At 63.6% G+C, this 55,703-nt stretch carries 55 protein-coding genes and 1 tRNA gene (1 of these 56 running past the window's edge); 35 read left to right on the top strand and 21 right to left on the bottom strand.

Features of this window, described 5'->3' with window-relative positions; translation table 11 throughout:
• The 6 genes from pheS to ISP15_RS09035 form a co-directional block, all read left to right on the top strand.
• Positions 1-917 carry the 3' portion of a phenylalanine--tRNA ligase subunit alpha gene (gene pheS, locus ISP15_RS09060; protein WP_404546941.1) on the top strand. Its footprint begins 79 nt before the window's first position, so the window shows 917 of its 996 coding nt (coding positions 80-996); its start codon lies off the left edge, out of view; it ends in the stop codon at positions 915-917.
• A gap of 128 nt (positions 918-1,045) precedes the next feature.
• The gene (gene pheT / locus ISP15_RS09055; RefSeq protein WP_404546940.1) at positions 1,046-3,424 is read left to right on the top strand and encodes a phenylalanine--tRNA ligase subunit beta; all 2,379 of its coding nucleotides are present in this window, start codon (positions 1,046-1,048) and stop codon (positions 3,422-3,424) included.
• Position 3,425: 1 nt separating this feature from the next.
• Positions 3,426-3,728, top strand: a complete 303-nt coding sequence (gene ihfA / locus ISP15_RS09050) for an integration host factor subunit alpha (RefSeq protein ID WP_115477488.1) — start codon at positions 3,426-3,428, stop codon at positions 3,726-3,728.
• A complete protein-coding gene (locus ISP15_RS09045; RefSeq protein WP_281852334.1) occupies positions 3,709-4,065 on the top strand; it encodes a MerR family transcriptional regulator in 357 nt (118 codons plus the stop codon). Before ihfA ends, ISP15_RS09045 begins: the two co-directional genes overlap by 20 nt.
• A gap of 56 nt (positions 4,066-4,121) precedes the next feature.
• Positions 4,122-4,198, top strand: a tRNA-Pro gene (locus ISP15_RS09040).
• Between the two features lie 133 nt (positions 4,199-4,331).
• A complete protein-coding gene (locus tag ISP15_RS09035) occupies positions 4,332-5,060 on the top strand; it encodes a hypothetical protein (protein ID WP_404546939.1) in 729 nt (242 codons plus the stop codon).
• A gap of 189 nt (positions 5,061-5,249) precedes the next feature.
• Here ISP15_RS09035 and ISP15_RS09030 read toward each other — a convergent pair whose 3' ends face one another.
• A complete protein-coding gene (locus ISP15_RS09030) occupies positions 5,250-6,884 on the bottom strand; it encodes a methyl-accepting chemotaxis protein (RefSeq protein WP_404546938.1) in 1,635 nt (544 codons plus the stop codon).
• A 120-nt stretch (positions 6,885-7,004) separates the two neighbouring features.
• Positions 7,005-8,237 carry a phosphoglycerate dehydrogenase gene (serA, locus tag ISP15_RS09025; RefSeq protein ID WP_404546937.1) on the bottom strand — a complete coding sequence of 411 codons (1,233 nt, stop codon included), beginning with the start codon at positions 8,235-8,237 and terminating at the stop codon, positions 7,005-7,007.
• Between the two features lie 108 nt (positions 8,238-8,345).
• Here serA and ISP15_RS09020 point away from each other — a divergent pair, with 108 nt between their 5' ends.
• Together ISP15_RS09020 and pip are read left to right on the top strand one after the other, a co-directional pair.
• Entirely contained in the window at positions 8,346-9,731 is a 1,386-nt protein-coding gene (locus ISP15_RS09020; protein ID WP_404546936.1) for an FAD-binding oxidoreductase, read from the top strand.
• Positions 9,732-9,874: 143 nt separating this feature from the next.
• Positions 9,875-10,831 carry a prolyl aminopeptidase gene (gene pip, locus ISP15_RS09015; RefSeq protein WP_404546935.1) on the top strand — a complete coding sequence of 319 codons (957 nt, stop codon included), beginning with the start codon at positions 9,875-9,877 and terminating at the stop codon, positions 10,829-10,831.
• A 159-nt stretch (positions 10,832-10,990) separates the two neighbouring features.
• On the opposite strand, the gene upp is transcribed toward pip, so the two are convergent.
• The 3 genes from upp to ISP15_RS09000 form a co-directional block, all read right to left on the bottom strand.
• The gene (upp, locus tag ISP15_RS09010; RefSeq protein ID WP_404546934.1) at positions 10,991-11,635 is read right to left on the bottom strand and encodes a uracil phosphoribosyltransferase; all 645 of its coding nucleotides are present in this window, start codon (positions 11,633-11,635) and stop codon (positions 10,991-10,993) included.
• Positions 11,636-11,747: 112 nt separating this feature from the next.
• Positions 11,748-12,059 carry a hypothetical protein gene (locus ISP15_RS09005; RefSeq protein WP_404546933.1) on the bottom strand — a complete coding sequence of 104 codons (312 nt, stop codon included), beginning with the start codon at positions 12,057-12,059 and terminating at the stop codon, positions 11,748-11,750.
• Positions 12,060-12,292: 233 nt separating this feature from the next.
• Positions 12,293-13,789 (bottom strand): aminotransferase class III-fold pyridoxal phosphate-dependent enzyme, encoded by a 1,497-nt coding sequence (locus tag ISP15_RS09000; protein ID WP_404546932.1) that lies wholly within the window; start codon positions 13,787-13,789, stop codon positions 12,293-12,295.
• 271 nt (positions 13,790-14,060) lie between these two features.
• Between ISP15_RS09000 and ISP15_RS08995 the strand changes: the two genes are divergently transcribed.
• From ISP15_RS08995 to motB, 11 genes are all read left to right on the top strand, one after another.
• Positions 14,061-14,975, top strand: coding sequence for an ABC transporter ATP-binding protein (locus tag ISP15_RS08995; protein ID WP_404546931.1), 915 nt, complete (start codon positions 14,061-14,063; stop codon positions 14,973-14,975).
• Positions 14,975-15,772: an ABC transporter permease gene (locus tag ISP15_RS08990; protein WP_404547070.1), complete on the top strand. Its 798-nt coding sequence runs from the start codon at positions 14,975-14,977 to the stop codon at positions 15,770-15,772. Before ISP15_RS08995 ends, ISP15_RS08990 begins: the two co-directional genes overlap by 1 nt.
• A gap of 44 nt (positions 15,773-15,816) precedes the next feature.
• Positions 15,817-17,019 (top strand): sensor histidine kinase, encoded by a 1,203-nt coding sequence (locus ISP15_RS08985; protein WP_404546930.1) that lies wholly within the window; start codon positions 15,817-15,819, stop codon positions 17,017-17,019.
• On the top strand, positions 17,016-17,618 hold the full coding sequence (locus ISP15_RS08980) for a response regulator transcription factor (RefSeq protein WP_404546929.1): 603 nt from the start codon (positions 17,016-17,018) through the stop codon (positions 17,616-17,618). Before ISP15_RS08985 ends, ISP15_RS08980 begins: the two co-directional genes overlap by 4 nt.
• A gap of 29 nt (positions 17,619-17,647) precedes the next feature.
• Positions 17,648-18,709: a tRNA preQ1(34) S-adenosylmethionine ribosyltransferase-isomerase QueA gene (gene queA / locus ISP15_RS08975; RefSeq protein WP_404546928.1), complete on the top strand. Its 1,062-nt coding sequence runs from the start codon at positions 17,648-17,650 to the stop codon at positions 18,707-18,709.
• 81 nt (positions 18,710-18,790) lie between these two features.
• Entirely contained in the window at positions 18,791-19,912 is a 1,122-nt protein-coding gene (gene tgt / locus ISP15_RS08970; protein ID WP_404546927.1) for a tRNA guanosine(34) transglycosylase Tgt, read from the top strand.
• A gap of 258 nt (positions 19,913-20,170) precedes the next feature.
• Entirely contained in the window at positions 20,171-20,500 is a 330-nt protein-coding gene (gene yajC / locus ISP15_RS08965) for a preprotein translocase subunit YajC (RefSeq protein WP_404546926.1), read from the top strand.
• 88 nt (positions 20,501-20,588) lie between these two features.
• Entirely contained in the window at positions 20,589-22,481 is a 1,893-nt protein-coding gene (gene secD, locus ISP15_RS08960; RefSeq protein ID WP_404546925.1) for a protein translocase subunit SecD, read from the top strand.
• 9 nt (positions 22,482-22,490) lie between these two features.
• A complete protein-coding gene (gene secF, locus ISP15_RS08955) occupies positions 22,491-23,456 on the top strand; it encodes a protein translocase subunit SecF (RefSeq protein WP_404546924.1) in 966 nt (321 codons plus the stop codon).
• 214 nt (positions 23,457-23,670) lie between these two features.
• Positions 23,671-24,540: a flagellar motor stator protein MotA gene (motA, locus tag ISP15_RS08950; protein WP_404546923.1), complete on the top strand. Its 870-nt coding sequence runs from the start codon at positions 23,671-23,673 to the stop codon at positions 24,538-24,540.
• Positions 24,537-25,493 (top strand): flagellar motor protein MotB, encoded by a 957-nt coding sequence (gene motB / locus ISP15_RS08945; RefSeq protein WP_404546922.1) that lies wholly within the window; start codon positions 24,537-24,539, stop codon positions 25,491-25,493. Before motA ends, motB begins: the two co-directional genes overlap by 4 nt.
• Positions 25,494-25,574: 81 nt before the next feature.
• Here motB and murU read toward each other — a convergent pair whose 3' ends face one another.
• From murU to ISP15_RS08925, 4 genes are all read right to left on the bottom strand, one after another.
• Positions 25,575-26,261, bottom strand: coding sequence for an N-acetylmuramate alpha-1-phosphate uridylyltransferase MurU (gene murU, locus ISP15_RS08940; protein ID WP_404546921.1), 687 nt, complete (start codon positions 26,259-26,261; stop codon positions 25,575-25,577).
• Entirely contained in the window at positions 26,258-27,271 is a 1,014-nt protein-coding gene (locus tag ISP15_RS08935; protein WP_404546920.1) for an aminoglycoside phosphotransferase family protein, read from the bottom strand. Before ISP15_RS08935 ends, murU begins: the two co-directional genes overlap by 4 nt.
• A gap of 89 nt (positions 27,272-27,360) precedes the next feature.
• Positions 27,361-28,737: an ammonium transporter gene (locus tag ISP15_RS08930; protein WP_404546919.1), complete on the bottom strand. Its 1,377-nt coding sequence runs from the start codon at positions 28,735-28,737 to the stop codon at positions 27,361-27,363.
• The gene (locus ISP15_RS08925) at positions 28,727-29,065 is read right to left on the bottom strand and encodes a P-II family nitrogen regulator (RefSeq protein ID WP_404547069.1); all 339 of its coding nucleotides are present in this window, start codon (positions 29,063-29,065) and stop codon (positions 28,727-28,729) included. The genes ISP15_RS08930 and ISP15_RS08925 overlap by 11 nt, the downstream gene beginning before the upstream one ends.
• 247 nt (positions 29,066-29,312) lie before the next feature.
• On the opposite strand from ISP15_RS08925, the gene ISP15_RS08920 reads away from it, so the two are divergent.
• The 6 genes from ISP15_RS08920 to ISP15_RS08895 are packed head-to-tail and all read left to right on the top strand — an operon-like array spanning position 29,313 to position 35,112.
• The gene (locus ISP15_RS08920; RefSeq protein WP_404546918.1) at positions 29,313-29,774 is read left to right on the top strand and encodes an SUF system Fe-S cluster assembly regulator; all 462 of its coding nucleotides are present in this window, start codon (positions 29,313-29,315) and stop codon (positions 29,772-29,774) included.
• Complete coding sequence (gene sufB, locus ISP15_RS08915) at positions 29,771-31,252, top strand: Fe-S cluster assembly protein SufB (RefSeq protein WP_404546917.1); 1,482 nt, start codon at positions 29,771-29,773, stop codon at positions 31,250-31,252. Before ISP15_RS08920 ends, sufB begins: the two co-directional genes overlap by 4 nt.
• 2 nt (positions 31,253-31,254) lie before the next feature.
• The gene (locus ISP15_RS08910) at positions 31,255-31,716 is read left to right on the top strand and encodes a lysozyme inhibitor LprI family protein (RefSeq protein WP_404546916.1); all 462 of its coding nucleotides are present in this window, start codon (positions 31,255-31,257) and stop codon (positions 31,714-31,716) included.
• A 56-nt stretch (positions 31,717-31,772) separates the two neighbouring features.
• Positions 31,773-32,546 (top strand): Fe-S cluster assembly ATPase SufC, encoded by a 774-nt coding sequence (gene sufC, locus ISP15_RS08905; RefSeq protein WP_404546915.1) that lies wholly within the window; start codon positions 31,773-31,775, stop codon positions 32,544-32,546.
• Positions 32,543-33,856 (top strand): Fe-S cluster assembly protein SufD, encoded by a 1,314-nt coding sequence (gene sufD / locus ISP15_RS08900; protein ID WP_404546914.1) that lies wholly within the window; start codon positions 32,543-32,545, stop codon positions 33,854-33,856. Before sufC ends, sufD begins: the two co-directional genes overlap by 4 nt.
• An 8-nt stretch (positions 33,857-33,864) precedes the next feature.
• Entirely contained in the window at positions 33,865-35,112 is a 1,248-nt protein-coding gene (locus tag ISP15_RS08895; protein WP_404546913.1) for a cysteine desulfurase, read from the top strand.
• Positions 35,113-35,323: 211 nt separating this feature from the next.
• On the opposite strand, the gene ISP15_RS08890 is transcribed toward ISP15_RS08895, so the two are convergent.
• Entirely contained in the window at positions 35,324-35,764 is a 441-nt protein-coding gene (locus ISP15_RS08890) for a hypothetical protein (RefSeq protein WP_404546912.1), read from the bottom strand.
• Positions 35,761-36,330 (bottom strand): RNA polymerase sigma factor, encoded by a 570-nt coding sequence (locus tag ISP15_RS08885; RefSeq protein WP_404546911.1) that lies wholly within the window; start codon positions 36,328-36,330, stop codon positions 35,761-35,763. Before ISP15_RS08885 ends, ISP15_RS08890 begins: the two co-directional genes overlap by 4 nt.
• 132 nt (positions 36,331-36,462) lie before the next feature.
• On the opposite strand from ISP15_RS08885, the gene ISP15_RS08880 reads away from it, so the two are divergent.
• From ISP15_RS08880 to ISP15_RS08870, 3 genes are all read left to right on the top strand, one after another.
• Positions 36,463-36,801 (top strand): hypothetical protein, encoded by a 339-nt coding sequence (locus ISP15_RS08880; RefSeq protein ID WP_404546910.1) that lies wholly within the window; start codon positions 36,463-36,465, stop codon positions 36,799-36,801.
• Between the two features lie 62 nt (positions 36,802-36,863).
• Entirely contained in the window at positions 36,864-37,412 is a 549-nt protein-coding gene (locus ISP15_RS08875; protein WP_404546909.1) for a GNAT family N-acetyltransferase, read from the top strand.
• Positions 37,409-37,726 (top strand): non-heme iron oxygenase ferredoxin subunit, encoded by a 318-nt coding sequence (locus ISP15_RS08870; RefSeq protein WP_404546908.1) that lies wholly within the window; start codon positions 37,409-37,411, stop codon positions 37,724-37,726. The genes ISP15_RS08875 and ISP15_RS08870 overlap by 4 nt, the downstream gene beginning before the upstream one ends.
• A gap of 43 nt (positions 37,727-37,769) precedes the next feature.
• Here the strand turns inward: ISP15_RS08870 and ISP15_RS08865 are convergent, their stop codons facing one another.
• The 4 genes from ISP15_RS08865 to ISP15_RS08850 are packed head-to-tail and all read right to left on the bottom strand — an operon-like array spanning position 37,770 to position 42,071.
• Positions 37,770-38,675, bottom strand: coding sequence for an efflux RND transporter periplasmic adaptor subunit (locus ISP15_RS08865; protein WP_404546907.1), 906 nt, complete (start codon positions 38,673-38,675; stop codon positions 37,770-37,772).
• Entirely contained in the window at positions 38,672-39,427 is a 756-nt protein-coding gene (locus tag ISP15_RS08860; protein ID WP_404546906.1) for an ABC transporter ATP-binding protein, read from the bottom strand. The genes ISP15_RS08865 and ISP15_RS08860 overlap by 4 nt, the downstream gene beginning before the upstream one ends.
• Before the next feature lie 2 nt (positions 39,428-39,429).
• Positions 39,430-40,563, bottom strand: a complete 1,134-nt coding sequence (locus ISP15_RS08855; RefSeq protein WP_404546905.1) for an ABC transporter permease — start codon at positions 40,561-40,563, stop codon at positions 39,430-39,432.
• The gene (locus ISP15_RS08850; protein WP_404546904.1) at positions 40,563-42,071 is read right to left on the bottom strand and encodes a TolC family protein; all 1,509 of its coding nucleotides are present in this window, start codon (positions 42,069-42,071) and stop codon (positions 40,563-40,565) included. Before ISP15_RS08850 ends, ISP15_RS08855 begins: the two co-directional genes overlap by 1 nt.
• A 263-nt stretch (positions 42,072-42,334) precedes the next feature.
• Between ISP15_RS08850 and ISP15_RS08845 the strand changes: the two genes are divergently transcribed.
• Both ISP15_RS08845 and ISP15_RS08840 read left to right on the top strand, forming a co-directional pair.
• On the top strand, positions 42,335-43,036 hold the full coding sequence (locus ISP15_RS08845) for an MtnX-like HAD-IB family phosphatase (protein ID WP_404547068.1): 702 nt from the start codon (positions 42,335-42,337) through the stop codon (positions 43,034-43,036).
• An 87-nt stretch (positions 43,037-43,123) separates the two neighbouring features.
• On the top strand, positions 43,124-44,533 hold the full coding sequence (locus ISP15_RS08840) for an aspartate aminotransferase family protein (protein ID WP_404546903.1): 1,410 nt from the start codon (positions 43,124-43,126) through the stop codon (positions 44,531-44,533).
• A 135-nt stretch (positions 44,534-44,668) separates the two neighbouring features.
• Here ISP15_RS08840 and ISP15_RS08835 read toward each other — a convergent pair whose 3' ends face one another.
• Positions 44,669-46,078, bottom strand: a complete 1,410-nt coding sequence (locus ISP15_RS08835) for a sensor histidine kinase (protein ID WP_404546902.1) — start codon at positions 46,076-46,078, stop codon at positions 44,669-44,671.
• Positions 46,075-46,749, bottom strand: a complete 675-nt coding sequence (locus ISP15_RS08830) for a response regulator (protein WP_404546901.1) — start codon at positions 46,747-46,749, stop codon at positions 46,075-46,077. Before ISP15_RS08830 ends, ISP15_RS08835 begins: the two co-directional genes overlap by 4 nt.
• Before the next feature lie 316 nt (positions 46,750-47,065).
• Between ISP15_RS08830 and ISP15_RS08825 the strand changes: the two genes are divergently transcribed.
• A complete protein-coding gene (locus tag ISP15_RS08825; protein ID WP_404546900.1) occupies positions 47,066-49,243 on the top strand; it encodes a M1 family metallopeptidase in 2,178 nt (725 codons plus the stop codon).
• The gene (locus ISP15_RS08820; RefSeq protein ID WP_404546899.1) at positions 49,243-50,154 is read left to right on the top strand and encodes a hypothetical protein; all 912 of its coding nucleotides are present in this window, start codon (positions 49,243-49,245) and stop codon (positions 50,152-50,154) included. Before ISP15_RS08825 ends, ISP15_RS08820 begins: the two co-directional genes overlap by 1 nt.
• 17 nt (positions 50,155-50,171) lie before the next feature.
• Here ISP15_RS08820 and ISP15_RS08815 read toward each other — a convergent pair whose 3' ends face one another.
• The 4 genes from ISP15_RS08815 to ISP15_RS08800 all read right to left on the bottom strand — a co-directional run bounded on the left by ISP15_RS08815 (position 50,172) and on the right by ISP15_RS08800 (position 52,190).
• Entirely contained in the window at positions 50,172-50,738 is a 567-nt protein-coding gene (locus tag ISP15_RS08815) for a HutD/Ves family protein (protein ID WP_404546898.1), read from the bottom strand.
• Positions 50,735-51,274, bottom strand: a complete 540-nt coding sequence (locus ISP15_RS08810; protein WP_404546897.1) for a GNAT family N-acetyltransferase — start codon at positions 51,272-51,274, stop codon at positions 50,735-50,737. The genes ISP15_RS08815 and ISP15_RS08810 overlap by 4 nt, the downstream gene beginning before the upstream one ends.
• 4 nt (positions 51,275-51,278) lie before the next feature.
• Positions 51,279-51,749, bottom strand: coding sequence for an SET domain-containing protein-lysine N-methyltransferase (locus ISP15_RS08805; protein WP_404546896.1), 471 nt, complete (start codon positions 51,747-51,749; stop codon positions 51,279-51,281).
• Positions 51,750-51,839: 90 nt separating this feature from the next.
• Positions 51,840-52,190, bottom strand: coding sequence for a ComEA family DNA-binding protein (locus ISP15_RS08800; protein WP_404546895.1), 351 nt, complete (start codon positions 52,188-52,190; stop codon positions 51,840-51,842).
• A 234-nt stretch (positions 52,191-52,424) separates the two neighbouring features.
• On the opposite strand from ISP15_RS08800, the gene ISP15_RS08795 reads away from it, so the two are divergent.
• The 3 genes from ISP15_RS08795 (at position 52,425) to ISP15_RS08785 (ending at position 55,511) form a co-directional block, all read left to right on the top strand.
• Positions 52,425-53,849, top strand: coding sequence for a M20 family metallopeptidase (locus tag ISP15_RS08795; protein WP_404546894.1), 1,425 nt, complete (start codon positions 52,425-52,427; stop codon positions 53,847-53,849).
• Positions 53,850-53,853: 4 nt separating this feature from the next.
• Positions 53,854-54,558, top strand: coding sequence for a YggS family pyridoxal phosphate-dependent enzyme (locus ISP15_RS08790; RefSeq protein WP_404546893.1), 705 nt, complete (start codon positions 53,854-53,856; stop codon positions 54,556-54,558).
• A 242-nt stretch (positions 54,559-54,800) separates the two neighbouring features.
• A complete protein-coding gene (locus ISP15_RS08785; RefSeq protein WP_404546892.1) occupies positions 54,801-55,511 on the top strand; it encodes a C40 family peptidase in 711 nt (236 codons plus the stop codon).
• Positions 55,512-55,703: the final 192 nt, after the last annotated feature.

Below are 55,703 nucleotides of genomic sequence, written 5' to 3'. Positions count from 1 at the left end.
TGCGCGTAGGGCTTTTGGGCAAGAGCGGCGTCGTTACCGCCGTATTGAAGGCGCTGGGCACGCTTGCCCCGGATGAGCGCAAGGCGCGCGGCGCCGAAGTGAATCGCCTGAAGGAACGCCTCGCGGATGCGCTGGCCGCACGCAAGCAGACGCTTGAGCAGGCCGAGCTCGATCGCCGCCTGGCCTCCGAGAAACTCGATATCAGCATGCCCGGACGCGGCGGCGAGCGCGGCGGCATTCATCCGATTACCCGTGCGCTGGAACGCATCGCCGCGATCTTCGCGCGCCTGGGTTACCAGCGTGCCGACGGCCCGGAGATCGAGGATGACTGGCATAACTTCGAGGCGCTGAATTTCCCGCCGCATCATCCGGCGCGCGCCATGCACGACACCTTCTATTTCGGCGACGGACGCCTGCTGCGCACGCATACCTCGCCGGTGCAGATCCGCGCGATGAAAGATCGGCAGCCGCCGATCCGCATCATTGCACCCGGCAAGGTCTACCGCAGCGATTCGGACCAGACGCATTCGCCGATGTTCCATCAGATCGAAGGCTTGCTGGTGGACGAGACTTCCAGCTTCGCCGATTTGAAAGGCACGCTGGCCGAATTCATCCGCGCGTTCTTCGAGCGCGATTTCGAGATGCGTTTTCGCCCCAGCTACTTTCCCTTTACCGAGCCTTCGGCCGAAGTGGACATTCGCTGGGATGCGGAAGACGGCAGCACGCGCTGGCTGGAAGTGCTTGGCTGCGGGATGGTGCATCCGAACGTGCTGAGAAACTGCGGCATCGATCCGGAGCGCTACACCGGCTTTGCGTTCGGCCTCGGCGTCGAGCGCTTTGCGATGCTGCGCTACGGCGTTTCCGATTTGCGCGCGTTCTTCGAGAACGATCTGCGCTTCCTCAAGCAGTTCGCTTGAGTCGGAAGCGGCGGGTGGCCTCGGTAATGCCGGAGCGAAAGCTTCGAGATAGCCACCGATCCGCCACCTTGCCGATTCCCGCTTTCAGCATTCCCTATTCTCGATATCCCTAATTCCGGATTCAAAGCATGAAATTCTCCGAAAACTGGCTGCGCGAGCTGGTCGAGATCAAGGCCGATCGGGCCCAGCTGGCGCATGCGTTGACCATGGCCGGACTGGAAGTGGAAGAGCTCACGCCGCTGGGTGAAAACCTTGCCGGGGTCGTGGTGGCGCAGATCATCGGTGCGGAAAAACATCCAGAGGCCGACCGCCTGCAAGTGTGCAAGGTCAATGCCGGTTCCGGCGAGCCGCTGCAAATCGTTTGCGGTGCGCCGAACGCGCGCGTTGGCATCAAGGTGCCGCTGGCGACGGTCGGTGCGACGCTTCCTGGCGATATCGCGATCAAGGCGGCCAAGCTGCGCGGCGTCGAATCGTTCGGCATGCTGTGTTCGGCCAAGGAACTGGGTATCGATAACGATGCCTCCGGTTTGCTGGAGCTGCCGGCCGATGCGCCAGTGGGCGCGTTGCTGACCGATTACCTCGGCCTGCCTGACGCCAGCATCGAATTGAAACTCACGCCGAACCGCCCGGATTGCCTTGGCCTGGTGGGTCTGGCGCACGACGTCGCCGCGCTGTTCGGCAGCCAGGTGAAGATGCCTGCGCACGTCGATGCGCCGGTAACCAGCGCTGCGCGTCGCGCCATTCGCCTGGAGGCGGGCAAGGATGCGCCGCGTTATCTTGGCCGCATCGTCGAAGGCATCGACCCTGCCGCGCGTACCCCGCTATGGCTGGCCGAACGCTTGCGTCGCGCTGGATTGCGCCCGATCAGCGCGGTGGTCGACGTCACCAACTATGTGATGCTGGAACTGGGCCAGCCACTGCACGCCTTCGATAACGACACGCTGGAAGGCGACATCGTGGTGCGGCATGCGCGCGAGGGCGAAACACTGAAGCTGCTCGACGGTTCCGAGGCCAGGCTCGATCCCGGGTTCCTGCTGATCGCCGACCAGAACAAGGGGCTGGCCGTGGCCGGGGTGATGGGCGGCCACGATTCGCGCGTTACCGACGCCACCCACACCATCTTCCTGGAATCGGCGCATTTCGCGCCGGCGGCGATCATGGGCCGTGCGCGCAAGCTGGGCATGCATACCGATGCCTCGCACCGTTTCGAGCGCGGCGTCGATCCCGAACTGCCGCGCCGCGCGTTGGAGCGCGCCACCGGACTGTTGCTCGCCATCGCTGGCGGCAACGCCGGTCCGGTGCTGGTGGCCGAACAGCCCGAAGACCTGCCGCAACCTGCCGCCGTAACCTTGCGCCGTGCCCGCCTCAAGCGCGTGCTGGGCGTGGAGGTAGCCGATGCCGAGGTGGCACGCATCTTCGTTGCGTTGGGCATGCAGGTGGACGCTACCACCGATGGCTGGCGCATTACCGCGCCGAGCAGCCGTTTCGATATCGAGCGCGAGGAAGACCTGATCGAGGAAGTTGCCCGCATCTACGGCTACGACCGCATTCCCACGCATACCCCAGGCGGCGCCTTGACGCTGGTCGCGGAGCCGGAAGCGCGCCTCGACGAGCTTGCGGTGCGCGAGCAACTGGCCGCCCGCGGTTATTACGAAGCGGTGAACCTGGCGTTCGTCAGCCAGGCCTCGCTGGCGCGATGGGGGATGCTCGACCGGCTGGTGCCGCTCGCCAATCCGTTGTCTGCCGATCTGGGGGTCATGCGCCCCTCGTTGTTGCCGGGCCTGGTCGACGCGCTCTCGCACAACCGTGCCCGGCAGCAGGAGCGCGTGCGCCTGTTCGAACTGGGCCGGGTATTTGCCGAAGGCAATCCACCCTTGGAAACGCCCAGCCTGGCGATCGTCGCCAGCGGCACGGCGCAGGCCGAGCAGTGGGGGGAAGCCGTGCGACCGGTCGACTTCTACGACCTGAAGGGCGAGCTCGATGCCATCGTCGCCTGGGGGGGCGAGCCGCGGCGCTGGTCGGTACATGCCGATGGCCTGCCTGGCTGGCTCCATCCGGGCCGGGGCGCGCGCGTCGCTCGCGACGGCCAGACCGTCGGCTACCTGGGCGCCTTGCACCCGCAACTGGCCAGGCAGCTTGACCTTGGCCCGGATGTGCATGCGCTGGAGCTGGCCCTCGAGCCGCTGCTCGGCCGCCGCTTGCCCAAGGCGCAGCCAGTGCCGCGTTTTCCTGCCGTGCGCCGCGACATTGCCGTGGACGTGCCCGAACCGGTGAATTGGTCACAGGTTGAACAGGCCGTGCGCAGTAGCCTCGGCGGCGTGCTGGCCGAGCTGCGCCTGTTCGACCGCTACAGCGGCAAGGGGGTCGAAGCGGGCCGAAAGAGTCTCGCTATGGGCTTGATTTTGCAGGACGCTTCACGCACCCTTACCGACGATGACGCGGAGCGCTGCGTTCGAAGTGCGGTGTCTGCGTTGGAGGCGGCATGCGAGGCGAAATGGCGAGGGTAAGATGGCGGCGCTGACAAAGGCGGAGATGGCCGAGCGCCTTTTCCTCGAGGTAGGTCTCAACAAGCGGGAAGCCAAAGAGTTCGTGGACGCCTATTTCGAGGTAGTCCGCGAGGCGTTGGAACGAGGCGAACAGGTGAAGTTGTCAGGATTCGGCAACTTCGATTTGCGGCAGAAGAACCAGCGACCGGGACGCAATCCCAAGACGGGCGAGGAAATTCCGATTTCCGCCCGCCGCGTGGTGACGTTCCGGCCAGGGCAGAAACTCAAGGTGAGAGTCGAGGGCTATGCTGGATCAGGGGAATAACACCGAACTGCCTGCCATCCCGGCCAAGCGCTACTTCACCATCGGTGAAGTCAGCGATTTGTGTGGGGTGAAGCCGCACGTGCTCCGTTACTGGGAGCAGGAGTTTCCTGCGCTCAACCCGGTCAAGCGCCGTGGCAACCGCCGCTACTATCAGCGCCACGACGTGCTGATGATCCGGCAGATCCGCTCGCTGCTGTACGATGAGGGTTTCACCATCACCGGCGCGCGGGCGCGGCTGGAAGGTCCGCAGGCGCGGATGGAAGCCAGCATGTCGCACCAGATCGTGCGCCAGGTGCGCATGGAGCTGGAAGAGGTCCTGACGCTGCTGCGCCGTTGATAGCGCTTCCGGCATCGGCGCTGGAACTGCTACAATTTCTTTCTTTGCCGGACAGTCGGGGCGTAGCGCAGCCTGGTAGCGCATTTGCCTGGGGGGCAAAGGGTCGTGGGTTCGAATCCCGCCGCCCCGACCAATTCGGAAAGCGAACAAAACGGCGCCCAGGGCGCCGTTTTTCGTTTCCAGGGACAGGTATCCCTGTGCATGCGGCAGCCTCGCGCTAGTCTTCACGCCAGTGAACCCACTGCGCAGAACAGGAGATGTCGCCGATGCCGTCCAATACCTGCCATCCGAATGCGCCGCACACCAAGCTGAAGGCGCCGGACTGGTTCATCTCGTCGCTGATGATGGACCGTGCGCTCGACGCCATCCTGCGTCGGGTCAAGAAGCTCGATCGCGAGCACGACATTCCTTATCTTGCCGGCTATAGCCAGGACGGCAAGACCATCTACATCGATCGCCACCTGCCCAGGTCTTTTACTTTCCGCGGCCGCACCATCGACGTAGACCGTTTCCTGATCCTGCACGAGGAAGTGGAAAAGACCCTGATCGACCAGCTCGGCCTGCATTACCTGCACGCGCACCAGATCGCCACGCGCGCCGAAGAGGCCGCGGTGCACGCGCAACGCATCACTTGGCAAGCCTACGACCGTTTCATGCAGAAGTACGTCAAGACCATTGGCGACGAGCGTCTGTGCAAGGTGCCGGCGGATCTCGACCTCAAGCCTTACCGCGATTACCACGACTACGATCTGCTGCGGCAGATGGAGCAGCATCTGGAACGCGGCGCCGGTGCGACGGCCAGGCAAAAGACGGAATTGAAGAATTATGCGGCTGCTTTTCGCGAGCAATTGCGCGTGCAACATCGGCATGAATTACACAGTGATGATGCCGGAAGGCGGCGCAAGCCGGCAGCGAAAAAGTCAGCCGTTGCCAAGACTGTCAAAACGGGAAAGGGGACGGTGAGGCGCCGCGCAGCCACCAAGCCGGCGAAGTAGCAAGCAGCGCGATGCGCCAACTCGCCCAGGCGACAAGGAAAGGCGGCGCAGCAAGCTGGTGATTTCTGTCTGCATTAATCGCGACGATCCGGCGCTTGCGGCAGCGCCAACTGCATGTTGGCGCTGCGAGGCATCTCAATGCCTCGCGGATTGGACGGCGAAGCCTTCGCCATTGACGCGCTTGCGCTGTCAGGCGGCAAGTTGCGGCATCCGAGGCGTGGAGGCAGCCGCCTGCTTCGTGTCGCCTGCGACGTCCACCTTGAAGAACGCCACGCTTTCCACCAGCGACGTCGCCCGCGTCTGCACGGTACTGGCCGCGGCCGCGGCTTCCTCGACCAAGGCGGCATTGCTTTGCGTCACCTCGTCCATCTGGCGCACAGCTTGATTGACCTGCTGGATGCCACTGGCCTGCTCGGTGCTTTGCGTGGCGATGGCGCTGACCGTTTTGACAACCTCATCCACGCTGCCGAGCAGTTTGTCGACCATCGATTCCGCGCGTCCGATCATCTGCGTGCCGCTTTCGATCACGACGACGGATTCCTCGATCAGCGCGCGGATATCGCCAGACGCCGTGCGCGAATTGCGAGCCAGCGCCTGCACTTCGGCGGCAACGATAGTGAAACCCTTGCCCGCCGCTCCGGCGCGTGCCGCTTCCACGGAAGCATTAAGCGCGAGGATATGGGTTTGCGTGGCAATGCGATGCATGGTGTCGGTAATGTCGGTGATGCGACGAGAGACCTCTTGCACCTGCGTCATCGCGCCTACAGCCTGCGCCATGGCGGCGCCGCTCGAGCGCGCGATCTGTGCGGCGGTTTCGGCCAGCCGGCTGGCTTCGTTCGCACGCATGGCGTTGGCGCTTACGCTATGGGTGAACTCCTGCATGGATGCCGCCGTTTCTTCCAGTGCGGCCGCCTGCTCGCTGGTGCGGGCGGACAGGTCCTGATTGCCGGATGCGATCTGCCGCGTCGAGGCAGAGATATCGGTGGAGCCGGCACGGATCGTATTCACCACGGCGCGCAGCTGGACGTTCATGGCGGCAAGCGCGGACAGCAGCTTGCCGGTTTCATCGCGGCTGGTCGCTTCAGGCTGCATGGACAGGTCGCCCTCGGCCACCGCCTGGGCCACTTTCACGGCACGCTTGATCGGTGCGGTGATGCTGTAGGCCAACAGCCAGATCAGTATGGCGCCGGTCGCCATGGCGCATAGCGCCACCGATACCAGCAGCATGCATGCCTGGGTGAAAGCCTTGCCACTTTCTTGGTCGATAAGCCGGGACGCCGCGAGAGCTTCCTGTTTCATACCGGCCACCAGCCCGTCGATGGCGTTGGTGGGTGCGCGGTCTATGCCGGCGACCAGGGCATCGACGACATGCACGCTGTTCAGGTCTTTCGCATCGTAGTGCTGGATAGCGGCGAGGTATTTTGTCCCCAGCTCGGCATGCGTGGCGACTGCCGCATCGACCCCTGCGGTCTTGAGGCCGAGCTCAGCCATTTGCTGTTTCAGCGTCGCCAAATCCCGGTCTACCGCGGCGGACTGCTCGACAAACGCATCATGGTATTTCTTGAAGTTATTCGCATCGCCGCCGCGCAGCAGCAGGTCCTTCCACTCCTGCACCTGCTTCTTGAAATCGACCTGGGCGACGCGCGCCGTATCCACCGCCGCCGCGAATTTGGCGGCGGTCGCGGTCGAACGAATGCCCAGCTCATGGGTGCGAGACAAACCACGCCAGCCGCCAAATCCCACCATGATGGTGGCCGCCAACATGACGGCGCCAAGCAGGGCAAGCCGGGCGGCGATGCGTAGATCGCGGAATCGGAACGTCATAAATAAACCGTACAAAAAAGCGCTGCCGCGTTGATCGTCTATCGGCATGGCGGCGGCTTTACTTGAACCGGCGGGCAGGCCGGAACCGGCCTGCCCGCCGAAGTCGCCGCGGTCGAACGCTCAGTAAAGTACGCGGGTGCGCAGCGTGCCGGATATCGCCGCCAGCTTGTCCTTCAGCATGGCAGCCTGTTGCTCGTCGGCGGCGACGTCGATCACTACGTAGCCCACTTCCGCGTTGGTCTGCAGGAATTGCGCGTCGATATTGATATTGCCGGCGGAAAACAGCTCGTTGATGCGCGACAGCATGCCCGGCACGTTGCGATGGATATGCAGCAGGCGGCGGCTGCGCGGGTGCTCGGGCAACGTCACTTCCGGGAAATTGACCGCCGACAGGGTGGAGCCGTTGTCGCTGTAGCGCACCAGCTTGCTTGCTACTTCGATACCGATGTTGTCTTGCGCTTCGAGCGTGCTGCCGCCGATGTGCGGCGTCAGGATCACGTTATCCATGCCGACCAGCGGCGAAACGAAGGGGTCGTCGTTGCCTTTCGGCTCCACGGGGAATACATCGATGGCCGCGCCGCCGAGATGCTCCTTGCGCAGGGATTCGGCCAGCGCGTCGATGTCCACCACGGTGCCGCGCGACGCATTGATCAGCAAGGCGCCCTGTTTCATCCGGCCCAGTTCGTTGCGTCCCATCATCAGTCTGGTGGAAGGCGTTTCCGGCACGTGCAGGGTCACCACATCGGAACGTTCCAGCAAATCGTCAAGGCTGGCCGCGGCCCGCGCGTTGCCCAGCGAAAGCTTGGATTCAATGTCGTGGAAGATCACGCGCATGCCCAGGCTCTCGGCCAGTACGCCAACCTGGGTGCCGATATGGCCGTAGCCGACGATGCCGATGATTTTGTCGCGCACCTCGAAACTGCCGGCGGCCGACTTGGTCCAGCCGCCGCGATGGCATAGCGCGTTCTTCTGCGGAATGCCGCGCAACAGCATGATGGCCTCGGCGATCACCAGCTCGGCCACGCTGCGCGTATTGGAATAGGGCGCGTTGAACACCGGAACGCCAAGCTTCTCCGCGGCCCCCAGGTCGACCTGGTTGGTGCCGATGCAATAGCAGCCCACCGCGATCAGCCGCTTGGCATGCTCCAGCACGTCGGCGCCAAGGTGCGTGCGCGAACGGATGCCTACGATATGCGCATCGGCGATATGCGCTTTCAGTTCGTTCTCCGGCAGGGATTTGGCGTGGTATTCGATCTGGCTGTAGCCCGCGCGCTGGAACGTTTCCACGGCGGTGCGGCTCACGCCTTCGAGCAACAACACCTTGATCTCTTGCCTGGGGAACGAGGTCTTCATGGCGGCCTGGGATTTGGAAGTCCAAACACTATGCCAGATTTTGCGGCGACGCAGCACTGGACGTGTCCGGTATCGGCTGGCACGCTGGCGGCTGGTTTCGGAGCCGTCATGACCCAACAAGCCCTTGCCGAACTGACCGCCCGCCTGCCTGGGCTGCGCCTGCTCACCGAAGCGGGCGACCTGGAGCACTATGGCCGCGACTGGACCCGCCGCTGGACACCCGCGCCGCTGGCGATCGCCATGCCCGCTTCGATCGAGGAAGTGCAAGGCATCGTGCGCTGGGCCAACGAATGCCAGGTGGCCATCGTACCGTCGGGTGGCCGCACCGGTCTCTCGGGTGGCGCGGTGGCGGCGCGGGGCGAACTGGTGCTGAGCCTGGCGCGCATGAACCGCGTGCTGGGTTTCGATGCGGTGGACCGCATGCTCACCGTACAGCCCGGCATCGCGCTGGAAGCCGTGCAGGAGGCCGCGCGCGGGCAGGGCCTGATCTATCCGGTGGATTTCGCTGCCCGCGGTTCGTGTTCCATCGGCGGCAATATCGCGACCAATGCCGGCGGCATCCGCGTGATCCGGTATGGCAACACGCGCGAATGGATCGGCGGCCTGAAAGTGGTCGCCGGCAATGGCGAACTGTTGGATCTCAACCGCGGCCTGGTCAAGAACTCGAGCGGCTACGACTTCCGCCAACTGATGATCGGCTCGGAAGGCACCCTGGGTATCGTGGTGGAAGCAAGCTTGCGCCTGACCGATCCGCCGCCGGCCGCGCAGGTGATGCTGCTGGCGCTGCCCGACATGCACGCGATGATGCAGGTGTTCGCATTGTTCCGCGCGCGGCTTACGTTGCAGGCGTTCGAATTCTTTACCGAGGTGGCGCTAAAGCATGTGCTGGCACACGGGGCGCAACGGGCGATCGAGGGCAATCATCCGTTCTACGTGGTGACCGAGTTCGAGGCTGCGGACGAGCGCGCGCAGGAAGCGGCGCTGGCCGCCTTCGAGCAGGGTCTGGAGCAAGGATGGATCAGTGATGGTGTGCTGGCGCAGAGCGATGCGCAGGCGGCGGCGCTGTGGCGCTTGCGCGAAGGCATCACCGAAAGCCTGGCGCCGCACAAACCGTACAAGAACGATGTATCTGTGCGCATCGGTGCCCTGCCGGCATTCCTGCAAGAAATTCAGTCGCTGCTGGCGCGCGAATACCCGCAGATCGAAGTAGTCTGGTTTGGACACATCGGCGACGGCAACCTGCACATCAACGTGCTGAAGCCCGAATCGCTTTCCGATGCGGATTTCATTGCGCAATGCGAGCACGTCACCCAGTTGCTGGCGGACACCTTGCAGCGTCACGGCGGCAGCATTTCCGCCGAACATGGCATCGGGCTGGTCAAGCGCGCCTACCTGCAAAGCACGCGCAGCGCGGCGGAGATCGCGCTGATGCGGACGGTAAAGGCAGCGTTTGATCCGAATGGCATCCTCAATCCGGGCAAGCTGTTGATCTGACGCCTGCGTTCCGGCGACCTGGGAGCTTGCCTTCGGATTGGAGCCTGCCACAAGGGCGGCGGTGAAGCCCCGGGCTTGAGGCAGCTTGGGTTGTGCACCGCTCCCCCGTAACATGGGCGCTCCGCACTCCAGGCCGCCAGACCATGTCCCAGCATCGCCGCACCTTGTATCCCGAAATCGAGCCGTATGATGCCGGGCAGCTCAAGGTCTCCGAGTTGCACACGCTTTATTACGAGCAGAGCGGCAACCCGAACGGCAAGCCGGTGGTATTCCTGCATGGCGGTCCGGGCGGTGGCACCAATGCCAAGTGCCGGCGTTTTTTCGATCCGGCGGTGTATCGCATCGTGCTGTTCGATCAGCGCGGCTGCGGCCGGTCCACGCCCCATGCGGAGCTGAGCGACAACACCACCTGGCATCTGGTTTCCGATATCGAACGCCTGCGCGAGCACCTGGGCATCACGCGCTGGCAGGTATTCGGCGGTTCCTGGGGTTCGACGCTGGCGCTGGCCTATGCGCAGGCGCATCCGGACAAGGTGAGCGAACTGGTATTGCGCGGCATCTTCATGCTGCGTCGCTGGGAGCTCGAATGGTTCTACCAGAAAGGTTGCGACGCGCTCTATCCGGATGCCTGGGAAACCTTCCTGGCGGCGATTCCGGAAGTCGAGCGCGGCGACCTGATGAGCGCTTACCACCGTCGCCTCACCAGTGCGGATGCCAAGACCCGCCTGGACGCCGCGCGAGCGTGGTCCGTGTGGGAAGGCGCGACCAGTTTCCTGTATCAGGACGAGGGCTACATCAACAGTAGCGGCGAGGACGAATTCGCGCTGGCTTTCGCGCGCATCGAATGCCATTACTTCGTGCATGGCGGTTTCTTCGAACACGACGATCAATTGCTGCGCCACGTCGAGCGCATCCGCCGCATTCCTGCGGTGATCGTGCAGGGGCGCTACGACGTGGTGTGTCCCATGCGCAGTGCGTGGGACTTGCACCGCGCGTGGCCGGAAGCGGACCTGCGCATCGTGCAGGACGCCGGGCATTCGGCGTTCGAGCCGGGTATCGCGCATGAACTGATCGAGGCGACGGACAGGTTTAGAGCGTAAAAACGGCGCGTTTCCTTACCCCCTTCCCCTGCGGGGAGAGGGCAGGGTGAGGAGTTGAGGTTGGCCTCGAAGTACATTCGGAGCCCGCTCCAGTCGACTTTGCGCAAGGTCGCGCCGTCCGAGCCTGAGCCATCTTCGCCTTAGCGCAAAGCGACGAAATCACTCCGCCGCGGGCAACTGCTTGGTCCCGAAAATCTTGTCCCCGGCATCTCCCAGCCCAGGCAGGATGTAGCCGTGTTCGTTGAGCCGTTCGTCGATCGAAGCGGTGTAGATCTCGATATCCGGATGGCTGGCTTCGATCCGCCTGAGCCCTTCCGGCGCGGCCACCAGGAACAGGCCCTTGATGCGCTTGCAGCCGGCCGCCTTGAGCATGTCCACCGTGGCGACCAGCGTTCCGGCGGTAGCCAGCATCGGATCGACGATCAAGGCAATGCGCTCGTCCATGCGGCCGGTCAGTTTTTCGTAGTAGGCGATCGGCTTCAACGTTTGTTCGTCGCGCTGCAATCCAACCACGCTGACCTTCGCGGACGGAATCAATTCGAGCACGCCCGGCAGCATGCCCAGGCCAGCGCGCAGGATCGGCACGATGGTGATTTTCTTGCCCTTGATCTGCTTCACGTGGACCGGGCCGGCCCAGCCTTCGATCTGCGCCTGGGTGGTTTCCAGGTCTTTGGTGGCTTCGTAGGTCAGCAGCGAGGCGACCTCGGCAGCGAGTTCGCGGAACTCCTTGGTGCTTATGCCGGCCCGGCGCATCAGGCCGAGCTTGTGCTGGATCAGCGGATGGCGGACTTCGACGATCTTCATGCGGCGACCGGTTTGCAGAGCGATGAAGCAAGCATAGCCGTAAACAAAAAGGGCGCCGCCTGCTTGGCGACGCCCTCACGTCGACACGCGCCTTGAAGCGGCGGTCTTTGAATCAGTGATTGCCCTTCATGCAGGCGCTAACGGCATCCTTATAAGCCTGTCCGGTCTTGCCTTTGTTTTCATGATTGCACTCGCCGATGGTCGGCTTCTTGGTGGCTACGCTGGCGGTGCTGCCGCCTTTCATGCAGGCGTCGCGGGCCGCGGTGTAGGCGGCGCCAGTCTTCCCCGCCGCAGCGTGGCTGCACTGGCCCAACTTGGTGGAATGCCCCGTCGCGCTGGACGAGCTCTGCGGTGCGGCGAAAGCGGCGGTGGTCGCCAGGGCCAGGACTGCGCTGGCGGCGAGCAGGCTGAAACGCATGGACATGATGCTTCCTCCTGAAGTTATCACCGGTGATCGTACCGGCCGACGCAGTCTATGCCTATGCCGTGACGCGGAGAAAGGTGCCGTGCTAAAGCCCTCCCCCTTCGGGGAGAGGGTTGGGCGAGGGGGCAATCTTGCAAGAAGCGGTTCGGGGCTCACGCAGCATGGGGACCTTGGCCAGGTCAGCCCCTCACCTCAAGTCCTCTCCCTAAACGGGGGAGGTAAGTAAAAACGCCTCAGGCTGCGCGCGCTTCGCTTTTGCGCGGCCCTTCCAGCAAGGCATGCCGCACGTGCGCGACCACCATGTCCACCTCGGCGCTGGTCACCAGGAAATGCGGCGTGAAGCGCAGCGAATTGACGCCGCCGTGGATCACGCCAAGGCCGCGCTCGCGCAGGTATTCCTCGGTGGAACCGGCGCCATAGCATTTGAATTGCGGAGCCAGTTCGCAGGAAAACAGCAGGCCGGTGCCCTGCACCTTGGTAATCAGGCCGCCCAGTTCGTCTTTCAGCGTATTGAGCTTGTCGACGAACTCCTTGCCGCGTGCGCGGATATTGGCGCGCACCTCGTCGCTGAGCTGGGCGAGCGTCGCCAGCGCCACATCCAGCGCGCGCGGGTTGGCGGTCATGGTGTTGCCGTAGATACCCTTGCGATACAGGCCAGCGACGCGCTCGCCCACCGCCAGCACGGAAAGCGGATACTGGCCGGCGTTGAGGGCCTTGGAGAACGTCTCCATGTCCGGCGCTGCCAGCTTTTCGAAACCGGGGTAGTCGATCAGCGAAAGCACGCCGTGCGCGCGCAGGCCGGCCTGGATCGAGTCGACCAGCAGCAGCGAGCCATGCGATTCGGTCAGCTGGCGCGCAGCCTGGTAGAACGCCGGCGTTACCGCGCGGCCTGGATCGCCTTCGCCCATCACCGGTTCCAGGAACATCGCCTCGATGAACCAGCCGTGCTTGTCGGCATCGGCGAACACCGCTTCCAGTTGCGCGATGTCATAAGGTGCAACGGTGAGCAGGGTGTCCTCATGCCGATAGCTCGCCAGATGCTGCTGATAGGTGCGGCGCGAGGAATCCGAATACAGCGCGGGCTTGTCGGTACGGCCGTGGAACGCGCCTTTTACCGCGATGCGCTTGATCGTGCGTCCGGCATAACGGCCGCCGGCATCGGTCATCAGCTTGGCATTCACGTCGGCGATGCGGCAGGCCAGTCCGACCGATTCGGAACCGGAGTTCAGGCACAGGTAGCGCACGTAGGGATTGTTGCCGCGGTTGCGGCCAAGCTCGCGGTCCATGGCCTGCGTGAAACGCATCTGCGAAACGCTCGGCGTCATTACATTGGCCATCACCTGCGGGCGCGCCAGCGCGGCATCGATCGCGGCATGGTTGTGGCCGAAACCCAGCATGCCGTAGCCACCGTTGTCGTGCACCACCGCGCCTTTGAGCGTGACGATCCATGGGCCGCGCGCGGCAGCTGGCAGGTAAGGATTGATCGCATCGTCCGGATAGAAATTGACGAGCCCCTCCTGGGCCTGCGCCAGCTGCTGCGTCTCGTCCAGCTTCAGGAAATCGCCCAGTTCGGCGCGCAACTCATGATGGTGCGCAACGGCTTGGGCAATCGCCTGCCCGAGTTCCGGATGCAGCGCGGCCATCCGTTCGATGGTGGCGTCGTCCAGGCCGGTGGTACGCGGTTTGCCGCCAAATTCGCGCAGTTCGCGCAGCTGATCGATCACACCCATGACTACTCTCCTCGAACCCTGCCGGCGCCTCGCACCCAGCGCGAAGCAGGCCGACACGATGTGTTGTGTGCGGAACGGCGCTGAAGGCCCGCGGGCAGCGCCCGGTCGCACTCGCCGCGATGGGGAAACCGCCGGCGTACATCCGTGAGGATAACTCGCGGGCAGGGTGCGCCGGTACCCCCGGATGACGCCTGTCATGTCCGGCGGCTGACGCAGGCTACTGGGACCGCGTCCCGGTCTTGCCTACGCTGCAGTGCAAGGAGGAAACACCATGCATCCATCATCTGACGTCGTTGCCCGTCTTTCCGGTGCCGTAAAGCGTTATGGCCAGCTCACTGCGCTCGATGGCGTCGATCTCGTGCTGCACCGCGGCGAACTGCTCGCCGTGCTGGGGCCGAACGGAGCCGGCAAAAGCACCAGCATTGGTCTATTGCTCGGCCTGATCCGCCCGGAGGGTGGCCGTGCGGAATTGTTCGGATTGGATCCGCAGCACCTCGACGCGCGCCGCCGCATCGGCGTCATGCTGCAATCGGCGATGCTGCCGCTCACGCTCCGCGTCGGCGAATTGCTGCGGCTGGTCGCCAGCTACTATCCGAATCCACGGCCGCTCGAAGAAAGCGCAACGCTGGCAGGAGTAGCCGATTTGCTGAAGCGGCCTTACGGCAAGCTGTCGGGCGGCCAGCAGCGGCGCGTGCAGTTCGCGCTGGCCTTGTGCGGTCGGCCCGAGCTGGTATTCCTGGATGAACCGACCGTCGGCATGGATATCGATGCGCGCCAGAAACTGTGGGCCGCGATGCGCATCCTGGTCGCCGAAGGTTGCTCGGTGGTGTTGACCACGCATTACCTGGAAGAAGCCGAGGCGCTCGCGCAACGTGTGGTAGTGATGGGCAAAGGGCGCGTGCTCAGCGAAGGCAGCGTGGATGACTTGCGCTCGCAAGTAGCGCATACGCGCATCCGCTGTATTACCGATCTCGATGCCGCCACGATTGCCGGCTGGCCGAACGTGGTTTCGGTAGAACGCGAGGGAGCGCGCTTGCGCATCAGCACGGCCGAGGCGGAATACGTGCTGCGCCGCATGCTCGATGCCGACCCGACGCTGCGCGAACTCGAAGTGCAGCGCGCGGGATTGGCCGAAGCCTTTATCGAACTGACCCAAGACGACGCCATCCAACAGGAGGCTGCATGATGAACACCGTATCGCTTTCCGCCGCGCCGGAGGTGGCCGCTTCCGTACGCATGAGCGCTCGCCGCGTGGCCGGCGCCTATCTTGCCGAAGCACGCAGCGAATGCGTGCGCTATCTGCGCAATCCAAGTTTCATGCTGCCGATCATGCTGTTTCCCAGCTTGTTCTATTTGCTGTTCGGCATTGTGATGGGCAAGAGCGAGGGCGCGGACGTCGCGCGCTATCTGCTGGCGAGCTATGGCGTGTTCGGCGTGATGAGCCCCGGGCTGTTCGGCTTTGGCGTTTCGCTGGCGCTGGAACGCGATGGCGGATTGCTCACCTACAAGCGTGCCTTGCCGATGCCACCCGGCGCATACCTGCTCGGCAAAATGCTGATGGCGATACTGGCCGCTGCCGCCGTCATCCTGTTGCTGCTGGCGATGGGCGTGGGCCTGGCGCACGTGCCGTTGACGGCAAGGCAAGCCGGCCTGCTGCTGCTTACCGGCACGCTCGGCGTATTGCCGTTCTGCGCGCTGGGCATGCTTATCGGCACCTTGCTCAAGGGACAAGGCGCGCCGGGCATGCTCAACCTGGTCTATTTGCCGATGTCGTTCCTGTCGGGCCTGTGGGTTCCGCTCAACCAATTGCCGAAGGTATTGCAGCAGATCGCGCCGATCTGGCCGAGCTATCACCTGCACCAGCTTGGGCTCGCCGCGTTGGGCCTGGATCAGGCCGATGTAGCCGAACAGGTCGGGATACTGGCCGGCTTCACGGTGCTGTTCTTTGTCATCGCGGCGCGCCGGCTGCGGCGCTACGGTTGAAGTAGGATGGCATGCGAACGGCCGGCAGCACGGGGATGAGCACCATGATCACAGCGATCCGCAACTGGCTTGCGCCAGCGCCCGATTCGGAGGCCGCCGAAAATATCCGTAAAGGCGCCAATCCGTGGGTAGATGCCGTCCATTTGCTATGGTCGATCTGGCTGTTCTTCGATCCGCTGTTCAATAAGGGATTCACGTTTCGCTGGGTTTGGACGATAGCGCTTTCGTATCCGATCTTCCTGTTGCTTTACGCGCTGTGCATTGTGCGGCCGCAGCGCAATCGTCAGCGCTATGCGTGGGGTATTGCGCTGCTGGCAATTGCGATGATGGGGCTGAATTCGGGTGCCGCATGTTGCTACTTCATCTATGGCTGCGTCATGGTTCGCATGTGCGAACGCCGGATGTGGGCCTATCTGTTGCACCTGGTATTGATGTCCGCGCTTTTCGCCGTCGTGGCCGCCGCCGGCCATTTGCCGTGGCAGCTGATCCTGTACTTGATCGTGATGGTGGCGGTGATCAGCGGGGTAATTCATGTCGGCATCAACGCATCCAAAAAGAACGCCGCCCTCAAGCTGTCCCAGGACGAGGTGCGGCGCCTGGCGGCTACCGCCGAGCGGGAGCGCATCGGGCGCGACCTGCACGATCTGCTGGGTCATACCCTTTCCTTGATCACGCTCAAGCTCGAGTTGTCGCGCAAGCTGTTCGATCGTGATCCGGAAGGTGCACGCCGCGAATTGGAGGAAGCCGAAAGCGTGGCGAGGCACGCGCTGGCCGAAGTGCGCTCTGCGGTGACGGGCATTCGCTCCACCGATCTTGCCGCCGAGCTTGCTTCGGCAAGGTTGTTGCTGGATTCCTCGGCGGTCCATCTGGACTACGGCAGCTTGCCCGATTCGCTGCCTGCGGAGGTCGAGCGTGCCCTGGCGCTGGTCATTCGCGAAGCCGTTACCAATATCCATCGCCATGCCGGCGCGACCGAGGCGAGCGTGCGTTTTGCCCGAACCGCGGAGCAACTCGACATGCAGATTCGCGATAACGGCCGCGGCGGCCTTTCCGCGCATGGCAATGGCATCACCGGCATGTGCGAGCGCATCCGTGCGTTGGGTGGCAGCTTGCAGATCGATTCGCCGCCGCATAAAGGCACCTGCCTGCGGGTCAGCGTGCCATGGCGTGCGCAGCGGCGCACGCCAGCCCAGGGCGCTGGGCCATTGCCGCCGCGGTCGGACGACTTTGCCCGGAGCGTCGCATGATCCGTGTGTTGCTGGCCGAAGACCAGGCGATGGTGCGCGGAGCGCTCTCGGCGCTGCTCAACCTGGAGCCGGATATCGAAGTGCTCGGCTCGGTTGCCGATGGCGAAACTGCCTGGCGTGAAGTTCAGCGGCTGAAACCCGACGTGCTGGTCACCGATATCGAAATGCCCGGCATCACCGGCCTCGAACTGGTGCAGCGCATCCGGCGCCACGAACTCCCGGTGAAAACGATCATCGTGACTACCTTTGCGCGTCCTGGCTTCCTGCGCCGCGCGCTGGATGCCGGCGTATCCGGCTATCTGCTGAAGGATGCGCCGGCCGAAAATCTCGCTGAAGCCTTGCGTACCGTACATCGCGGCGGCCGCTCGATCGATCCGCAACTGGCGCTGGAGGCATGGTCGGAGGCCGATCCCCTCAACGATCGCGAACGCCAGGTACTGCGTTTCGCCGGCGAAGGCCAGTCCGCCAGCGAGATCGCCACCAAGCTCAATCTGTCGCATGGCACCGTGCGCAATTACCTGTCCGAGGCGATCGGCAAACTCGGCGCGGCCAATCGCATCGAAGCCTATCGTCTCGCACGCCAGAAGGGTTGGCTGTAGCAGGGACAGTTCGCGCTTCTTGCGGGATAATGTGCCGTTACCGCATGAAGCCTGCCATTTTGAAGAAGTCCGACTTCCATTTCGATCTGCCGCCCGAACTGATCGCGCAGGCGCCGCTGGCCGAACGCAGCGCAAGCCGCCTGCTGGTGCTGGACGTGCCGATGCGTACCTGGCAAGACCGCATGTTCCGCGAGCTGCCCCCGTTCCTGCGCAAGGGCGACCTGCTGGTGTTTAACGACACGCGGGTGTTGCCAGCGCGTTTGCATGGGCACAAGCCGAGCGGCGGAGCGGTGGAGATCCTGATCGAGCGCGTCACCGGCGCGCACGAAGCCACCGTGCAGTTGGGCGTGAGCAAGAAGCCGCGCGAGGGTACCGTGATCGTGCTTGCCGATGGCAGCCACGCCACGGTGCTTGGTCGCGACAACGGCTTTTTCCATCTGCGCTTCGAAGCGCCGGAGCCGTTGGAGCACCTGCTGCTGAAACTGGGTGAGATGCCTTTGCCGCCGTATATTTCGCGGCATGCCGATGCCAGCGACATGGAGCGCTACCAGACGGTGTATGCGCGCGAACCGGGTGCGGTCGCCGCACCCACCGCCGGGCTGCATTTCGACGAAGGCCTGTTGCAGCGGATACGCGCTGAAGGCGTGGACTTCGGTTACGTGACTTTGCATGTTGGCGCCGGCACCTTCCAGCCGGTGCGCAGCGACGATCTGACCCAGCACCAGATGCATCGCGAATGGCTCAATGTGGGCGCCAGGCTGGTCGAGCAGATCCACCGTACCCGCGCGGCAGGCGGCCGCGTGATCGCCGTGGGTACCACGGTGGTGCGGGCGCTGGAAAGTGCGACCGTGGAGGGCGTGCTGCGGCCGTTCGCGGGCGAGACGCAGATCTTTATTTTTCCGGGCTATCGCATCACCAGCATCGATGGACTGATCACCAACTTCCACCTGCCGGAGTCGACCTTGCTGATGCTGGTGTCGGCGCTGGCCGAGCGGCAATTCATCCTCGATGCCTATGCGCATGCCGTACAGCAGCGCTACCGGTTTTTTTCATATGGGGACGCGATGCTGATCCTGCCGCAAGGAAAATGAGGCCGCCGGCCTTTTTCCGCATGCTGGCTTCTTCCTCGGGAAAAAGCAGCGCGTACATCGCCAACACGCGATAATGCGCCGATGACCAACATGCATTTCGATCTTCTTGCCACTGATGGCGCCGCACGCCGCGGCCGCCTCCGCTTCGACCGCGGCAGCGTGGAAACCCCGGCATTCATGCCCGTGGGTACCTATGGGTCGGTCAAGGCCATGACCCCGCGCGACCTGGGCGAGGTGGGGGCCGAGATCATCCTGGGCAATACGTTCCATCTGTTCCTGCGCCCGGGGCTGGAAATCGTGGGGGAGTTCGGCGGCCTGCACCGCTTTATCGGCTGGAACAAGCCGATCCTCACCGATTCGGGCGGTTTCCAGGTGTTTTCGTTGGCGCACAAGCGCAAGATCACCGAGCAGGGGGTGACCTTCGCCTCGCCGGTGGACGGCTCCAAGGTGTTCCTGTCGCCCGAGGAATCGATGCGTATCCAGACCGTGCTGGATTCGGATATCGCGATGATCTTCGACGAATGCACGCCGTATCCGGCCACTGAAAAGGTGGCGGGCGAATCGATGGAACTGAGCCTGCGCTGGGCCGAGCGTTCGCGCGCCGCTTTCGACGAACTGGACAATCCGAACGCGCTGTTTGGCATCGTGCAGGGCGGCGTGCACGAAAACCTGCGCCGGCGCTCGGCCGAGGGGCTGGCGCAGATCGGGTTCGACGGTTACGCGGTGGGCGGCCTGGCGGTGGGCGAGCCGGAAGCGGAGCGCAACCATACGCTGGACGTCACCGTGCCGTTGCTGCCGCGCGAACGGCCGCGTTACCTGATGGGCGTGGGGCGGCCGGAGGATATCGTGGAAGCGGTGCGGCGCGGCATCGACATGTTCGATTGCGTGATGCCTACCCGCAACGCGCGCAACGGATTCCTGTTCACCTCCAAGGGCACGCTGCGCATTCGCAACGCCAAGTTTGCCAACGATACGCGGGTAATCGAGGAAGGCTGCGCATGCTATGCCTGCAGCCAGGGCTTCAGCCGTGCCTATCTGCGGCACCTGGACCGCTGCAACGAGATCCTGGGCAGCCAACTGGCCACCATCCACAATCTGCATCATTACCAGCAGCTGATGGCCGGATTGCGCGAAGCCATCGCGGCGGGGCAGCTGGACGATTTCGTGACCGGGTTCTATGCCCGCCGGCAGGGCGCCGCCTGATCGCCCTCCCGCCTGGGACGGTTGCGGGCGAAGGCGGTCTTGCGAAGGGCCTGGTCCGGGAACCACCGGGCATTTTTCTTTTCCCACCAGTCACCGGTGAATTCCGCGGATTTGCGGCGGCGCTGGCGCGGGTCCCGGACTGCTCCGGATGGAAGCCAGGGACAAACGCAAACGGCCGCACTCATGGCATAATCCAAGGTCTTTTATTGGGCGAGCGGCGAAAATTCCAGTCGCAGCCATAACTTGCGGGACAAGCTAATGAATCTTCCTACGACTATCGTGCTGGCGCAGGCTGCGCCGGGTGCTGCTGGCGGCGGCCTTTCCATGATCATCATGATGATCGTGCTGTTCGGCCTGATGTATTTCATGATGATCCGCCCCCAGATGAAGCGGCAGAAAGAGCACCGCCAGCTGGTGTCGGGCCTGGCCAAGGGCGACGAAGTGGTCAGCAATGGCGGCATCGCCGGCCGGGTCGATGAGGTGGGCGAGACGTTCATCACGGTCGAGATCGCGCCGAACGTGAAGATCAAGCTGCAGAAAAGCGCGGTCCAGCAGGTGCTGCCCAAGGGCACGTTGAAGGCGTCCTGACCGTTCCGGCGCGCCGACCGGTTTTCTTTCCCATGATCCATTCACGCTATTCCGTGGCCTGGCGCCGCGGTTCTTACGGATGCAAGGCATGAGCGATTTTCCACGCTGGAGATACTACCTGGTCGCCGTCGTACTGCTGCTGGGCATCCTGTATGCGCTGCCCAACGTGTACGTGCCGCTGCAGGCAGTGCAGGTCTCGGCCAGCCAGAACGCGGCAGTCGACCAGGCGTTGCAGCAGAAGATCACCGCTGCGTTGCAGGCCGCCAAGATTCCCTACGTCGATGAAAGCCTCAAGCACGACGCGAGCCGCGGCGATTATGTGCTGGTCGGTTTCGCCAACGGCGACCAGCAGAAAAGCGCCGCCGATGCGTTGAAGGCCGCGCTGGGCGACAACTACACCATCGCCTTCAATCTGGAGTCGACCGTGCCGCATTGGCTCAGCGCCATCGGCGGGCGTCCCATGCCCCTGGGCCTGGACCTGCAAGGCGGCGTGCGTTTCCTGATGGCGGTGGACCAGAACGACATCACCGACAAACAGGAAACGCGCTACACGCAAGATATCGCCGCGCTGTTGAAGGACAGGAAGATCTCCTTCGTCTCGGTAGCGCGCAATGCCACGCGCGGGCAGGGCGTCACGGTGATCCTGGGTTCGGCGGCAGACCGGTCGGCGGCCAGCGATGCCATCGCCACCGAGTACACCGACCTCGCCGTCACGGACGGCACCGCCACCGGCGACCGCTACGTGCTCAATGCCGTGATCAAGCCGGACAAGCTGCGTGACCTGCAGACCAGCGCGGTACGCCAGAACCTGGCAACCCTGAGCAACCGCATCAACGCGCTGGGCGTGTCCGAGCCGGTGATCCAGGCGCAGGGCGCCGACCACATCTCGGTCGAACTGGCCGGCGTGCAGGATCCGGCCGAAGCGAAGAAGGTGATCGGCGCCACCGCTACGCTGGAATACGTGGCCGGCCTCGGCGATGCGCGCGATCCGGCCGTGCAGGATGCGGTGAAGAGCGGCAACATTCCGCCGGATGCGCACCTGTACTACGGCAACCACGGCGAGCCCTTCCTGGTCAGCAAGACCATCATCGCCAGCGGCGACGAACTGGTGGATGCTTCCTCGGGCAACGATTCGCAGACCGGTTCGCCGATGGTCAGCGTCACGCTCAATTCGGCCGGCGCCGCGAAGATGCTGGACTTCACCCGCGATAACGTCGGCAAGCCGATGGCCGTGGTGTACGTCGAGCGTACTACCGATACCAAGCTGGTGGACGGCAAGGAAGTGCGCACGCCGAAAACCACTTACCGCGTGATCAACTACGCCACCATCAACGGCGTCTTCAGCAACAAGTTCCAGACCACCGGCCTGGGCAGCAACAAGGAAGCTTCCGAGCTTGCGCTGTTGTTGCGCGGCGGTTCGCTCGCCGCCTCCATGGATATCGTGCAGGAAGGCGTGATCGGTCCCAGCCTGGGCCAGGACAACATCGAAAAAGGCCTGAAGGCGGTGCTGCTGGGCCTGGGCCTGGTGCTGCTCGCGGCCGCCATCTACTACAAGTTGTTCGGGTTGGTGGCTGACGTCGCGCTGTTCTTCAACCTGGTGATCCTGGTGGCGGTGATGTCGATGATCGGCGTCACGCTCACCATGCCGGGCATCGCCGGTATCGTGCTGACGCTGGGCATGGCGATCGACGCCAACGTGCTGATCTGCGAGCGTGTGCGCGAGGAATTGCGCAACGGCTCCACGCCGCTGGCGGCGATCCGCGCCGGCTACGAAAAAGCCTGGGCGACCATTCTCGATGCCAACGTTACCCACCTTATCGCCGCGCTGGCGCTGACCACGATGGGCTCAGGCCCGATCAAGGGCTTCGGCGTCACGCTGCTGATCGGTATCCTGACCTCGATGTTCACCTCGGTCACGGTCACTCACGCGATCACCGCGCTGATTCACGGCGGCCGCAAGCTCAAGACGCTGTCGGTCTGAGGAACGCACATGGAAATTTTCAGCCATAACAGCAACGTTCACTTCCTCGGCCTGCGCAAGGTCAGCATCGGCATTGCCGTCCTGCTGATGGTCGCCTCGATCGCGCTGCTTGCCACGCGCGGCTTGAACTACGGCCTGGACTTCACCGGCGGCGTCAGCATCGGCGTTACCTACGACAAGTCGGTGTCGGTCGAGGACGTGCGCGCCGCGCTGGAAAAGGGCGGCATCGAGAACGCCGTGGTGCAGAGCGTGGGCGGCACGCGGCAGGTGGCGATCCGCTTCCAGCCCAAGGACGACAAGCACTATGCCGTGCAGGAGGGCAAGTCGCCCAACCTGGATGTGATCGCCGATGACGTCGGCAAGGCGCTGAAGGCCGCGCGTCCTGATGCCACGATTGCCGGCCGCGACTACGTCGGCCCGCAGGTGGGCGAAGAGTTGCGCAGCGACGGCGTCACTGCCGCGATCTTCGTGATCATCGGCATCGGCATCTATCTGTGGATCCGTTTCGAGCGCCGCTTTGCCATCGCTGCGCTCGCCACCGAAGTGCATGACGTGCTGGTCACGCTCGGCGTGATCTCGCTGGTGCAGCGTGAGTTCGATCTCACCGTGCTGGCCTCGGTGCTGGCGGTGATCGGTTATTCGATCAACGACAAGGTGGTAGTGTTCGACCGTATCCGCGAGCTGTTCCGCTCTTCGCGCAAGGCTGATCCGGAAGAGGTCCTCAACCGCTCGATCAACAGTACGCTGTCGCGAACCATCATCACCTCGCTGTTTACCGGCATTGCCATGGCGGCGCTGTTTTTCTTCGGCGGTCCGACGGTGCATGGCTTCGCGGTGACCATGCTGATCGGCATCCTGGTGGGTACCTTGTCCTCGATCTTCGTGGCCAGTCCGATCCTGTTGTGGCTGGGCGTGTCGAAGAAGGACCTGATGCCGGTGACCAAGGAAAATCCGGAATTGGCGCGTCGTCCCTGAGCGCTTTGCACCTATGCGGCAAAAACAAACGGCCCGATGATTCGGGCCGTTTGTTTTTGCGCGGCAAGTGCCTGCGCATATGACATGCAGCGTCACATGCGGGCAAAAAAATGCACCTGCGGTGTCGCAAACAGAGCGAACGCTCGCAAGCCTCAATTTCACGGCAGGCCGGTCGATAAGTTGGGCTGGGACATGGTGTCCCGATGGAGTCCGCATGCTTGTCCTGGTCGGTTCCCTGGTGGTGCTGTCTTGTGTATTGGGCGGCTATCTGCTTGCGCACGGCCATATCCTTGCGCTCTGGCAACCGTGCGAGCTGATGATTATCGGCGGCGGTTCGATCGGCGCGTTCTTGTCGGCCAATCCATCCAAGATCGTGAAGGAAGCGCTGCGCAGCATCGTCGCTTTGTTCAAAGGGCCGAAATACCGCAAGCAGGATTACGTTGATCTGCTCGCGCTGCTGTATGACCTTTTCGGCGTGATACGCAAGCAGGGATTGCTTGGACTCGAATCGCATATCGAAGATCCGCAGGCGAGCCCGGTATTCAGCGCTTATCCGCGTTTGGTGAAAGAGCACGACTTGATCGAGTTCATCACCGATTGCCTGCGGCTGATGGTCGGCGGCAACATGAATCCGCACGAGCTGGAGCAGTTGCTCGAAGTGGAATTGGAAACGCATCAGCACGAAGCCGAAGCGCCGGCGCTGGCCGTGCTGAAGATGGCCGACGCGCTGCCAGGCTTCGGTATTGTCGCGGCTGTGCTCGGTATCGTGACCACGATGTCGCAGCTGGGTGGGGATACCTCGCAGATCGGCGAGCACATCGCCGGGGCGCTGGTCGGTACGTTCCTTGGAATTCTGCTTTGCTACGGCTTCGTTGGCCCGCTCGGCGCGGCGATGGAAAGCCGCGTGCATGAAGACGGTCGCGCGTTCGAGTGCGTGAAAGTGGCGCTGTTGGCGAGTCTGCGCGGTTATAACCCGAAAGTGTCGGTCGAGTTCGCGCGCAAGACGTTGTCGCCCCAGACACGCCCGAATTTCCAGGATTTCGAGGAACATCTCAAAGGTGCCCGCGCCGGTGCCCCGGCGTGAGCGAGAGCGACAGTGAAATGCTGATCGTGGTGCGTCGTTCGCGGCGCAAGAAACACGGTCACCACGGCGGCGCATGGAAAGTGGCCTATGCCGACTTCGTGACCGCCATGATGGCGTTCTTCCTGGTGATGTGGCTGATCGGTGTTGGCACCAAGCAGCAGCGGGCCGCCATCGCCGAGTATTTCAAGAATCCCAGCATGACACCCGGTACGGCCTCCATGGCGCCGCCCGGCAAGATGGGTCCGGGCGGCGCAAGCGACAGTGCGATCAAGTTGGGTGGTGCGATGGATATGCCGCATGGTCCGGGCAAGGATCGTCGCGCGGCATCCCGCCCGGATGCCGCGAACGTGGAAAAGCTGGCGCGCGAGCAAGAGCAGGCGCGGCTCGAAAACCTGATGCAGCAAATGCATGCCGCGATCGAAAAAAGCCAGGCATTGGCGCCGTTCAAGGACCAGCTGCTGCTCGACATCACGCCGGAAGGCCTGCGCATCCAGATTGTCGATAAGCAGAACCGCCCGATGTTCGATACCGGCAGCGCCACGCTCGAACCCTATACCGTCGCGATTCTTCATGAGTTGGCCGGTTTTATCGGCGAGGCTCCGAACAAAGTCAGCATCTCCGGCCATACCGATGATGCGCCTTACAGTGGCGCGGCCAGCTACAGCAATTGGGAACTCTCCGCCGATCGTGCCAATGCCGCGCGGCGTGCCTTGCTGGAGGGGGGACTGGTGGAGGACAAGATCGCCCGCGTCGTCGGGCTGGCCGCTTCTGTGCCGTTCGACAAGGCTGATCCAGGCGACCCGATCAATCGGCGCATCAGCATCATCATGATGACCAAGCAGGCGCAGGACGCGGCGCTGTCGCAGGAACAGGCGGATGGTGCGCAAGTCGTCAAGCCGGTAACGGATCCCTCGGTTTCCGTTGTAAAACTCATCTCGCCAAGCGCGCCGTAGCGTCGCAGTGCCTGCTTCGTGGTTCTTTCGGAACGGGAGCGGCGTCATCGCAACTGCTTTCCCTCCCAGTTGAAGGCGGCGCTAAGGATGGGCGTTCAGCATTGCAAGTCGTTCCGGTGTGCCGACGTCGGTCCACTGTCCCCGATGATGGCTGCCGCTGACGCCATCGCGTGCCATGGCGGTCTGCAATAGCGGCCTTAGCTTGAAGCGCGGGGGTTGTACCTCGGGATCGGCGATGGATGGCCATCCATCCAGCAATTCGCGCCGGAACACGCCAATACCGCTGTAGGTCAGGAGTTTCGTGCCCGCATCGTGCAGCAGGCCGTTATCGTCGAGCGCAAAATCGCCTTCGGGGTGATGCGGCGGATTGTCCACCATCAACAAATGCGCAACACCGGGTGGCTCGGCCGGCAATGCGCCGAAATCGGCATCGGTCCATATATCGCCGCTGACGGCGATGAACGGTTCCGGCCCGAGCAACGACAGCGCGTTGAGTATCCCGCCACCCGTTTCCAGCGGAGCGGGGCCTTCGTAGGCATAGCGGATGCGCAAGCCCCAGCGCGAGCCGTCGCCCAGTGCTTCGGGAAACTGTTCGGCGAGGTGCGAGGTGTTGATCACCACGTCATGCACGCCCATCGCGGCGAGCTTTTCCAGGTGCCATGCGATCAGCGGTTTGCCGCGGGCGACCAATAAAGGTTTTGGGATGTGATCGGTCAGCGGGCGCATGCGTTCGCCCAGTCCCGCCGCAAAGATCAGCGCGTGCCTCATGCGTTGGCAACCCTGGTCAGGTCGATGCCATGGGCATGCCGTTCGAGCAATGCGACGAAGCCGGCCAGTTCGGGATAGCCGCGGGCGACGGAGGTCACGTAGTGATAGATGCGCGGCACATCGGCGAGGTAACCCGGTTTTCCGTCGCGGTACCACAGTCGATAGAACTGCCCCAGGACGCGGATGTGACGATGCAGGCCCGTCAGGTCGAACCAGCGCTGGAAACGTTCGCGGCCGATGTGATGGCCGATCAGGCCGGCGTCTTTCAATCGCAGTCGGTACGACTCCACCCACGCCTCGACGCGCTCGCGTTCCCACGCGATGTAGGCGTCGCGCAGCAGCGAAGCGAGATCATAGGTGAGGGGACCGGCGAGCGCGCCCTGGAAATCGATGATGCCCGGATTGTTGCGCTCGACGATCAGCAGATTGCGGCTGTGGAAATCGCGATGCACGAAGCAGCGCGGCTGTTCCAGCGCATTGTCGATGATGCGTTCGAAAGCATCGTGCAATATCTGTTGTTCTGATGGAGTGGGGACATGGCCCAAGTGCCGGTCCAGGAACCACTCCGGCATCACCGCCAGGCCGGTTTGCAACAGGGTGCGATCGAACGGCGGCAGGTCGCTGCAATCCATGCGGGTTTGCATGCGCAGCAGTGCGTCCATGGCGTCGCTGTAGAGCGCGTCGGCGTTGTCATCGCGAAGCTCCGGCAGGTACAGCCGCGTACCGAGATCCTCGATCAGCAGGAAACCCTGCACGAGATCATGTGCGTGCACGGCTGGCACGTGCAGGCCGGCGGCGGCAAGTTGCTGGCCGATCGCCAGCCACGGGCGCGGATCTTCCTGCGCCGGCGGCGAATCCATCACGATCCAGCTGCGGCCATCGTGGCGGGTGCGCCAGTAGCTGCGGAAACTTGCATCGGATGACGCCGGTTCCAGCTCCAGCGAAGCGTCGCCAAGAGCCGTGCGCGTCCAGGCGAGTCGGGCGACGCTGCGGTGGGAGGTGTGATCCATGAGGAGCAAGGGCGAGTAAAGAGGAGAGTGGCAAGCATGCTGCAACCGCAGCGCGCTATCTTCTCATCCCTTTCTACGATTTTCCCGCCTCACGAGAGGTTGTACGCGCGCTCCTCGTGTTCGGCGATATCCAGGCCGACTTGTTCCTGTTCCGCGGTGACGCGCAGTCCGATGGTCAGGTCGACCAGCTTCAACAGCACCCAGCTCGTCACGGCGCTCCACGCGATGGTGAAACCCACGCCTTTGGCCTGGATCCACAGCTGCGCGAGTGGCGAGGTCACGCTGCCGTCGAAGCCGCCCCATGCCGGCGCGGCAAACACGCCGGTCAGCAGGGCGCCGACGATGCCGGCGATGGCATGCACGCCGAACACGTCCAGCGTGTCGTCGTAACCCAGTTTGTGTTTCAGGCGCGTGGCGGTAAAAAAGCACACCGCGCCGGCTGCGAAGCCAAGGATCAGCGCGCCGCCGGGGCCAGCGGTTCCGGCGGCGGGGGTGACCGCGACCAGGCCGGCGACCGCGCCGGAGGCAATGCCGAGCACGCTGGCGCGCTTGTGCACGTACCACTCCACGGCAACCCAGCCAATCGCCGCCGCCGCCGTCGCGATCTGCGTGACCAGCATCGCCATGCCTGCGCTGCCATTGGCCGCCACCGCCGAACCGGCGTTGAAGCCGAACCAGCCCAGCCATAGCAGGCTGGCGCCGATCACCGTGTAGCCCAGGTTATGCGGCGGCATATGCGTATGCGGATAGCCACGGCGCTTGCCCAGCATCAGGCAGGCGACCAGTCCGGCAATGCCGGCATTGATATGCACCACGGTGCCGCCGGCGAAATCGAGCACGCCCAGGTCGCCCAGCAGCGAACCCGGTCCGCTCCACACCATATGGGCCATCGGCAGGTAGGCGAAGGTAAGCCACAGGCCGCTGAACCACAGCATGGCGCTGAATTTCATGCGCTCGGCATAAGCGCCCACGATCAATACCGGCGTGATGATCGCGAAGGTCAGCTGGAACATCACGTACACGCTTTCCGGCACGGTCTGGTAAAGCGATGACGGCGTCAGCCCGGCCAGCATCACGCGATCGAAGCCGCCGATAAGCGAGTGCCAGTTGGTGACCGCCGCGTGCATGCCTTCGGTACTGAAGGCCATGGAATAGCCATAGACCAGCCACAGCACGGTCACCAGCGAAGTGATCGCCAGGCACTGCATCATCACCGACAGCAGATTCTTGGCCCGCACCATGCCGCCGTAGAACAAGGCGGCACCGGGAATCGTCATCATCAGCACGAAAGTGCTGGCGACGATCATCCATGCGGTATCGCCGCTGTCGAGCCTGGCCGCCGCGGCGGTTTGCGCCGTGGCGGAGAGCGGCAGGCCCAGGCCCGTTGCCGCGATGGCGAGACGGCGCAGGCTCCGGCCGCTGGCCCGCCCCGATGCCCATTGCGTGATTCCCGGCCTAGAGCGCATCGGCGTCGACCTCCTGCGTGCGGATGCGGACGACTTGCTCCAGCTCGCTCACGAAGATCTTGCCGTCGCCGACTTTGCCGGTGCGGGCGGCCCGGGTGATCGCCTCGATCACCAGCTCGACCTGATCCTCGGCGACCGCCAGTTCGATTTTCAGCTTGGGCAGGAAGTCGACGACGTACTCCGCGCCACGGTATAGCTCCGTATGCCCGCGCTGGCGGCCGAAACCCTTGACCTCGGTGACGGTCATGCCCTGTACGCCAGCCTCGCCGAGCGCCTCGCGCACATCGTCCAGGGTGAAGGGCTTGATGATCGCGGTGATCCATTTCATGCGCGGCGGTTCTCCCAGCGGTTTGTTGCAACACAGCAGATTGCGTGCCAGCAAACCGGGGGAGGCGAAAAGCCGATAGTTACGCGGTTTCACGGCCAGGGCCGGACGAAGGGAAGGTGTCTGGTGCTGCGTTATGGTGCGTCGGTTGTCCATAATGGTGCGCACGATACCTGCCGGGTCCGTCTCGTTGACCGTATGGCGCTCAATCTGTACCATTTTAGTCTGGATTACGCGATGACCCTCCCCCATGTTTCGTGTCAGCCGACTGACGGACTACGCCACCGTGGTGATGACTTGCATCGCCGCGCATCCCGGCAATGTCCTCAGCACCGCCCAGATTGCCGAGGAAACCCATCTGGAATTGCCCACCGTCAGCAAATTGCTGAAGTCGCTGGGACACGCCGGACTGGTGGATTCCTTCCGCGGCGTCAACGGCGGCTATCGCCTGGCGCGACCGCCGGTCGAGATCAGCCTGGCCGAGATCGTGGAGGCGATGGAAGGGCCGCTGGGCATGACCGAATGCAGCATCGGCGACGGCCACTGCGAGCGCGAAGCGCAATGTGGCGTGCGCGGCAGCTGGCAACGTATCAACCACGTACTGGATAACGCATTGCGCACGATGAGCCTGGCGGACATGTTGCGTCCGATCGCCTCCGCCCCTCCGGCCACGATCGCGCTTACCGAATTGAAAGGCAGGACCGCATCATGACCATTGAGAGCAGGACCCTCCAAGCCGATAGCCCCGCGGTGCTGCGCGACAACGCCGACGTCGCAGCCGCGCTTGGCCGCCGCTACGAAGCCGGCTTCGTCACCGAGATCGAAACCGACAGCCTGCCGCCGGGCCTGTCCGAGGACGTCGTGCGCCAGCTTTCCGCGCTGAAAGGCGAGCCGGAATGGATGACCGAATGGCGGCTCAAGGCCTATCGCCACTGGCTGACGATGCCGACGCCGCACTGGGCCAAGCTCAACATCGCGCCGATCGATTTCCAGGCGATCAGCTATTACGCCTCGCCGAAGAACCGTCCCAAATCGCTCGACGAGGTCGATCCCAAGCTGCTGGAAGCCTATGACAAGCTCGGCGTGCCATTGCACGAGCGGGCCAAGCTGGCTGGCGTGGCGGTGGACGCGGTGTTCGATTCGGTGTCCGTAGGCACCACTTTCCGCAAGGAGCTGGCCGAAGTCGGCGTGATCTTCTGCTCGATGAGCGAGGCGATCCGCGAATACCCGGAGCTGGTGCAGCGATACCTCGGCAGCGTGGTACCGACGGGCGATAACTACTTCGCCGCGCTGAACTCGGCGGTGTTTTCCGACGGCTCGTTCGTGTTCATTCCCAAGGGCGTGCGCTGCCCGATGGAGCTGTCCACCTATTTCCGTATCAATGCCGGCCATACCGGCCAGTTCGAGCGCACGCTGATCATCGCCGAAGAAGGCGCATCGGTGTCCTACCTCGAAGGCTGCACCGCGCCGATGCGCGACGAGAACCAGTTGCATGCCGCGGTAGTGGAACTGGTCGCGCTGGAACAGGCCAACATCAAGTATTCGACCGTGCAGAACTGGTACCCGGGCGATGAAGAAGGACGTGGCGGTATCTATAACTTCGTGACCAAGCGCGGCGACTGCCGCGGCGATGATTCCAAGATTTCCTGGACCCAGGTGGAAACCGGCTCCGCGATCACCTGGAAATATCCCAGCTGCGTGTTGCGCGGCGACCGTTCGGTAGGCGAGTTCTACTCGGTGGCGCTCACCCATCACCGCCAGCAGGCCGATACCGGTACCAAGATGATCCATATCGGCAAAGGCACCAAATCCAAGATCGTGTCCAAGGGCATCAGCGCGGGACGCAGTTCCAACAGCTATCGCGGCCTGGTGAAAGTGGAGAAGGGCGCCGAGGGCGCGCGCAACTATACCCAGTGCGATTCGCTGCTGATCGGCAAGCAATGCGGCGCGCACACCTTCCCGTATATGGAAGTGAAGAACCCCGGCGCGATCGTCGAACACGAGGCGACCACCTCGAAGATTTCCGACGATCAGCTGTTTTACTGCCGTTCGCGCGGCATCGGCGAAGAAGACGCGGTATCGATGATCGTCGACGGCTTCTGCAAGCAAGTGTTTCGCGAACTGCCGATGGAGTTTGCGGTGGAAGCCAAAAAGCTGCTGGAGATTTCGCTGGAAGGCGCGGTGGGTTGAGCATGCCGAATCTGCCGACCAACTATGTTGGGGCCATGTGGCTGACTGCCCTGGCATTAAGCGGTACATCCATGGCCGCCGCCACGCCGGCAGCGGCTCCGGGCGCCGCATGCATGGACAACGCCTCATCGCAATCGGCAATGACCGGCTGCGCCATCAAGGGCCTGGATGCCGCAGACCAGGAGCTCAACCAGGTCTATCGGCAGGTGTTGCACAAGTACGCCGGTGATCCGGAGTTCGTGGCCCGGCTGAAGGTCGCGCAGAAAGCGTGGCTGGCCTTTCGCGATGCCGAATTGGCGGCGCGCTTTCCGCACAGCGACAAGAGCGACTACGGCAGCGTGTATCCCATGTGTGCCGATAACGAACTCGAAGCGATGACCCGCAAGCGTACCGACGCATTGCGCGCATGGCTCAAGGGTGCCGCAGAAGGCGACGTTTGCGCCGGTTCCTACCGGCACCCATGAGCGGCATCTGGCAAAACCATTCGGCCTGAAGCGGCCGGCAACGGAATAGTGGATTTATGTTGAAGATCGAAAACCTGCACGCCCGGGTCGAGGGCAAGGACATCCTCAAGGGACTCACGCTCACCGTGAAGCCGGGCGAGGTGCACGCCATCATGGGGCCCAATGGCGCCGGCAAGTCGACGCTCGGCAATGTGTTGTCCGGTCGCGACGGCTATGAAGTCACCGCAGGTTCCGTGCTGTTCGAAGGCCACGACCTGCTGGCGCTGGAACCGGAGGAACGTGCCGCGATGGGTGTGTTCCTGGCATTCCAGTACCCGGTGGAAATTCCCGGCGTGAACAACACTTATTTCCTGCGTGCCGCGCTCAATGCGCAGCGCAAGCGGCGTGGCGAAGCGGAGCTGGATTCCATGCAGTTCCTCAAGCTGGTGCGCGAAAAGCTCAAAATCATGCAGATCTCCGATGAGTTGCTGCACCGCGCCGTCAACGAAGGCTTCTCGGGCGGTGAAAAGAAGCGCAACGAGATTTTCCAGATGGCCGTGCTGGAGCCGAAACTGGCGATCCTCGACGAAACCGATTCTGGCCTGGATATCGACGCGCTCAAACAGGTGGCGCAAGGCGTGAACGCCTTGCGCTCGCCGGAACGCGCCTTCCTGATGATCACGCATTACCAGCGCCTGCTCGATTACATCGAACCGGATGTCGTGCATGTGCTGGCCGATGGCCGGATTGTTGAAAGCGGCGACAAGTCGCTGGCGCTGAAGCTGGAGGAACATGGTTATGCATGGATCACCGAGCGCGATCCCGCGCTGGCTTCCGAGGTGCGCGCATGAGCCAGTCGCCGGCATCCGTGCCCTTTATCGACGGATTGCGCGGCGCCGCCGGCCTGCGCCTGCCCGGCAGCGGCCTTGCCTGGCTGGATGCCGCGCGCCGCGAAAACCTGGAGGCGTTCGTGGCGGCCGGCCTGCCGGATACGCGCGCGGAAGCCTGGAAGTACACCGCATTGCGGGCCCTGGGCCAGCGCCGATTCGCGCTGGGCGATCCGGAGGCGGGCACACGTGCGATCGATCCTCATGCGCTGGCGCTTCCCGGTATCGATGGTCCGCGCCTGGTGTTCGTCAACGGGGTATTCCGTTCCGATCTGTCGCGGCTTGAAGCATTGCCGCCCGGACTGACCCTGCAGCCGCTGTCGCGGGTGCTGGAGCAGGATCCCGAACCATTGCGCTTCGCGCTCAGCCGCCACTATCGCGAAAACAGTGATGCCTTCGCGCGGCTCAATGCGGCGCTGGCCGGCGACGGCGTGGTACTGCGTGTCGCTGCCGGCGTGCGGATCGGCAAGCCGGTGCAATTGTGTTTCGTCGGCGCGCCGGCTGCGGGCGATCTCGCGTGGCATGTGCGTAACGTGATCGAACTGGGCGAGGGCGCCGAACTTCATCTTGTCGAACACCATCTGGCTACCGCGCAGCATCGGCACCTGGGTACGCTGGTCAGCGATATCCTGGTCCAGGATGGCGCGGCCTTGCAGCATACGCTGCTGCAGAATGCAGCCGAAGACAGCAGCCTGGTCCGGCGCGGCAGCGTGCGCCTGGGCGCGCGCGCGCGCGCCACGATGCATGTGCTCGAACTGGGCGGCGCGCTGGTCCGGCACGACTTGCAGGCCGAACTGCGTGGCGATGAGGCGCGCCTGGATACGCGCGGCGTGTTCGTGCTGCGTGGTCGCCAGCATGTCGATACCCAACTTTCTATTCACCACCAGGCCTTGAATACGGCCTCCGAATCCATCTGGCGCGGTGTCGCCGATGAGCGTTCGCGCGGCGTGTTTCGTGGGGCGATCGTGGTGGCGGAGGGTGCGGACGGCAGCGACGCCAGCCTCAGCAACAAGAACCTGTTGCTCTCGGCGCTGGCCGAGATCGATACCAAGCCGGAGCTGGAAATCTACGCGGACGAGGTCAAGGCCGCGCACGGTGCCACGGTCGGACAGCTCGACGAACGCGCGTTGTTCTACCTGCGTTCGCGCGGCCTGCCGCATGGCGAGGCGCGCGGGTTGCTTACGGCGGCGTTCTGCCGTGCCGTCTTCGCGGCACTGCCGAACGACACCTTGCGCGAGTATTTTTCCGACGCGCTGCTTGCGCACCTGCCCTGAACATCCTTATGAACGCCAAGCCCAGCCAACCCTCCGGCGACTTCGACGTGCAGCGCGTGCGCGCGGATTTTCCGTTGCTGTCGCGCACGATGCACGGCAAGCCGCTGGTGTATTTCGACAACGCCAATACCAGCCAGAAGCCATGGCAGGTGATCGAGGCGGTCGATCGTCATTATCGCGAGCACAACGCCAATGTCGCGCGCGCCGTGCATCAGCTGGGCGAGGAGGCGACGGCGGCTTACGAAAGCGCGCGCGACAAGTTGGCTGCGTTCATCCATGCCGGTTCGCGCGATGAGCTGGTGCTTACGTCGGGCACGACCCAGTCGATCAACCTGGTGGCTTACAGTTATGCGTTGCCACACCTGCAGCCGGGCGATGCGATCGTTACCACGGTGATGGAACACCACGCCAACATCGTGCCATGGCAACTGGTTGCCGCGCGTGCCGGCGCCACCGTGAAGGCCGCACCGATCGACCAGCGCGGCGAATTGATCCTGGAAAAGTTTTTCGAACTGCTGACCCCGGAAGTAAAGCTTGCCTGCGTCACGCATGTCTCCAACGTGCTCGGTACAGTCAATCCCGTGCGCGAGATCGCGCGCGAGTGCCGCCGGCGCGGCATTCCCTTGCTGGTGGACGGATCGCAGGCGGTGCCGCATCGCCCGGTCGATGTGCAGGCCTTGGGCTGCGATTTCTACGCCCTGACCGGCCATAAGATGCTGGCTCCCACCGGCACCGGCGCCTTGTGGGCAAAACGCGAACACCTGCAGGCCATGCCGCCGTTCTTCGGTGGCGGCGAGATGATCCGTGAAGTGCGCTTCGACGGCACCACCTTCGCCGAGCCGCCGCACAAGTTCGAGGCAGGCACGCCGAACATTGCCGGTTTCGCCGGCGTGGGCGCGGCGATCGATTACGTGCAATCGACCGGCTTTGATGCGATCCGCGCGTGGGAGCATGAACTGTTGGCCTATGCCACCGCGCGCCTGCACGAGATTCCCGGCGTGCGCATCGTCGGCGAGGCGCTAGACAAAGAGCCGGTGATCTCGTTCCTGCTCGAAGGTGCGCAGGCCACCGATATGGCGACGCTGCTCGACCTGGAAGGCGTGGCGGTGCGCTCAGGCCATCACTGCGCGCATCCGTTGATGCAGTTCTACGGCGTGCCGGCCACGCTGCGCGCATCGTTGGCGTTCTATAACACGCGCGAGGAAATCGATATTTTCATCGCCGCGCTGTTGAAGGTGCGCAAGCTGCTGCTCTGATGGGCTTTGGCGCCCTCTTCCCTTACGGGGTGAGAGCCATCTCGCGAGCAAGCTATTTTTTTCGCCAAGGCAAAAAGGCAGCCGTTCGCGTCAGCGATAAATAGCGCGGCAAGCCTGGCCCCTCACCCCGGCCCCTCTCCCCGAAGAGGAGAGGGAGCAGGGACGCCTGGCACTCTCTCCTGCGAGAGAGGTGCAGAACTGGCGCATCGCTTCATGCTTCTTTCCGGCGAAGGGCCTGTTCCAGCGCAACAGGCAACGCCACTGCGACTGTCAACGCGATCAGCCATGGATTGGTCATCGCGCGCAGCGGTAGCGCAGGGCGAAGCAGGGACAGCCAGGCACCGCCATAAACCGCCATGAGCACAAGCAGCAGCGCGATCCACACGCCGAGCATGGCCCAGCTCAGCCAGAGTTCGAGCCGCATGCCGCTCGTCGCGTGGCGATGGGCCTGCAAGGCGGTCCGGCAAGCGAAATCGGTGGGCAGATTTTCATCCAGCGGTCGACGTAGCGCGCGTGCTACCAGGCGATAGCGGTGCAACGCATCGTCACCGCGAGCGTCGAGGTTGAGCCGCTCGGCCTGGAGCGCCTGTTCCTGCAGCATCCATTCGTGTTCCACATCCTCGTCGCGAGGGGCTGGCGGTTGCTGGTTCATGGCGATACTCCGTGCTCGAGTTCGAGCAGTTCACGCAAGCGCAGGCGTGTGCGAAACAGGTGACTCTTGATAGTGCCGGTGGCGAGGCCGGTGATAACGGCAATCTCGCCGATAGGCAGTTCATCCAGGTGATAAAGCGTGAGCAGGGTGCGTTGCAGCGGCGGCAAGGCTTCGATGGCGGCATGCAGATGCGCCGCCGCTTCGGTATCGGCGTAGGCGGCTTGCAGGTCGAAGCCGTCGCTGATGTTCTCGACCCCTTCGAAACCATCGTCCCCAGCGGGTTCAAGCAGCGCAATGCGCTTGCGCTCCAGGTGCCGCAGGGCGACGTGATAGGCAATGCGTCCGATCCACGATTTCAGGGCGCTTTCGTAGCGATACTGGCGCAGGTTCTGGTGCACGCGCAGGAACGTGTCCTGGCAGAGCTCGCGCGCATCTTCCGGATGGCGCACCATGCGATGGATGATGTGCCAGCACAATCCCTGATGCTCGCGCACCAGCCGCTCGAACGCGCCGGGCGCGTTCGCGAGTACGGCCTGGACGAGCGGGCGATCCGTGGAATGGCTCATGTGGCGCAGGGTTCCTTGATCTTTTGATAGATGCAACCAGCGACCTTCCGGTTGCAGCTGCTGCAACCATGGGCTGCCTTCGCGTATCTTGGTATCCGTCGGCGACGGTGCGCCCCTTTCTTGGAGTAGATCATGGACAAGCACGTAATAGTGCCGCTGGTGCTGTTCCTTGGTGTCACCTTCGCCGTCGCCTACGTCATCCAGCTGCTGGTCCATGCGCGGATCCGCATCAAGACGCTGCAGACCTGCGATTCGAAGGAGCTGGTCGAATCGATCGTGCAGGGTGAAGACCACCGTAGGCGGATGGCCTCGTTGCGTTGGGGCCTCGTGCTGGTGCTTGAGGCATTGGCCTTCGGGATCATCCAATGGCTGGGCTGGACCACCATTACACCCGGCGTGGTCGCCGTGCTGATAGGAGCTTTCGGGCTGGCTTCGCTTATCTTCTTTGCGCTGGCGCGGCGGATGGGCTGACTGGCGGTCTGGCAATCCGACTGCCCCTATGGCGGGGATGGCGCGCGGATTATCATTTGGCGATGACTTCCGATATCGCTCCTGTTTTCCGCGCCGCCGTTGCAGCGGACATTGCCGCCATCGTCGCCCTGGTGGAGTCCGCCTATCGCGGTGAAGCCGGCCGCCGTGGCTGGACCACCGAATCCGATCTGCTCGACGGCCGCCGCACCGATGCCGAAAGTGTCGCCGAGCTGCTGGGTTCTCCCGACAGCGCGGTATTGCTGGCGCTGGTCGACGACACGATGCTGGCGTGCTGCCATCTCCAACGCCATGGCGATTCGGCCTATTTCGGCATGTTCGCCGTCGATCCCGCGCGACAAGGTGGCGGGCTGGGGCGGCAGGTGCTGGCGGAGGCGGAGCGTTTCGCGCGGGAAGCGTGGCGCTGTCGCGCGATGCACATGAAAGTGATCGACCTGCGCAGCGAATTGATCGCCTGGTACGAACGCCGCGGTTATCGGCGCACCGGCGACTATTCGCCGTTTCCCTACGGCGATGAACGCTTTGGCATACCGCGCCGCGATGACCTGCGCTTTGAACGGATGGTCAAGGATTTCCCCGGGGTGCTGGCATGAGCGAAGCCTGGGTGGAAGTGTGCACCCGCTCGGAGCTGTTGCCCGGCGAATACAAGGTGGTATGGGATGGCGATACGGCCATCGCCGTATTCAACGTCGACGGCGATCTCTATGCGGTGGAAGATGTCTGCACCCACGACGGTGGCGAACTGGCGGGCGGCGAAGTGATCGGTTTCGAAGTGGAGTGCCCACGGCATGGCGCACGCTTCGACGTCCGCACGGGTGAACCGACTTGCCCGCCCGCCTACGAACCGATCGCGCGCTTCCCGGTGCGCGAAGCGGATGGCTTGATCTGGACGCGCGACGACCGCTGAAATAGCGCGGGTCGGGCATCGGCCCTGCGTTGAAAGGCTGCTTCTAACCTTTGGTCGCGCCGAACTTCACCATTACCCGCTGTCCGATGCGCAGCGGTGTCGCGGGTGGCTGGTCCAAGGTGAGCACGCATTCCACCGAGCGGGTGTTGGCGCGCACCTGTGGGTCGTCTTCCAGTGTGCTGGCGCCGAATACCTCGCCGACGCGCAAGACGTGCGCCTGCAAGGGCGATGCACCGCTGCCGCTGTCGTCGTCCACTTCGGCGGCCATGCCGTCGTGCACGACGCCGACGAAAGATTCATTGAGTTCGGCGCGCACGATGCGCGGTGCATCCGGCAACAGCACGAAGATCGGACCGGTCGCGGGCGAAACGGAAGCGCCGGGCTGGACCGAGCGCTGCACGATCTGGCCATCGACCGGTGCGTGCAGGCTGCGCAGGCCCAGCTGATAACGGGCGCCGGCGACTTTCTGCGCAGCCAGGGCGGCGCCGGCCCGTGCATTATCCAATTCGGCCTGTGCCTGTTGTGCTGCTTCGCGGGCATCGTCCGCGCTCTGTACGTCGCCGGCGCCGGCCTTGGCCGCCTGTTCCAGTCGCGTCGCGCGCAAGCGAGTGGACGTCACGCGCGCTTCCAGGGCGTGCGCTTGCGCGGTCGCCTGCTGTTGTTCGGCCAGCGCCGAATCCAGCGCCAGCTTGGCCGGTTCGGGATCGGTCGCGGCGAGCAATTGGCCCTTTTGCACGTGTTCGCCTTCATGTACAGCGACGCTGGTCACCACGCCTGCGCTGGGCATGGTCAGCTTTAGCAGGCCGCCTTCGATATCGATGCGCCCACGCGCCACCGCCGCGTAGGCCGGAACAGCAGCCTTGCTGGTCGTCGCCGCATCATCGTGCGAGCAGCCGGCCAACAGCGCGACGGCAAGGGCAAGCGGGAGCCGAAGGTGGCGCAGATTCATGCAGAGGGCTCCTTGGCCTCGGATGCGACGGGTGATGCGAGCGGGACATGGTCGCTCAGAATCCGGCCATCTTCCATGGCCAGTACGCGGTCGGCATGGCCCACCAGGCGCGGATCATGACTGACGCACAGCACCGTGGTGCCATGCGCGCGGGCGATGCGATGCAGGATATCGATCACGACCTGCCCATTGGCCGCATCCAGCGCGCTGGTCGGCTCATCGGCGAACAGCAGTTCCGGTTGCTTGGCCAGCGCACGGGCAATCGCCACGCGCTGTTTCTCGCCGCCGGACAGTTCGGCCGGCCGCAATCGCATACGCGGACCCAATCCAACTTCCTCCAGCGATTCCACTGCGCGCTTGCGCGCCAGGCCTTTGGTCAAACCCATATAGCTCAGCGGCAGTTCCACTTGTTCCAGAGCGGTCAGCGCAGGAAACAGGTTGAAGCCCTGGAAGACGAAGCCGGTGTGCTGCAGGCGGAAGGTTTCCAGTGCGCGCATGCTCAGTCCGTTGAGCTCGTGTCCCAAGGCGCGCACCTGGCCGGCATCGGCCGGCTGCAGGCCGCTGAGAATCGCCAGCAGCGTGCTCTTGCCGCAGCCGGACGGACCGGAGATCAAGGTCAGCTCGCTGGCGCGCACCTCTAGTGTCAGGTCGTGCAGCACGGTGCTCTGCACGCGGCCGGACACGAACGACTTGCGTACCCCGCGAGCCTGCAGTGCCGGTGTCGAAACAGATGCATGGGGCGCGATAGGCATGGCTATCTCAACAGGCTGGCCGGATCGGCGCGGCGCAGGCTGCGCATGGCCGCCAGGCCGGATACGATCGCCAGCGCCATGCTCAGCGCCAGGCAGATCGATGCGGTGACCGGATGCAATTCCATCGGAACGCTACGATTGCGCGCGATAGCCAACATCGCCGCGCCAACCACGATGCTGCACAGGAGTCCCAGCGCTCCGACCCAGAACGCTTGCTCCATGACCACCTTGCGCAACGATCCGCGGCCGACGCCGAGCGCATTCAAGGTGGCGTATTCGCGAATGGAGCCGACGACCGCGGCGACCAGGGTCTGGCTGGTGATCACCGCGCCGACCAGGAAGACGATGCCGGCAAGGAACAACACGCCCGCGCCGGCACCCGTGTCGAGCATCCAATACAGCTGCGACTGGCGCGCGAATGCCTTGGCCGTCCAAACCGTATAGGGCCCGAACGCACTCGATCCGCGCAGCCGCTGGACGATCGACATGGCCTTGGAGGGATCGCGCAGTTTGGCCACGAAGTACGTCATCATGCCGGCATCTTCGGGCGCGATGTCGAGCACGCGCGCCGTTTCCAGTGAAGCGACGATGTTGACGCCGCCCAGCGCGCGCAGTCCGCTGCTGACGCCGACCACCCGCACGCGCTGTCCGTTGATCGCGGCGGTGTCGCCGATGTTCACGCCCAGGCTGTCGAGGTCCGCCTTGTCGACGATCACCGCGCCGGGTTCGTTCAATCTGGCGCGCAAGGCCGGCGGCAGGGCGTGCGAGAACATCATGCCGTCGGGGCGCGGATCGATGCCGGAGACGAATACCGATACGCCACCGGTGTCGCGCGGTCCGCGCCAGTCGGCATCCACCCAGCGGAAGGGTTCGACCTTGCTGACATCCGGATCCATGCGAAGGCGCATCGCGACATCTTCGCTGATCGGGCGGCCGAGGTTCACGCTCTGCGTGCCGGGATAGCCTGCCCACACGTCTGCGGAGGAACCCGTGATGTAGACGCTGGCGCTGCCGAAGATGCCAAGTACCAGCGCCGCCTGCAGCAGTTGCAGCAGGCCGGCGAAACCTACTGCGAGAATGGCCGGCAGGAAACGGCGCCATTCATGGATCAGCGTCTTGCGCGCCAGGGCGACCATCAGCGGGCAGCCTTTTCACGCGGGCCGTCGTAGTCGGCGGTTACATTCACCGGCGGCATGGGCGCGCCGCCCAGCGCCTTGTATAGCGAGATATAGGCAAGATCGCGTTGCGCACGCGCGGAAAGCAGGTCCAGTTGCGCACTGTGCCGGGCGATCAAGGCATCTTGCAGTTCGAGCGTGCTGCTCAGGCCCAGGCCGCGGCGCCGGTCAAGCGCGACAGCGTTGTCTGCCAGTGCCCGGGCGGCTTGCTCGGCGGCGGCTTCGCGCGCATGCGACTGTTGCAGGTCGCCCATTGCGGTCTCGGATTCGGCCACACCTTGCAACACGGCTTGCCGGTAGGCATAGACCGCCGCGCGCAGTTCGTGGTCTTTCGCGTGAGCCTGCGCCATGCGCATGCCCCAATCGAACAAGGGCATGTCCACGACCGGACCGACCGAGAAGATCCCTTCGCTGGAGTGGATGAGGCGATGGTGATGCAGGATGTTCAGCGACCAGTCCAGCGAGCTGCCCAGGCCGATATGCGGATAGACGTCTGCACGGCTGATGCCCGCGTCGCCAGCGGCGCGCAGCACTTCGGCTTCCGCACTGGCGATTTCCGGGCGCGTGCGCAACAGGTCGGCGGGTGCGCTGGTCAATTGCCAATCGCCCAGTTGCGGCTGGCTGCCGCTTTCATCCAGCCACGCGGCGTCGGGTTCGCTCTGCCCGAGCAGCACGGCGAGCTGTTGTGCGTTGGCGTCGATGGCGCGTTGCGGTTCGGCGAGCGCCATCTCGGCGCGGGCCAGTTCGGCCTGCCCGGTGCCCACCGCCATCGGCGATACCAATTGCAGGTGCGCGCGAACCTGCAGCAGGCGCAGTTTCTCGCGGTCCGCATCGCGAATGGCGGCGAGCAACCGCGCCTGTTGCTGGGCCGTGCGCAATTCGATCCAGCAACGCGCCACGTCAGCGACCAGTGTCACGTAGGTGCCTTGCAACTGTGCGCGGGCCAGATCGAAATTGCCGTTGGCCAGGCGATGCGTGCTCTTGAGCGCGCCAAACAGCGGCGCTTCCCACAGGGCATCGAAACCGGCGATGAAATACGAAGCGCTGGCGTCGGGCTGGATGACCTGGTTGGTATCGGCGCGCAGGCTGGGCAGGTAGGTGTCGTTGGCGTGCTTGTAGCGCGCGCGCGCGGCGGCCAGGCGCTCGACGGCGGCGGCGACATCCAGATTGCCAGCCAGTGCGCGGTCCACCAGGGCGTTCAGCTGCGGATCGTCGAAGGCCCGCCACCAATCATGCAGATCCGGTTGCCGGGTCGTAGCCGCGGTAGTGGAAGCATTGCGCCAGGCTTGCGGTACCGGTGGCTTCAGCGCAGGCAGCGGCGCGGCGGAGCAACCGGCCAAGGTCGCCAGGACCAGCACGGGAAGCATGCGCAACCCGGCCATCGGCAGGCAGCCCATACGAAAGAAGTTGCGCAAGGCGGATTGATGCACGGGCTGGAATAGTCTGGGATGCGCGCGGAGCGTAAGCATAACGGGTCGAAACCCCGTTTTGGCTTAGGGCTCGATCACACAACTCACGCGCGGCGTCGATAGTGCGAACAGGTCCCCGCTGCCGAAGGCTTGCGCGCACCTTTCCGAGCGTTTTGGCGGTCCCCGACGGGGATCCGATCCGCGGGAACGCCAGCTCGCACTCCTGGACAAGCAGGCCACGCTGCGCGCCGGCTTTCCAGAAAGGGGACCGAAAGGGGTTACTCGTCAAGATGCTGCATACCCGATGCTGGAGTGGCGTGCACGTGACTGCCTGGAACATCCTCTGCGACTTCGATGGCACCATTTCCGTCGAGGACGTGATCGACTCGCTGCTGGATCGTTTCGGACGTCCCGGATGGGAAGCGCTGGAACAGGACTGGCGCGCGGGCCGCATCGGTTCACGCGAATGCATGAGCGGGCAGGTCGCCTTGCTGGACATGCGCCGCGAGGACCTGGATACGCATCTGGACGGCTTGTGGATCGACCACGCCTTCCCGGCGTTCGTGGCACGCGCGGCGGCGTTGAAAACGCCGATCCGCGTAGTGAGCGATGGCCTCGACTATGCCATCCACCGCATTCTCGGCCGCTATGGACTGGACCATCTTCCGCTGGCCGCCAATCACCTGGCGCCGGCTACGCCACCACGCCAGTGGCAGCTCACCTCGCCGTTCCAGGCCGAAGGCTGCCGCAGTGGTACCTGCAAGTGCGCCTGCGTGGCGCAAGCGCGCCAGGGCGGCAACAAGACCTTGCTGATCGGCGATGGCGCCTCGGACTTCTGCGCTGCTGACCAGGTCGATTTCGTGTTCGCCAAGCATCGCCTGATCGAGCACTGCCGCGCGGCAGGGATTCCCTACGTGCCGATCACTGGTTTCGAGGATGCGCTCGAACTGCTGCCGCGCTTGCTCGATGGCAGCCTGCTGGCCGAGCACGAGCAGCCCGTGTTGCCGGCGGTTTCCAACTTCTAGTTGTAGCGTGCAGCGCTGAACGCAACGGTCAATCGTGCGGCCATCGTGGCCGCCTTCCCCCATAGATCAGATCCAGGTTTTTTTCCTATGAATGCTTTTGATCCGAACGCCGTGGTCGGCGTGATTCCTGACGCCCAGCTGCTGGCCGACGAAGCCGAATGGAGCTCCTTCGGCGATACCGTGCATTACGTCGATCCGCCGAAGATCTTCCGCCATGGCGAAGGCAGCTGGATGTACGACACCGCCGGCGTGCCGTTCCTCGATCTTCAAATGTGGTACTCCGCAGTCAATTTCGGCTATGGCAACAAGCGTCTCAACGACACGCTCAAGCGCCAGATCGACGTGCTGCCGCAGGTGGCCAGCCAGTATCTGCACCAGACGCGCATCGAATTGGCCAAGACCATCGCGGTCGACGCGCAGCAGAAATTCGGGCTGAAGGGCCGCGTGCATTTCAACGTGGGCGGCGCGCAGGCGGTGGAGGATTCGCTCAAGCTGGTGCGCAACTACAAGAACGGCAAAAGCCTGATGTTCGCCTTCGAGGGCGGTTATCACGGGCGCACGCTGGGCGCTTCGTCGATTACTTCCAGCTATCGCTATCGCCGTCGCTTCGGCCATTTCGGCGAGCGCGCGATGTTCATTCCGTTCCCCTATCCGTTCCGCCGTCCGAAAGGCATGACGCCGGAAGAATATTCCGACGCCTGTGTGCGCCAATTCGAGCGACTGTTCGAAACCGAATACAACGGTGTGTGGGATCCCAAGGTCAATCAGGCCGAATACGCCGCTTTCTACGTGGAGCCGATCCAGGGTACCGGCGGCTATGTCATCCCGCCGAAGAATTTCTTCAAGGACCTGAAGAAGGTGCTGGACAAGTACGGCATCCTGATGGTGGTCGACGAAATCCAGATGGGTTTCTGGCGTACCGGCAAGCTGTGGTCGATCGAGCACTTCGGCGTGACCCCGGACGTGATCGTGTTCGGCAAGGCGCTCACCAACGGCCTCAATCCGTTGTCGGGTTTGTGGGCGCGCGAGGAAATGATCAATCCGACCATTTTCCCGCCAGGCTCGACCCATTCCACCTTCAACTCCAATCCGCTCGGCACCTCGCTCGGCCTGGAAGTGATCAAGATGGGCTACGAACTCGATTACGAGAAGAGCGTGGCCGAGAAGGGCGCGCATTTCCTCGATGCGTTGAAGGACCTGCAAAAGCGCCACAAGGAAATCGGCGATGTCGACGGCCTTGGCCTCGCCTTGCGTGCGGAGATTTGCACGGACGATGGTTTCACGCCCAACAAGGCGCTGTTGGACAAGATGGTCGATATCGGCCTGGCGGGGGACCTCACGCATAACGGCAAGAAGATCGGCCTCGTGCTGGACGTGGGCGGCTGGTACAAGAACGTAATCACGTTCGCGCCGTCGCTGGACATCAGTCACGAAGAGATCGATCTGGCCGTTGCATTGCTCGACCAACTGTTGACCAAGGCAAAGAAGGCGATGTGATGCCATCCGCGATGGACGTCTGGACGTCCATCGCGATAAGGGTTTATTGTCGATTTTCCCATGCAGGGGAAGCTGGCAAGCAAGGCGGCGCCCAGGCGCCGCCTTTTTTTACTGTGACGGCCGTTTGCGAAGAAGCTATGCCGAAGCTGGCTTGGCTGATGGAAAAGCGATCTCCACGCGCAGGCCGCCTTTTCCGCTGGCCGCGAAATAGCGTACCTTGGCTCCATGCCATTCCGCGATGCGCTGCACGATCGCCAATCCCAGGCCGCTGCCTTCTTCCTCGCTACCGGGGACGCGGAAGAAACGTTCGCCCAGGCGCTCGAACCATGCTGGCGGTACGCCGGGACCGTTATCCTCGACCGCCATGCAGATATCGGTGCCCTCGCGGGTCAGCATCACGGTCATCAACTTGCCGCGCCCGGCATAGCGCAGGCCGTTATCGATCAGGTTGTCGAGCATTTCCTGCAGGCGATGGCGATCGCCTTCGATCCATAGCGGACCGGCGGGACCGTCATAACCCAGGTCGATGCCGGCGGCCAACGCCTCGTGCACGCGCTGGCCGACCAGCTCGGGGATGAGCATGGCCAGGTCAAGCTGTTCGGTATCGCCCGTCTCGTGTTCCGCAGTCTGCGCGCGGGTGAGCGCAAGCAATTGGCTGGATGTGCGGTTGGCGCGGTGGATCAGTCGCTGGATATGGTTCAAGGCATCGGCAATCGTTTCGGGATCGGAACTGGCCTGGGCGCGTTCGGCGTGCACGCTCAGGCCGGCCAGCGGCGTGCGCAACTGGTGCGCGGCGTCGGCGATGAAGCGTTCGTGCAGGGCAAGCATGCTGCGCAAGCGTGCGAACAGGCCGTCGATGGTGCGCGTCAGCGGCAGAATTTCCACCGGTACATTCGCGTCGCCGATGGGCGCCAGATCATGCTCGCGATTGGCGATCTGTGCGGTGAGCGGATCCAGTTGGCGCAGGCCGGTGCGCACGCCCATCCATACGAGCAGGAACGCGGCGAAGATCAACAGTGTCTGCGCGGGAATGCTGAGCAGAAGGATCTGGCGCGCTTCCTGATGACGGTCGCGCAGGGTTTCTCCGACAGTGACCTCGAGCTGGTCGCCCGGATCGCGCGGATTGGTCATCTGGATGCTGGCCGCGCGCAGCGCGTGCTGTTCGATCTGGATGTCGTAAAGCTGGGGTTCGTCGCCGTCGGCGAACAGCCCGCCTGGCGGGCGCAGTGCGGGATTGCCGGCGACCAGGCCGCGCCTGGCGCTGAACACACTGAAGTAGTTATGGCCTTCCGGTTCGTATTCCAGCAGGAATTGCGCTTGCGGTGCGACGCGGCCGTCCGGGCTTTCGGTGGCCATCATCTGCACCAGGATCAACGTATCGTCGATGAGGTTTTCATCGTGCACGTGATTGGCGTAGATCAGCGCGCCGACATAGGTGATGAGGCTGTTCAACAGCAGCAGCACCATCAACGGTACCAGCAAGGTAGTGAGCAGGCGCCTGCGCAGGCTCTGGCGTCCCACGCCCCACAGCAGGCGCTGGTTCATGCCTCCTTGACCTCTTCCAGCAGGTAGCCGAGTCCGCGGATGGTGCGCACTTGCGTACCGGAATCGAGCAGCTTGCGGCGCAGGCGGTAGATGGCGATGTCCAGGCCATTGTCGGTCAGTTCTTCGTCCCAGCTGCACAGTGCTTCGATCAGTTGCGCGCGGCTGGTGACGCGGTCGGGGCGGGCGGCCAATGCCTCCAGCAGGCCGAATTCGCGCGCGGTCAATTCGAGCGGCGTATCGCCAACCCAGGCGCGATGGCCGGGAAGATCCAGGCGCAGCCGACCGAGCGTCAGCTCGGGCGCGCCTTGCGTGGTGTAGCGCCGCAACAGGGCACGCACGCGCGCCTCGAACTCGGCCAGCGCGAAGGGTTTTACCAGGTAATCGTCGGCGCCGAGATCGAGCACGCGCACGCGCTCGCGCAAGCCTTCGCGTGCCGTAATCACCAGCACCGGCAGGCCGCTGCCGCGGCGGCGCACGCGCTGCAGCACCTCGCTGCCGTCCAGTGCGGGCAGGCCAAGATCGAGTACCAGCAGGTCATAGGGGGTGTCCTTCAGCGCCGCGTCGGCGCGGGCACCATCCGCGACGTGGTCCACGGCATGCCCGCCCTGGCGCAGCGCCGCACTGACGCCGGCGGCAATGGAAGGATCGTCTTCGGCAATCAGGATACGCATGGTCGACTGGCTCCGTCAGGCCGGGGGAAGAGCGGTAATGCCATGTATTTGAGCGGGATTTCTTGGGATGTTTAACCCGGTGCGGACAGCTTAGCGCCTGCACCAGGGAAGGCCCAGCTGGAGATATCGAAGCATAGGACAGGCGAACCGGACGCTTGTTCACCGTTGGCGCGGTGGCGTGCGCACCGGTATGGGGTCATGACCTATGGCGGATGCCCAGTCGGTATGCTTGCCTCAGGCTCAGTCATCGTCGCGAGGGGAGATCATGATGAGGTTTGCAATGAGTAGAGGCGGGCCATGGCTCGCAGCATGCGTGATGTTGTGGACGTGTCGGGCGGGAGCCCAGGCGGCGATGCCGGCCGGGCATGCGCAGCCGGCTGCGGCGGCATCCGTGGCAACCGCGGAAGATATTCCGTTCGCGCCAGCGCATGACACCATCATTACCACGCAGAGCGCGCCCGGCGCGTGGGGCGGCGAGCGCAGCGGCAACGAGCCGACGCTGTCCGACCGGGTGGTGAGCTACACCATTGATGCGAACCTGGACGCCGCCAGGCACGCCGTTGCCGGCAAGGAACACATGACCTGGCGCAATCGCAGCGATCGCGACGTGCGCAGCGTTTACTTCCATCTTTATCTCAACGCCTTCCAGAATCAGGGCAGCACATTCTTCACCGAACGGGACGTGCAGACTGCGCATGGCCGATCGCGCGGTAACGCGGTGCTGGAAAAAGGTCAGTGGGGTTGGATCCGCCTGCAGCAGGTCAAGCAGGACGGTCGCGATGTGACCTGGCGCTTCGTGCATCCCGATGGCGGACCGCAGACCGATCAGACTGTGGTGCGTATCGATCTGGCGCAGCCGGTGCCGGCTGGCGGCACGCTCGCGCTGGATATCGATTTCCTCAGCCAGTTGCCGCGCGTGGTCGAACGCACCGGTTGGTGGGGCGACTTTAATCTGGTCGGCCAGTGGTTTCCCAAGATCGGCGTCTTGGAACTGCCGGGCGAACGCGGCGCGACGCAGGTGCGCTGGAACGTGCACGAGTTTCACTTCAGCAGCGAGTTCTATGCCGATTTCGGCCTGTTCGACGTGCATCTGACGGTTCCCAGCGATTACACGGTCGGTGCGGTCGGCCAGTTGCAGGGCACGCCGGAACAGAAGGATGGCAAGACCACCTACCACTTCGTGCAGGGCGACGTGCACGATTTCGCCTGGGTCGCCGCCAAGGGTTTCAAGACGCTGGATGGCAGCTATGCCGGGCCGGGCAGCCCCAAGGTGGCGGTGCGCGTGATCTACCCGCCCGAATACGCGGCCAGCGCGGCGCCAACGCTGAAATCGAGCATCGATGCCATCGGCTATTTTTCCAAAACCCTGGGACCGTATCCCTACAACACGCTTACCGCCGTGATCCCGCCCTACAACGCAGAAGAAGCGGGCGGTATGGAGTACCCCACGTTCTTCACTTCCGAGGGCTACAAGGAAGTCGAGCCCGATACGATGAACCAGATGCTCAGCGATTTCGTGAACATCCACGAATTCGGCCACGGCTATTTTTACGGCATCCTGGCTTCGAACGAATTTGAAGAGCCGATGCTGGACGAAGGGCTTAACGAGTATTGGGACAATCGCATGTTGCGCGAACGCCGCCAAGACCTCGTGCTCGCCACGCCATTCACGAAGTGGCTGGGCATCACTCCGCACATCAGCGGTTTCGAGTTCGAACGCATGACGGCGATGTTGCGCCATCCGCGCGATCCGCTGGCGCAGAACAGCTGGGACCGCGTTTCCGGCACCAGTTACGGCACGGTGTATTCGCGCACGGCTACCGCCATGCACGATCTGGAAGAGCGGCTGGGCCGGCCCGCGCTTGAAAAAGCGTTCCGTCTTTACTACCAGCGCTGGCGCTTCCGGCATCCCTCGGTAGCGGATTTTCGCGCGGCGCTGGTCGATGGTTCGGGCAACGCCAGGGAAGTGGACGCGATCTTTAACGCATACGTCTACGGTACGGACGTGATGAACGACAGCGTGAGCGCTATCGATACCGAAGAAGTGCTGCCGCAAGCTGGCGTGAGCTGGAAGGACGGCACGCGGTCCGAAGTGGTCGCCACCGAGCTTGACCAGCAAATCAAAAAGCAGCGCAGCGATTGGCAAAAGGCTCATCCCGATGCCAAGCCCGGCGAAGGTCCATTCCCTTGGCACAGCACGGTGACGGTGGAACGCGATGGCGCATCGGCGCCGGAACTGCTGCGCGTCACCTTCGAGGACGGCACGCATCAAGACGTCAGCTGGAATGACGATCGCCGCTGGGCGCGCTTCGAGTTCACCAAACCCAGCAAAGTGATATCGGCCGAACTTGATCCGGATCGCCACAATTATCTGGATGACGACCGGCTTAACAACAGCCTGGCGACGCAGCCCAATGGTGCGGCCTCGCGGCGCTGGACCGCCGATGTGGCGGCGTTGCTGCAGACTTTCTACTCCATGCTGGGGACACTGTGATGGCCTATGACACCTCCCGTTCCGCGGGCCTCGGTGCCCTGTTGTCCAGCATGATCGCCGCCGTGCAATGGCGTCTGCTGCTGGTCTGGTTGCTGGTAATGCTGATTCCCGTCACCCTCGTTGCCTTGCCTTTGTGGCACATGCTTGGTGGTTTGCTGGATACCTCCGTACACGCCAGCGAGTGGGCGCAGCATTTCAGCGCCCTCATGTTTGGCGATGTGCTCATGACGCTCGCCGATCATTCCGAATGGTTCGGCACGGCAGTGCTGATGGGGCTGCTGTCGACCTTGCTGTTATCGCCGTTTCTCAACGGCATGATCGTCGGCAGCGGGCGCGCAGGACGCGCGCTGGGATTCGCTGCGCTGCTGCAGAACGGCTTGATCGAATACGGACGCCTGTTTCGCTTGATGCTGTGGTCGCTGCTGCCCTATGCAGTGGTGGCCGGGGTGGCGGCCGCCGGTTCGCACCTTGCCGATAAGCATGCGGAGCAGGCGGTGCTGGAATCGCAAGCCGACATGGCTGCGAGCGTGGCGCGGTGGATCGTGCTGATCGTGTTCGTGCTGATGCAGTCCATCGTCGAATCGGCACGCGCGGCGTTCATCGCCGACGTCACGCTGCGTTCGGCGACGCGCGCCTTGTGGCGCGGCATCCGGCAATTGTTCCGGCGGCCCCTCAAGACTTTGTTGTTCTACATCGTGGTAACGCTGGCCGGCTTGATCCTGGCATCGATCTTCGGCGTGGCGCGCTTGCACGTGACGGCATTCGGCGTGTCCGGCTTGTTGCTGGCATTGCTGCTCGGGAAGCTGATCGTGCTGGCAATCGGCTGGATGCGCACGGCACGCCTGTTCGCATTGGCGGAGTTGGCTCGCTCCATCCTGCCCACGCAAAGGCCCCAGGCGGAGTATCGATAGGCCGCGCAGTCGCCGGGTCAGGCGGCGAGCTGGACCAGTACCAGCTCGCCGCCGCCTTCGATGCGTGCCATGCCGCCATGCGTTGCATCGATCCACAGGTTCGATCCGGCCGTCAGGGCCATGCGTTGCTCATCCGCTTGCACGTGGGCATGGCCGCCGAGCAGGTGCACGAACCATCGCGACGCTGCGCGCAGCGGCAAGCTCATATGGCCGTTCAAGGGGCGCGCCAGCAGCGTGCCTTCTGCGGCGCCACGCAACATCAGGTTGAAGGCCCGGGTCGGACCATCCAGAAGCAAGGCGTGCGGCGCCTGGGCGCCGTCGAAGCAGGTTACCGACAGACGCAGCAAGGAAAGCTCCCGCCCGGCGTCGAAACGCAAGCGTAGCGGCGCATCCAATGGGACGAAGTGCCGGCGGGTGCCGGGAAAGGACGAGAAATCGCAGTCCTGCGCGATATCGGCGATGCTCAGCCGCCATGCCCAATGGGCTTCATCCGGTCCGCTATCGATGACCGTGGTGGTGCCGGCGCCATTGGCCCATGCCTGGATTCGCAGGGCGTCGGCCGGCACCAGGCGCAGGCTGCTCATGCGTAGGCGCGGCGAAACTCGCGGTGGGGCGGATAATAGGCGAAGACATGATTGTCGCTACCGAAGAAATCGATATCTTCGATGTGTTCTCCGCCCAGGCGTTCGGCCACGCGATCCGATGCATCGTTGCCGACGCGCACCAGGCTGATCACGCGCCGCATATGCAATTGCTCCCACGCAAATTCCAGCACGGCGGTGCCCGCTTCGGTAGCGTAGCCATGGTGGCGGTGCTCGGGTTTGAGCATCCAGCCCATTTCGATGTCCGGCCAGCCTTCGGGATGCAGCAGGCCGGCGCGGCCGATGAATTCACCCGTGGACTTCAGCTCCAGCGCCCACATGCCATAGCCGCGCAACGACCAATGCCCGATCAGCATGGCCAGCGAGCGCCAGGCATTGGTGCGGTCCAGCGGCAGGCCATCGCCGATCCAGCGCGTGCTATCCGGATCGGCGAGCATCGCGGCGTAGTCGTCGAAGTGGCGTTCGGTGAGCGCGGTCAGGCGCAGGCGCGCGGTTTCAAGAGTGGGGATATCGATCATCGGATCAATCGCTGAGGCTTGCGTTGTCCAGCACACGGGCCAGTGCGCGGGTCGTGGTCGTCAGGCTCTCGTGCCAGGGCAGACCTATGATTCTCTCACCAGTGGCGGTGTCGATAAAGTCTTCGGCCTGGCCGGGGGGCAGCAGGTGCCGATAATCGACGGTGATTTCGGTGCCCGCGGGCAAGTCGCGCGAGGCGAACACGAAGCCCAGGTGCCACAGCCCGGTAGGCTCGAAACTGTGATTGATGTAGCACTCGTCCGGCCAGTCCGGCGACATGGTGTACTGGTTCTCGAACCAGCGCGCACTGGCGTACATATGTTCGGGCTTGGCCAGCAGTTCGTCGAGGTTGTACGTCTGGTCGATGGCGTCGGGCGCGGTAATGATGCGTCCGGCGTTGATGGATTCTTCCACATACAGACCGTTGCCCGCCCCCTGGATCGTGGAAGCATCAATGCGATAGCGTGGAAGGATCATGATGATTGGCAATGGTTGCGTAGGCGGCGCGCGGAGTGTAGCGCAAGCGATACGGCCCGCGAGGGGCCGTATCCGGTGATCAAAGCTTGATCAATCCTGCGGGGTGTCTTCGGCCGGCGCGGCCTTTTTCTTGGCATGCCTGGGTTTGGCCGGCGCATCTGCAGGCTTCGCACTTTCGCCGCTAAGCAGGATGGCATCGTGGTTGCGCTGCAAGGTGGCAGCGCCAATACCCTTCACCTGGGTCAGGTCGTCGGCGCTCTTGAACGGACCGTGTTCTTCACGGTAGGCGACGATCGCCTTGGCTTTGGCCAGGCCCACGCCATCCAGCGCATTGGCGATAGTGGCAGCGTCCGCGGTATTGACGTTGACTGGCGTGGCGGCGAAAGCGGGCAGGGTGAGCGTTAGCGCCAAAGCGGCGATGGCAATGATTTTCTTGAACATGGAATTGATTTCTCCCTGGGTAACGTGGAAAGGCGGCGTTTCCGCGCCGCGTTACCACTTTGCGCCGCGCTCCATGCGGCGGCAAAGTCGGTGCAGTGCGTGCGAGTGTTGCGAGCAAACCCAACGCCGGCAGTCGGCGATAACTGCCAACGTTGTCGGCCGTAGCCAGTAGGCGGCCCGTGAAAAGGAAACTGGCCCTAGAATGTCGTTCTCACCTTATTTGATGGAGTCCGCATGGATACCGCGCGCATGACCCGCCACATCAGCGATTTGTGGGATGCCGAAATTGTCCCGCAGTTGATGGATTACATCCGGATTCCCAACAAGTCGCCGATGTTCGACAAGGATTGGGCGGCGCACGGTCACATGGATGCCGCAGTAACGCTGATGGAAACGTGGGCGCGCGGCAAATTGCCCCTGCTTCCCGGCGCCACGCTCGAAGTGGTGCGGCTGCAAGGACGCACGCCCCTGATTTATATCGAGGTGCCAGGACAAAGCGACGATACCGTCGTGCTGTACGGCCATCTCGACAAGCAGCCGGAAATGACCGGCTGGTCCGAAGGCCTGGGGCCTTGGACACCCGTGCTCAAGGGCGACAAGCTCTACGGTCGCGGCGGTGCGGATGACGGCTATGCGATCTTCGGTTCCCTCGCCGCGCTGCTGGTCTTGCAGGAGCAGGGCATTGCGCGCGCGCGCTGCGTGATCATGATCGAGGCTTGCGAGGAATCGGGCAGCTATGACTTGCCGTATTACGTGGACCACCTCGCCGCGCGCATCGGCAACCCGTCGCTGGTGGTATGCCTGGATTCGGGTTGCGGCAACTACGACCAGCTATGGCTGACCACTTCGCTGCGCGGCCTGACCGGCGGCGAACTCACCGTGCAGGTGCTGGAAGAGGGCGTGCACTCGGGTGATGCGTCCGGCGTGGTGCCTTCCAGCTTCCGGATCCTGCGCGAGTTGCTGTCGCGCCTGGAAGATCCGCAAACCGGCAAGATCAAGCCGCAGGAATTGTATGTAGAGATCCCATCGCAACGTGTCGAACAGGCCAAGGCGGCGGCGAAGGTGCTGGGCAAGGCGATCTACGAAAAATTCCCCTTCGTCGATGGCATGCAACCGGTTACGGACGATCTCGCCGAGCTGGTGCTCAATCGTACCTGGCGGCCGCAGCTGGCGGTGACCGGCGTCGACGGCATGCCGCCACTGGAAAGCGCGGGCAACGTACTGCGCCCGAAAACCTCGGTGAAGCTCAGCCTGCGCGTGCCGCCTACGCTGGATGGCGCCAAGGCAGGCGAACTCGTGAAGGAGTTGCTGGAGAAGGATCCTCCCTACGGCGCCAAGGTGAGTTTCAAGCTGGAAAAAGACGGCAGCGGCTGGCACGCGCCGCAGTTGTCGCCGTGGCTGGAACAAGCGGTTACCGATGCCTCGCAGCATTTTTTTGGTGCGCCCGCCGCCTACATGGGCGAGGGCGGATCGATTCCTTTCATGGGCATGCTCGGCAGCAAGTTCCCGCAGGCGCAGTTCCTGATCACCGGTGTGCTCGGACCGCACTCCAATGCGCATGGTCCCAACGAATTCATCCACATTCCCACCGGCAAGAAAGTCTCGATGGTGGTGGCCGAAGTAGTAGCCCGCCATTTCGAACAAAGCCAGCGGAGCTGATGCGTTGATCGGCGCGCAGCTGGCTGCAAACTGGGCCGACGTTCGCCGCAAAGTCGATGCGGCCTGCCGTGCCGCCGGCCGCGATCCGGCGGCGGTGACCATATTGCCGGTGAGCAAGACGTTCGACGCCGAGGTGGTCAGGGCGGCATTGGCACTTGGCTTGTGCCGCTTTGGCGAAAACCGGGTGCAAGAGATCCGCGACAAGGCGGCCGCGCTGTCGGGGCAGGCGATCGAATGGGTGGTGATCGGCCACCTGCAGACCAACAAGGCCAAGGACGTGGCGCGGCTTGCCAGCGAAGTGCAGTCGCTGGACCGGCTGGACCTAGCCCAGGCGCTGGACCGCAGGCTGCAGGCCGAAGGCCGCTGCCTGGACGTGCTGGTGCAGGTAAAAACGGCACGCGAGGAAACCAAGTACGGCCTGCCGGGCGAACAGCTGCCGCGCTTCCTGCAGCAATTGCGGGATTATCCCAGCCTTCGCGTCCGCGGCCTGATGACCCTGGCGACATTGTCGCAAGACCCGTCGGAGGTCGCCGCCTGTTTCCGGCAGCTGCGCCAATGGCGCGAGCGTTGCGTTGCCGAAGGGCACGACTTGCCCAGGCTGTCCATGGGCATGAGTGGCGATTTCCCGTTGGCGATTGCCGAAGGGGCGACCGAAGTGCGCATTGGGACGGCCATTTTTGGCCGTCGCGAACAGCCGGTTGCCCACTAAGTTGCCATGGAACGTGACGGAATCGGCTGATTTCACATCAGGCAATTCTGATTCGCTGTGAGAGTTTATTCATAACCTGCTGTTTTACTGGAAGTTAGTCGGTTTTCCTGATTTTTCGAACGATAGGGTTCAGTTAACTTCATCCGAACATGCGGGTGACGTGGCTTTGTTACCTTCACTGCTTCGTCACGGTCGCCGCAGGGGGCGACGATCGGACTGGTAACCGCCCAGAGATCCACCTGATGCCAAAAACGCGACTTGTACTCGCCGCGCTTGCCTCGGCCGTGTGCTTTTCCGGCCCAGTACTGGCTGCCGCCGCCGATGGTGGTATCCAGGCCCAGGTTTCCGCCAAGTTGTCCTCTTCCCTGCTGAGTCCCCTGGCCGCGTTCACTCCCGCGCCTTCCCTTGGCCAATCCATACTTCCCACGCAACTGCCGATCGCCGCCCTGGCGTCTGCCAAGGCCGACCCGGCGGACGCCACGCAGGATGGCGATGACGCCGCCCAGTTCAGCGATGCGAAGACCGGGCAGGATCTGCGCGACATGCTGATCGGTCTTGCCATGCAACTGCGCCATGTGCGCTACGTGCGCGGTGGCCGCGATCCTTCCACCGGCTTCGATTGCAGCGGTTTCGTGCGCTACGTGTTCGAGCGCGCGCTCGGCCTGCAGCTGCCCACCAACTCGGCGTCGCAATACCTGATTGGCCACATCGTTCGCCGCAAGGACATGCAGCCTGGCGACCTGGTGTTCTTCCGCACCGCCGATCGCCATGGCAGGGGCCGCGTGTCGCACGTCGGCATCTACCTTAGCGATGGCCGCTTCATTCATTCTCCACGCCGCGGCGAATCCGTGCGCGTGGACAACCTTGATGACAGCTACTGGTCCAAGCGCTTCGCAGGCGCTCGCCGGCCGGATGCGATGGCCGAGATCGACTCGACCCAGCACAGCGGCTGATTACGCTCCGCTGCCATCGCAGTTACTCACAAAATAGGCCACCCCCAGGGGTCAATGCCGCTCAGTTAAGCCTGAGCGGCATTTTTGCTTTTGATGGGGTATCGAGTTTTGCTCATGCAAACAGCGCGCGGATAACGCCGCTCCGAACGCCGTGGTGGAAGGATGAAGCGGCGGATGTTCTGACGCATGGCG

The organism is Dyella jejuensis, assembly GCF_044904675.1.
In the GTDB taxonomy this organism is placed as follows: Bacteria; Pseudomonadota; Gammaproteobacteria; order Xanthomonadales; family Rhodanobacteraceae; genus Dyella_B; species Dyella_B jejuensis.
The sequence above is the reverse complement of the archived record's forward strand: the minus strand, read 5'-3'. Positions and strand labels throughout refer to the sequence as shown.

Coding starts and splice junctions, on each gene's coding strand:
- ISP15_RS08935 (WP_404546920.1), bottom strand. CDS start 27,271: ATGGATCACACCTCCCACCGCAGCGTCGCCCGACTCGCCTGGACGCGC.
- ISP15_RS08910 (WP_404546916.1), top strand. CDS start 31,255: ATGCCGAATCTGCCGACCAACTATGTTGGGGCCATGTGGCTGACTGCC.
- ISP15_RS08920 (WP_404546918.1), top strand. CDS start 29,313: ATGTTTCGTGTCAGCCGACTGACGGACTACGCCACCGTGGTGATGACT.
- motA (WP_404546923.1), top strand. CDS start 23,671: ATGCTTGTCCTGGTCGGTTCCCTGGTGGTGCTGTCTTGTGTATTGGGC.
- queA (WP_404546928.1), top strand. CDS start 17,648: ATGTGCCGTTACCGCATGAAGCCTGCCATTTTGAAGAAGTCCGACTTC.
- ISP15_RS08925 (WP_404547069.1), bottom strand. CDS start 29,065: ATGAAATGGATCACCGCGATCATCAAGCCCTTCACCCTGGACGATGTG.
- ISP15_RS08860 (WP_404546906.1), bottom strand. CDS start 39,427: ATGCCTATCGCGCCCCATGCATCTGTTTCGACACCGGCACTGCAGGCT.
- ISP15_RS08820 (WP_404546899.1), top strand. CDS start 49,243: ATGGCCTATGACACCTCCCGTTCCGCGGGCCTCGGTGCCCTGTTGTCC.
- ISP15_RS08840 (WP_404546903.1), top strand. CDS start 43,124: ATGAATGCTTTTGATCCGAACGCCGTGGTCGGCGTGATTCCTGACGCC.
- tgt (WP_404546927.1), top strand. CDS start 18,791: ATGACCAACATGCATTTCGATCTTCTTGCCACTGATGGCGCCGCACGC.
- ISP15_RS08865 (WP_404546907.1), bottom strand. CDS start 38,675: ATGAATCTGCGCCACCTTCGGCTCCCGCTTGCCCTTGCCGTCGCGCTG.
- ISP15_RS08785 (WP_404546892.1), top strand. CDS start 54,801: ATGCCAAAAACGCGACTTGTACTCGCCGCGCTTGCCTCGGCCGTGTGC.
- ISP15_RS08825 (WP_404546900.1), top strand. CDS start 47,066: ATGTTGTGGACGTGTCGGGCGGGAGCCCAGGCGGCGATGCCGGCCGGG.
- ISP15_RS09020 (WP_404546936.1), top strand. CDS start 8,346: ATGACCCAACAAGCCCTTGCCGAACTGACCGCCCGCCTGCCTGGGCTG.
- ISP15_RS08930 (WP_404546919.1), bottom strand. CDS start 28,737: ATGCGCTCTAGGCCGGGAATCACGCAATGGGCATCGGGGCGGGCCAGC.
- yajC (WP_404546926.1), top strand. CDS start 20,171: ATGAATCTTCCTACGACTATCGTGCTGGCGCAGGCTGCGCCGGGTGCT.
- pheT (WP_404546940.1), top strand. CDS start 1,046: ATGAAATTCTCCGAAAACTGGCTGCGCGAGCTGGTCGAGATCAAGGCC.
- sufB (WP_404546917.1), top strand. CDS start 29,771: ATGACCATTGAGAGCAGGACCCTCCAAGCCGATAGCCCCGCGGTGCTG.
- ISP15_RS08980 (WP_404546929.1), top strand. CDS start 17,016: ATGATCCGTGTGTTGCTGGCCGAAGACCAGGCGATGGTGCGCGGAGCG.
- secF (WP_404546924.1), top strand. CDS start 22,491: ATGGAAATTTTCAGCCATAACAGCAACGTTCACTTCCTCGGCCTGCGC.
- ISP15_RS08815 (WP_404546898.1), bottom strand. CDS start 50,738: ATGAGCAGCCTGCGCCTGGTGCCGGCCGACGCCCTGCGAATCCAGGCA.
- upp (WP_404546934.1), bottom strand. CDS start 11,635: ATGAAGATCGTCGAAGTCCGCCATCCGCTGATCCAGCACAAGCTCGGC.
- ISP15_RS09035 (WP_404546939.1), top strand. CDS start 4,332: ATGCCGTCCAATACCTGCCATCCGAATGCGCCGCACACCAAGCTGAAG.
- sufD (WP_404546914.1), top strand. CDS start 32,543: ATGAGCCAGTCGCCGGCATCCGTGCCCTTTATCGACGGATTGCGCGGC.
- ISP15_RS09030 (WP_404546938.1), bottom strand. CDS start 6,884: ATGACGTTCCGATTCCGCGATCTACGCATCGCCGCCCGGCTTGCCCTG.
- ISP15_RS08895 (WP_404546913.1), top strand. CDS start 33,865: ATGAACGCCAAGCCCAGCCAACCCTCCGGCGACTTCGACGTGCAGCGC.
- ISP15_RS09045 (WP_281852334.1), top strand. CDS start 3,709: ATGCTGGATCAGGGGAATAACACCGAACTGCCTGCCATCCCGGCCAAG.
- ISP15_RS08810 (WP_404546897.1), bottom strand. CDS start 51,274: ATGATCGATATCCCCACTCTTGAAACCGCGCGCCTGCGCCTGACCGCG.
- ISP15_RS08875 (WP_404546909.1), top strand. CDS start 36,864: ATGACTTCCGATATCGCTCCTGTTTTCCGCGCCGCCGTTGCAGCGGAC.
- ISP15_RS08990 (WP_404547070.1), top strand. CDS start 14,975: ATGAACACCGTATCGCTTTCCGCCGCGCCGGAGGTGGCCGCTTCCGTA.
- murU (WP_404546921.1), bottom strand. CDS start 26,261: ATGAGGCACGCGCTGATCTTTGCGGCGGGACTGGGCGAACGCATGCGC.
- serA (WP_404546937.1), bottom strand. CDS start 8,237: ATGAAGACCTCGTTCCCCAGGCAAGAGATCAAGGTGTTGTTGCTCGAA.
- ISP15_RS08800 (WP_404546895.1), bottom strand. CDS start 52,190: ATGTTCAAGAAAATCATTGCCATCGCCGCTTTGGCGCTAACGCTCACC.
- ISP15_RS08795 (WP_404546894.1), top strand. CDS start 52,425: ATGGATACCGCGCGCATGACCCGCCACATCAGCGATTTGTGGGATGCC.
- pip (WP_404546935.1), top strand. CDS start 9,875: ATGTCCCAGCATCGCCGCACCTTGTATCCCGAAATCGAGCCGTATGAT.
- ISP15_RS08885 (WP_404546911.1), bottom strand. CDS start 36,330: ATGAGCCATTCCACGGATCGCCCGCTCGTCCAGGCCGTACTCGCGAAC.
- ISP15_RS08855 (WP_404546905.1), bottom strand. CDS start 40,563: ATGGTCGCCCTGGCGCGCAAGACGCTGATCCATGAATGGCGCCGTTTC.
- ISP15_RS08830 (WP_404546901.1), bottom strand. CDS start 46,749: ATGCGTATCCTGATTGCCGAAGACGATCCTTCCATTGCCGCCGGCGTC.
- ihfA (WP_115477488.1), top strand. CDS start 3,426: ATGGCGGCGCTGACAAAGGCGGAGATGGCCGAGCGCCTTTTCCTCGAG.
- ISP15_RS08880 (WP_404546910.1), top strand. CDS start 36,463: ATGGACAAGCACGTAATAGTGCCGCTGGTGCTGTTCCTTGGTGTCACC.
- sufC (WP_404546915.1), top strand. CDS start 31,773: ATGTTGAAGATCGAAAACCTGCACGCCCGGGTCGAGGGCAAGGACATC.
- ISP15_RS09000 (WP_404546932.1), bottom strand. CDS start 13,789: ATGGGTGTGATCGATCAGCTGCGCGAACTGCGCGAATTTGGCGGCAAA.
- secD (WP_404546925.1), top strand. CDS start 20,589: ATGAGCGATTTTCCACGCTGGAGATACTACCTGGTCGCCGTCGTACTG.
- ISP15_RS08985 (WP_404546930.1), top strand. CDS start 15,817: ATGATCACAGCGATCCGCAACTGGCTTGCGCCAGCGCCCGATTCGGAG.
- ISP15_RS08850 (WP_404546904.1), bottom strand. CDS start 42,071: ATGCTTACGCTCCGCGCGCATCCCAGACTATTCCAGCCCGTGCATCAA.
- ISP15_RS08870 (WP_404546908.1), top strand. CDS start 37,409: ATGAGCGAAGCCTGGGTGGAAGTGTGCACCCGCTCGGAGCTGTTGCCC.
- ISP15_RS08995 (WP_404546931.1), top strand. CDS start 14,061: ATGCATCCATCATCTGACGTCGTTGCCCGTCTTTCCGGTGCCGTAAAG.
- ISP15_RS08805 (WP_404546896.1), bottom strand. CDS start 51,749: ATGATCCTTCCACGCTATCGCATTGATGCTTCCACGATCCAGGGGGCG.
- ISP15_RS08890 (WP_404546912.1), bottom strand. CDS start 35,764: ATGAACCAGCAACCGCCAGCCCCTCGCGACGAGGATGTGGAACACGAA.
- ISP15_RS09005 (WP_404546933.1), bottom strand. CDS start 12,059: ATGTCCATGCGTTTCAGCCTGCTCGCCGCCAGCGCAGTCCTGGCCCTG.
- ISP15_RS08835 (WP_404546902.1), bottom strand. CDS start 46,078: ATGAACCAGCGCCTGCTGTGGGGCGTGGGACGCCAGAGCCTGCGCAGG.